The 43,166-nt window shown below is 61.7% G+C and carries 37 protein-coding genes; 14 read left to right on the plus strand and 23 right to left on the minus strand.

The features are described from left to right. Positions 1-351: 351 nt before the first annotated feature. A complete protein-coding gene (locus tag C2L80_RS04145) occupies positions 352-561 on the plus strand; it encodes a hypothetical protein (RefSeq protein ID WP_103262706.1) in 210 nt (69 codons plus the stop codon). A gap of 1 nt (position 562) precedes the next feature. Here C2L80_RS04145 and C2L80_RS04150 read toward each other — a convergent pair whose 3' ends face one another. Genes C2L80_RS04150 through C2L80_RS04175 form a run of 6 tightly spaced genes read right to left on the minus strand, consistent with a single transcriptional unit; the run spans position 563 to position 6,399 of the window. Then, positions 563-1,105, minus strand: coding sequence for a hypothetical protein (locus tag C2L80_RS04150; RefSeq protein ID WP_103262707.1), 543 nt, complete (start codon positions 1,103-1,105; stop codon positions 563-565). Beyond that, positions 1,105-1,578, minus strand: coding sequence for a Mov34/MPN/PAD-1 family protein (locus C2L80_RS14640; protein ID WP_103262708.1), 474 nt, complete (start codon positions 1,576-1,578; stop codon positions 1,105-1,107). Before C2L80_RS14640 ends, C2L80_RS04150 begins: the two co-directional genes overlap by 1 nt. Further along, positions 1,575-3,341, minus strand: a complete 1,767-nt coding sequence (locus C2L80_RS04160) for a HesA/MoeB/ThiF family protein (RefSeq protein WP_103262709.1) — start codon at positions 3,339-3,341, stop codon at positions 1,575-1,577. Before C2L80_RS04160 ends, C2L80_RS14640 begins: the two co-directional genes overlap by 4 nt. Then, positions 3,338-4,438 carry an SMODS domain-containing nucleotidyltransferase gene (locus C2L80_RS04165; RefSeq protein WP_103262710.1) on the minus strand — a complete coding sequence of 367 codons (1,101 nt, stop codon included), beginning with the start codon at positions 4,436-4,438 and terminating at the stop codon, positions 3,338-3,340. Before C2L80_RS04165 ends, C2L80_RS04160 begins: the two co-directional genes overlap by 4 nt. A 57-nt stretch (positions 4,439-4,495) precedes the next feature. Beyond that, positions 4,496-5,164 carry an RloB family protein gene (locus tag C2L80_RS04170; RefSeq protein ID WP_103262711.1) on the minus strand — a complete coding sequence of 223 codons (669 nt, stop codon included), beginning with the start codon at positions 5,162-5,164 and terminating at the stop codon, positions 4,496-4,498. 2 nt (positions 5,165-5,166) lie between these two features. Then, complete coding sequence (locus C2L80_RS04175; protein WP_103262712.1) at positions 5,167-6,399, minus strand: AAA family ATPase; 1,233 nt, start codon at positions 6,397-6,399, stop codon at positions 5,167-5,169. 235 nt (positions 6,400-6,634) lie between these two features. Here C2L80_RS04175 and C2L80_RS04180 point away from each other — a divergent pair, with 235 nt between their 5' ends. Beyond that, on the plus strand, positions 6,635-8,035 hold the full coding sequence (locus tag C2L80_RS04180) for a helix-turn-helix transcriptional regulator (RefSeq protein WP_103262713.1): 1,401 nt from the start codon (positions 6,635-6,637) through the stop codon (positions 8,033-8,035). A 561-nt stretch (positions 8,036-8,596) separates the two neighbouring features. Here C2L80_RS04180 and C2L80_RS04185 read toward each other — a convergent pair. The 7 genes from C2L80_RS04185 to C2L80_RS04215 form a co-directional block, all read right to left on the minus strand. Beyond that, a complete protein-coding gene (locus C2L80_RS04185) occupies positions 8,597-9,895 on the minus strand; it encodes a uracil-xanthine permease family protein (RefSeq protein WP_103262714.1) in 1,299 nt (432 codons plus the stop codon). Positions 9,896-9,934: 39 nt separating this feature from the next. After that, on the minus strand, positions 9,935-11,275 hold the full coding sequence (locus tag C2L80_RS04190) for a uracil-xanthine permease family protein (RefSeq protein WP_103262715.1): 1,341 nt from the start codon (positions 11,273-11,275) through the stop codon (positions 9,935-9,937). A 51-nt stretch (positions 11,276-11,326) separates the two neighbouring features. Beyond that, positions 11,327-12,295 (minus strand): molecular chaperone TorD family protein, encoded by a 969-nt coding sequence (locus C2L80_RS04195; protein ID WP_103262740.1) that lies wholly within the window; start codon positions 12,293-12,295, stop codon positions 11,327-11,329. Positions 12,296-12,455: 160 nt separating this feature from the next. Continuing rightward, positions 12,456-13,316, minus strand: coding sequence for a dimethyl sulfoxide reductase anchor subunit family protein (locus C2L80_RS04200; RefSeq protein ID WP_103262716.1), 861 nt, complete (start codon positions 13,314-13,316; stop codon positions 12,456-12,458). After that, positions 13,317-13,907, minus strand: coding sequence for a 4Fe-4S dicluster domain-containing protein (locus tag C2L80_RS04205; RefSeq protein WP_103262717.1), 591 nt, complete (start codon positions 13,905-13,907; stop codon positions 13,317-13,319). Then, complete coding sequence (locus C2L80_RS04210) at positions 13,900-16,875, minus strand: molybdopterin-containing oxidoreductase family protein (RefSeq protein ID WP_169998982.1); 2,976 nt, start codon at positions 16,873-16,875, stop codon at positions 13,900-13,902. The genes C2L80_RS04205 and C2L80_RS04210 overlap by 8 nt, the downstream gene beginning before the upstream one ends. Further along, positions 16,872-17,519 carry a hypothetical protein gene (locus C2L80_RS04215; RefSeq protein ID WP_103262719.1) on the minus strand — a complete coding sequence of 216 codons (648 nt, stop codon included), beginning with the start codon at positions 17,517-17,519 and terminating at the stop codon, positions 16,872-16,874. Before C2L80_RS04215 ends, C2L80_RS04210 begins: the two co-directional genes overlap by 4 nt. A 250-nt stretch (positions 17,520-17,769) precedes the next feature. Here C2L80_RS04215 and C2L80_RS04220 point away from each other — a divergent pair, with 250 nt between their 5' ends. Then, positions 17,770-19,209 carry a helix-turn-helix transcriptional regulator gene (locus C2L80_RS04220; RefSeq protein ID WP_103262720.1) on the plus strand — a complete coding sequence of 480 codons (1,440 nt, stop codon included), beginning with the start codon at positions 17,770-17,772 and terminating at the stop codon, positions 19,207-19,209. A 295-nt stretch (positions 19,210-19,504) separates the two neighbouring features. Here C2L80_RS04220 and C2L80_RS04225 read toward each other — a convergent pair whose 3' ends face one another. From C2L80_RS04225 to C2L80_RS13830, 5 genes are all read right to left on the minus strand, one after another. Next, positions 19,505-20,656 (minus strand): helix-turn-helix domain-containing protein, encoded by a 1,152-nt coding sequence (locus C2L80_RS04225; protein WP_103262721.1) that lies wholly within the window; start codon positions 20,654-20,656, stop codon positions 19,505-19,507. A 734-nt stretch (positions 20,657-21,390) separates the two neighbouring features. After that, positions 21,391-23,064 carry an FAD-dependent oxidoreductase gene (locus C2L80_RS04230; protein ID WP_103262722.1) on the minus strand — a complete coding sequence of 558 codons (1,674 nt, stop codon included), beginning with the start codon at positions 23,062-23,064 and terminating at the stop codon, positions 21,391-21,393. Positions 23,065-23,114: 50 nt separating this feature from the next. Continuing rightward, a complete protein-coding gene (locus C2L80_RS04235) occupies positions 23,115-23,723 on the minus strand; it encodes a cytochrome c3 family protein (protein WP_103262723.1) in 609 nt (202 codons plus the stop codon). Positions 23,724-23,972: 249 nt separating this feature from the next. Next, entirely contained in the window at positions 23,973-24,656 is a 684-nt protein-coding gene (locus tag C2L80_RS13825; protein ID WP_157941009.1) for a helix-turn-helix transcriptional regulator, read from the minus strand. Positions 24,657-24,706: 50 nt separating this feature from the next. Then, a complete protein-coding gene (locus C2L80_RS13830) occupies positions 24,707-25,483 on the minus strand; it encodes a hypothetical protein (RefSeq protein WP_157941010.1) in 777 nt (258 codons plus the stop codon). Between the two features lie 858 nt (positions 25,484-26,341). Here C2L80_RS13830 and C2L80_RS04245 point away from each other — a divergent pair. From C2L80_RS04245 to C2L80_RS04265, 5 genes are all read left to right on the plus strand, one after another. Beyond that, positions 26,342-27,133, plus strand: coding sequence for an HAD family hydrolase (locus C2L80_RS04245; protein ID WP_103262725.1), 792 nt, complete (start codon positions 26,342-26,344; stop codon positions 27,131-27,133). Between the two features lie 106 nt (positions 27,134-27,239). Then, entirely contained in the window at positions 27,240-28,172 is a 933-nt protein-coding gene (locus tag C2L80_RS04250; protein WP_239938697.1) for a response regulator, read from the plus strand. Positions 28,173-28,310: 138 nt separating this feature from the next. Beyond that, complete coding sequence (locus tag C2L80_RS04255) at positions 28,311-29,291, plus strand: ABC transporter ATP-binding protein (RefSeq protein ID WP_103262726.1); 981 nt, start codon at positions 28,311-28,313, stop codon at positions 29,289-29,291. Further along, positions 29,284-30,045, plus strand: coding sequence for a hypothetical protein (locus C2L80_RS04260; RefSeq protein ID WP_129589889.1), 762 nt, complete (start codon positions 29,284-29,286; stop codon positions 30,043-30,045). Before C2L80_RS04255 ends, C2L80_RS04260 begins: the two co-directional genes overlap by 8 nt. A 2-nt stretch (positions 30,046-30,047) precedes the next feature. After that, the gene (locus C2L80_RS04265; protein ID WP_169998985.1) at positions 30,048-30,929 is read left to right on the plus strand and encodes a sensor histidine kinase; all 882 of its coding nucleotides are present in this window, start codon (positions 30,048-30,050) and stop codon (positions 30,927-30,929) included. 661 nt (positions 30,930-31,590) lie between these two features. On the opposite strand, the gene C2L80_RS04270 is transcribed toward C2L80_RS04265, so the two are convergent. The 3 genes from C2L80_RS04270 to C2L80_RS04280 all read right to left on the minus strand — a co-directional run bounded on the left by C2L80_RS04270 (position 31,591) and on the right by C2L80_RS04280 (position 34,853). After that, on the minus strand, positions 31,591-32,547 hold the full coding sequence (locus C2L80_RS04270; protein WP_103262729.1) for an alpha/beta fold hydrolase: 957 nt from the start codon (positions 32,545-32,547) through the stop codon (positions 31,591-31,593). A 121-nt stretch (positions 32,548-32,668) separates the two neighbouring features. After that, entirely contained in the window at positions 32,669-33,352 is a 684-nt protein-coding gene (locus C2L80_RS04275) for a M23 family metallopeptidase (RefSeq protein ID WP_103262730.1), read from the minus strand. 88 nt (positions 33,353-33,440) lie between these two features. After that, positions 33,441-34,853 (minus strand): L-cystine transporter, encoded by a 1,413-nt coding sequence (locus C2L80_RS04280; protein WP_103262731.1) that lies wholly within the window; start codon positions 34,851-34,853, stop codon positions 33,441-33,443. Between the two features lie 219 nt (positions 34,854-35,072). Here C2L80_RS04280 and C2L80_RS04285 point away from each other — a divergent pair, with 219 nt between their 5' ends. Then, positions 35,073-35,639: an AAA family ATPase gene (locus C2L80_RS04285; protein WP_103262732.1), complete on the plus strand. Its 567-nt coding sequence runs from the start codon at positions 35,073-35,075 to the stop codon at positions 35,637-35,639. Between the two features lie 16 nt (positions 35,640-35,655). Then, positions 35,656-36,363: an ATP-binding protein gene (locus C2L80_RS04290; RefSeq protein WP_129589890.1), complete on the plus strand. Its 708-nt coding sequence runs from the start codon at positions 35,656-35,658 to the stop codon at positions 36,361-36,363. Positions 36,364-36,708: 345 nt separating this feature from the next. On the opposite strand, the gene C2L80_RS04295 is transcribed toward C2L80_RS04290, so the two are convergent. Then, complete coding sequence (locus tag C2L80_RS04295) at positions 36,709-37,755, minus strand: Fic family protein (protein ID WP_103262734.1); 1,047 nt, start codon at positions 37,753-37,755, stop codon at positions 36,709-36,711. A 302-nt stretch (positions 37,756-38,057) separates the two neighbouring features. Between C2L80_RS04295 and C2L80_RS04300 the strand changes: the two genes are divergently transcribed. The 4 genes from C2L80_RS04300 (at position 38,058) to C2L80_RS04315 (ending at position 41,708) form a co-directional block, all read left to right on the plus strand. Continuing rightward, complete coding sequence (locus tag C2L80_RS04300) at positions 38,058-38,783, plus strand: response regulator transcription factor (RefSeq protein WP_103262735.1); 726 nt, start codon at positions 38,058-38,060, stop codon at positions 38,781-38,783. A gap of 132 nt (positions 38,784-38,915) precedes the next feature. Next, positions 38,916-39,884 (plus strand): ATP-binding cassette domain-containing protein, encoded by a 969-nt coding sequence (locus tag C2L80_RS04305; protein ID WP_103262736.1) that lies wholly within the window; start codon positions 38,916-38,918, stop codon positions 39,882-39,884. Beyond that, complete coding sequence (locus tag C2L80_RS04310) at positions 39,877-40,803, plus strand: hypothetical protein (RefSeq protein ID WP_103262737.1); 927 nt, start codon at positions 39,877-39,879, stop codon at positions 40,801-40,803. The genes C2L80_RS04305 and C2L80_RS04310 overlap by 8 nt, the downstream gene beginning before the upstream one ends. Before the next feature lie 5 nt (positions 40,804-40,808). After that, positions 40,809-41,708 (plus strand): sensor histidine kinase, encoded by a 900-nt coding sequence (locus tag C2L80_RS04315; RefSeq protein ID WP_103262738.1) that lies wholly within the window; start codon positions 40,809-40,811, stop codon positions 41,706-41,708. Positions 41,709-41,765: 57 nt separating this feature from the next. Here C2L80_RS04315 and C2L80_RS04320 read toward each other — a convergent pair whose 3' ends face one another. Continuing rightward, entirely contained in the window at positions 41,766-42,980 is a 1,215-nt protein-coding gene (locus C2L80_RS04320) for a diphosphate--fructose-6-phosphate 1-phosphotransferase (RefSeq protein WP_103262739.1), read from the minus strand. Positions 42,981-43,166: the final 186 nt, after the last annotated feature.

Raw genomic sequence — 43,166 nt, forward strand, 5'->3', positions numbered from 1 at the left:
TTCGTTTGCTTCAAATACATGACAACCTCGAAGTCCTATATAGTCCTATACCAATATATTACCACAAAAGGCAAGAAAAAATCCTGCTCATGCAGGAAAAAGAAGAAATTATTCATTCAAACTCGGGAAGGCGTGCAGAAGCGCTTGGGGCACGAGGGCGGGCGTTATAATAGACAGGTCACCCTAATCGAATATGTACGTCAATTGCCGGACAGAGGGGCATCTGCCGTTTTGGGTAATTGACGTACATTTCCCAACAGGGTGACAACTGAGGTGGATGCCTCTCATCTTTTGCGACAAGGGGCTTACTATCATCCTTTGCAAACATTTTTGCCTGAAAGGATGTCCCCAATGGCAGCGAACGCAGATTACGCCCCAACCAAGGATATGGTCAACGCTGTGGTCCAGTCCTCCGAGAAGCTGGAGGGTGCAGCACGGCTCATCGCCATGCTCGAGGACAAAGCCGACAACGAACGCATTACTCCTAGCGAACTCGCAGCCGTACGCTGCATCGTAGAGGCCTGCGCGAGAGAACTCGATGAAATCTTAGATTTCACCTAGATCACTGCTCCTGGTTTTTTACATCTTTGCGCGCGAAAGACGTGCTGATGAGAAGTAAAAGGATTTCATTAACCAGTCTTCCTCTGAAGTTAACCACCGAGACATGCTGAAAACGGTTAAGTTTCGCCAGAGACTTTTTATCGATTTCTCCTGGATTCGCGTAAACCAGCACGCCGCAGTCGGAGCATTTGTTGGACACGATTTCTTGCACCCTGTCTGCACCGAGATATCCGTATTCCAAGACGAGAAGTCTCGCGCCTGCTAGGTCGCTTATCTGCCCGTCAGTTTTCTCAAGAATATTTCTCTTTTTGATTATTCCTGAACGCACTACGTCGCTTTTTAACTCCTGACGTGTATTGCTGTCGGCGACAATGAAGACCTTTTTCCAAGCGATGCCTTTTCCAAACCTATACGCTGGTCTGAATAAGCCCATTACCGACAAAGCGACAAAGCCAACTGCCAAAACAATCATAGCAGCAGTACACGCATTGCCAATCAATCCTAATACATTATTAACCATGTGCCCAATCTCTTCCATGTTCATTACCCGCTGCTTACCCTTTCAAGCTTGACTACTCCATTACCTTTTACAATTGATGCAGAATTGAAGTCGTACGGGCTGCTTCTGCCAAAGACTATGAGAATTGGTTCGGGGCAGTTATAGCTCGGTGACCTTGAGATAGCCTGCATCTGACGGATGTCCTGAAAGCTAGGTGTGCAGTTTGTTCCTGGGTGGCAATGCCATTCTCCTAAATAGTATCTTCCAGATATGAATTCTTCATCCAACTCCGCTTGAAGGCCAATTGGCCTTCTTGTGAATGAAAACAATCCGAATAGAGATCGCGGTCCAGGACCGGAGGCGGATAGTATCGTAGCGGTCGAAAGATCGTCCGAATAATTACCGATAAGAATGCCTCCAGTTTCGCCTCTCTTGCGTGACAAGACATACTCCATAATGGAAGTAAAAACACCCTCTGTCATTTCTACATACATGCCATTTGTCGACTTCCAAATCATAGCTCTTCTCGTTCTATCCCCAGCAAAACACCATCTTTGTCGCGCTTGGTTATATATGCATAACTCACCCCTGTTTTGCCTTGCTTGACCAAACAATCCAAGCAGTCGACGACAAGGGAGGCGGCTCTGCTGACATCTGAATTCTTAGCGGGAAAGACGGGCGACCAGCATCCTATGCCCTCCCATGGCATTTTTTCTGACCGAACCAAAGTCGCATCCTCACGCATCATCTGACCATAGGTATCATAATAATTTTTCAAAGAGAATGAATTCAAAGACGAAGCAGAGATGTAAACCTTTTCCGCTGCATACCCGAACGAGCACACAAACAGCTGATGATCTCCGTCTAGCCCGTCGAGAATAGCCAGAACAGATGGAGACGAACTGCAATCGATAATGACGTCGAATCCTTTAAGGCTTTCTGCATTGCTCTCATCTACTGCGCTTCTTCCTTCAAGCTGCCCCATTGGAGTTGCCGCGTTCAACGAAGATGCAACGGCAACGGCCTTGTTACTGCCGACGTCGCAAGTGCGAAGAAGATGACGTGTGGTGTTGCCGATTCCGAAACGATCCGAATCGAAGATGCATAAATCGGTTACACCGCCTCGCACAAGATTATTGGCAACTATGCTTCCCAAGGAGCCGGCCCCAATAAGCGCGACCCGTGAATCGGTCAACTTGTCACATAAGGCTCCTCGTGAATGTATCTGGTCTTTTGCGCAATTGGCGCTAGTGATCCAATCGATTTCAACTGTGGAGGCGAAAGTCTTCTGCCTGTCAACTGTTTTCAATACACTCTTCTTATGCACCCCGCCTTTACCGAATTCTTTTCCCTCAGAAAAAACTGGCATCTTCGCAATAAACCAAGAGAGGGAATCGGGGGCTTTTCCTACTACATTTGCGCAGGGCACACCAATCGCAAGATAGTGCCTTAAGCCGTCTCGCAGCTTTGATGAATTCCGAGCGATGATGCTATCTATATCCAGCCCTTCTTTGTTCGCCCATTCGCGAAGTTCTCCATATGTGTTGGGGGATTGCCAGCAACGGATATGGGGAACCGAGGATGCGATGAACCATATTCCGAGATCATCTTTCTTTTTCGCGTTGCGCTCAATGGTTGTTCCCCAGCCCGTAGCCCGTACGAGATAGCCATCTGCCCCGTAAAAGTCTGAGAGGCATATGTGGCCAAGACCATCATCGATAGTCTCGACGACTCCGTTGCAGCTAGCGGGATGACTGTCCCAAATCATCTTCGAAACTTCATCCTCGCAGTAAAGGACTGACTCGTTTGACCGAATGTTTTGCATGGGAAACTCAAGGTTGTCCCCGGTCTTCATTAGCGAGCCTTCATTTGCCGCTTTAATCCACTCGAGAAATCTTTCCGCATGAGAAAGAAGGGTGAAATCAGCATTCCCCCGCAAAGCCCACTCCGCATTTTCAGTGAAAAGGCAGACGTTTCCCGACCGACAGTATTTCCCATGCTCCTCAAGTCCGTTATTCGATTGATGAGGATAGGTTTCTTCAATGCCGCCATTCAGTGCCGGGTATATTCTTACCTTGCCGTCGGGATAAGCGGGAGAGACGGCGAAGACCCAGGATGAGATTTCGGGGATTCTATCTGCGCTCGCTATCCGAGCAGTGAAGGGGAGGCACCATTCAGCAATCGACTCATCCCAAATCCAATCCTCGGAAACGATTTGGGACGTCAGCTCCTCCAAAGAACGGCGGGCAGAACGAAGTGCCTCGGGAATCTCGTCGTTCATGCAAAATTCGCTTCAGAGAGAATCGTGGCAGCCCCTGCCCTAGCTGTAAAAGCGGCTTTGCTTTCTGATTTCGGAGCAAGTGGGAATTCTGCCCCAAATAACTCTTGCCACTTCTCAGAGGCGACGCGTGCATCTTCGGCGGCAAATGCCTCTCTTGCAAGACAAGATGCCTCGATGACGCATTCGTGGAAGGTTGAGTAATCATCTTGGGAAACCCTAGCCATTACGTCGTTAGGAAGCCCACGATCCAGAAGGATTGGCTTCGATGGGCCCATCTTTGCAATGTTCTCAAGCGTTAGCACAACACCCTCGGCGACGGACTCTATTCCATCAGGGCAACAGTCTCCAATGAGGTGCTCCAAAGGATAGCCTTTGGGATATTTCTTGTCTGGATGTTGCGTCCGCCACCACCATTTAAGCGCTTTTACCACATTCACATAGCGCCCCGAGCACCTTGCGTTTTTGTCGATGGTCCAACCAATTTGACTTAGAGGGTCTGTCCATTCCCAAACATCCGCCTCACGATCAGGAATACGTAGTGCCTCATCCTTCCAGTCGTCCTTTTCCAGGATGTCCCTGATGTTTACTGCGGTTCTTGAGCCATAGGCCTTCGACAATTCCGATGAATCTGCAAAGGACTCGACGTCTAGCGTCGAAAAAACCATATCTTTAAGCGCCTCCGATTTGGACAGGGCCTCGCTCGGTGCTGAAGTCGGAACAAGATCGATGTCAGCACCATCAACATGTATACCCCAAGATCTACCCTGTCGCTCATACTGACCAGGATAGTTTTTATCGAGGAAGCCTTTGAAAAGATCGAGGGCTTCAGCGGGAGTGTAATCCTCTTCATCGATGTTGGTCACCACCACAACATCGACATCAGAACTTTGCCCGGCAGCAGGCTTGATGATGGTAGACCTTCTGTAGCTGCCCTGAAGAAACGTGTTTATCAACATATCTTGGAGACTGGCGTCTGCTTCGAGCTCATCCCTTAAACGGGTATGGGCTTCCACAAGTGTGGCTTTTTGAGATTTAGACAATCTTATGTTCTTGAGAAAATCGTCAAAATATGAGTTCATGTGCGGTGTGCTGGTCATCGGCGCTTCCTTTCTTTTGCTCTTATCGCATTAAGCGACATTCATGAGCCATGGCAGCTAAACTTCTATATATTCGCGCAGGGTTTGTGTGATCTCGTTCAATTGAGTGCATGGGTTCATTTGCGAAGGCCGCAATGCTCCTTGATTTTCATGCCATTTAACAAGTCGGTTTGCATTTGCCTCTGCATTCGCAAGTCGGCTTGACAGATCCGCAAATAGACTCATATCATTTTTCTTGTAGCGGCGACGTAGCTCCTTCTGAAACAACGCATCCGTCTTCGCGATGGCTTCGGCCGATGTCATCTCGGCGGTGGTGTAGCCGAAATGAAGCAACATCCAAACCTCGACACACGGATTCGACCACAGGGGATGGTATGTCGTGGTCTCATCGGAGTTCCGAGCGCATTCACTGACCACGGAGTCGAAATCCTGGAGATCGAAATCGTCGCGGTCGTATGCGAGCCATACGTGGTCATAACCTCCCGACAGCCTGCACTCCCGCAAGGCATAATCGAGCAGGTCGGTCGTGTGCAGCCCGGTGCCCTTCACGACGATGTGGATGCGATTACGGAACTCCGGCTTCAGCGCGTCGCGCATGCCCTCGAAGTACAGGGGCTCGGTTTTCTCGCCCTCGCAGACGACAAGATGGCGCTCGGGCGCCAGGACGCGGTAGCCCTGGCGCCGCCCCGGCTTTCGCCATTCGCTTTTGGATCGATTTCGCGCCATGCTTAGTCCTCCTCCCAATATAGGAGGCGGTTGAGTATGGGGTCGGCTCCGTATCTGCCCGAGAGGTACTGACGGTCGAAAGCCGCGTTCTTGTTCACAAGGTTGCCGTTCGGCTCGTGAATGTCGGACAGTGACCAAAGGGAGCTCTCCTCGTCCTTGCCGCGTGCCGCGAACCAGATCTCGTCGCGACGGAACACGTCGTTACGCATGATGCTGACATCCTGAGAAGTGAACACGAGCTGTGCGCCATTCTTGTTGATGTCGGGATTCTGGAATAGCGTGACGATGAACCTGAGCAGCTTTGGGTGCAGTTTTGAGTCTAGCTCGTCGATGACGAGAAGGTTCCCCTCCTTCAGTGCGTCATCGAGAGCGACTGCCATGCTCATCATCTTGCGCGTTCCAGCGGATTCTTTGTTAAGACGCAGCTCGTAAGGCTTCCCGTTCACGATATGGCGAACCCAGACGCGCCTGTTCTCGAAGTCGTCCTCATCCCCCTCGACTCGGAAGCCGTCGATGTTTATCCCGGTTGCCTTCAGGATGCCGACGACCACGCCCTCGTCTTCCTGCTCAAGTGTTTTCTCAAGGATGAGTTCCTCGAACCGGAAGTCGAAGTTGATGAAACGTACCGAGGCGAGCCACTCTGCAGCCATATCGACGAACTCAATATCGTAGTTTAGGGCCAAGAACGAAAGGTACGGGATGTCTGTGTTGAACGACGTGTTCACCCTCGCACGCTTGAGGGACGACCCGGGCTCTACTTCGTCCCCAGTACGCTCGAACAGAAGAGCAGTCCTCGTGCCGCCGATGTTCTTCCTCGTCAGACTCTCTGCGGTTATCCCCTCGGAATCGAAGGAGAGGGTGTAGCGAAATTCCTGGCCCTTCGTTCTGAAGTAGACCTCGAAATCGGAGGGCACCTGCGAATGCTCGTCATCGAAGTGGAAGGCATCGGTGCCCTTCACCTTGGGGCGCGGGATGTCCTTGGTCACATCATCTCTCCGCGAGAGGAGATAGATGGGGTAGGCAACGGCATCGAACATCCTCTGCATGGCGAGGAAAAGGTTGGACTTGCCTCCGGCATTCGGGCCGTATATAACCGATACGGGAAGAAATGCCTGTCCGTCCTTGTCGTCAATGATCAGGGATTCCCGGAACTCCTTTATGGAAGAAGCCTGCATGTCAAACGTCGTCTCGTCTCTGTATGAGCGGAAATTATCAAATGTGAACTGGCAGAGCATCTTGAACTCCTTTTCGCAGCGATGCGCATTATTTACATCAAATATCAGAACTTTTTTCTGACATTTGCGGATTATACATCCATATTGTGCACTATTCAAGCTGTCTTTTGGGTTAGGCGTTGATTTGTGGCGAAGTCGATCGATGCGCCCTATTGGCGTGTTTCGCGTGGTCGGGGAATATCGTTTGCTTTAAGATGGGCGAACGGATTTGCGCGAGGCGAAGGAGGGGCGCTGCATGGGCGAGGGCAAGCGTGTTGGCAATGGCCTTGCGGGGTGGAGCGGTTGGTGCCTCGGCCTGTGCCTTGTCGTGTCGTTTTCGAACGTGGTCAGCTTGCAGCTGGTGGGCGCGCCGTCGGATGCGGCGTCGCTTGCGCTGGCGGGAGTTCCGTCTTTGGCGAGGATCGGGGCGTACGGCGCTTTGGCGGTGCTGGCGAAGCGCGTGGGAAGCGTGCTTGGGCGCCGCCGGCTGCTTTTGCTCGCGGGCGTCGCGATGTCGGTTGGCGCGGCGGGGGCGGCGATGATGCCTCCGTGGGCCGCAACGCTGTGCGCCGTCGTCCTCAACGTGGGGTTCGCCGTGCTGTATTTGGGCTGGATGGAGCTGTACGCCCAGTTCGACACGTCCCATGTGCTGGTGTTCTTCACGTTGGCGCATTTCTTCTCCGCGCTTTTGACGTTTCTGGTGTGCCTGATAGAGCCGTTTCCGGTGGTGGTTCTTGCGACTATCCTCATGCCGGCGGCCTCGCTGCTGGCGCTTTGCCGGGCGGACCGTCGCACGAAGGAGGTTGCGTTTCGCCAGGGCGAGCGGCAGCGCGCGGGTTGGACCATTTCGGTGCGTCCGCTTGTGCTGTTGGCCGCGTTCGGGTTCTCCAACGCGGTGATTCGCGGGTTCCTTGGGGCGCAGGACCGGGTGACCGTGCTTTTCGGCGTGTGCGTTGCCGCCGCGTGCGTCCTCGTCGCGGCGCTGGCGCGCAAGGGGATGATCGAGATCAAGGCGCTGTACCAGATGGCGGTTCCCGTGTTGGTGGCGGGCGCGCTGCTCGTGCTCATGGGGTACGGGTGGAGCGGCGTGGCGGCGGCGTTGTGCTCGAACGCGGCGTTCACACTGTTCTCGGTGTTCGTGACGGTGGTGTTCTGCGGCATCTCGTACCGTTACGGGGTGAACGCTGTGTGGATGTTCGGCATCACGCAGGCGAGCCTTTCCCTTGGCTCGTTCGCCGGCAAGGCCGTCTCGGCGCTGGGCGCGCCGCTTTTCGCCGATCCCGAGGTGCTTGTGGCGACGATAGCGGTGCTGGTCGTTGCGTTCGTGGCGTTGTCGATGGTGCTTGTGTCCGACCGCGACTTCACAACGACCTGGGGCGTAGCCAGCCGCAACGAGGGTTCGGGGGCGCTTACGGTGCTCGACGAGGAGGAGCGCACGGCGCGAGCGTGCGCGCGGGTGGCGCAGCGCTACGGCCTGACGCGCCGCGAGGAGGAGGTGCTCGTGCTCATGATGCGCGGCTACACGCTTGCGCGCATCGGGGAGGAGCTGTACGTGGCGGACTCAACGATGAAGACGCATTCGCGGCACATCTACCGGAAGGTGGGCGTGGGAAACCGCAACGAGCTTCAGGAGTTCGTTGCGGCGCGTCGGGGGTGAGGCGGGAAGCGGAAGGAGTGACAGGGGGAGAGTGACAGGAGAGTGACAGGAGGACGGGGATAACGTCAGGAGAGTGACAGGAGGACGGGGATAACGTCACCCTTCGAAGCGCCGGCCGGTCCGCGCCAACGGGTTCTTGCCGGTGGGAGGGTCTTTCCGAGGCGCCGGCGAGTCCCCTCCGGCGGTCCGACTTGGCCCGCGTCGGCGGCGATCAAACAATGAGCAAAAGGATCATGGACAAAACGGGCCCTGATCCACATGAATTCAAGCGAAATCAGGCCGATTTGGGCCCCTTTCAAGAAAACATGCGGGAAGGCCACTCGTTTCCCCAGGTAGCCGACTTGCAGTTTTGATTATCCTCATATGAGGATGTGGATTAGAGGCCGTTTTGTCCAGAAGGGCCGCCGCCCTTCGCCAAACCAGCATTGGCATAGGCCAGGTCGGGCTGCAGGACAAAGCCCCGCCGGCACGGGTCCGGTCCGATCGCTGGGCGGGGCCTGCGGGCGGGGGTTCGACCCGGCATCGTGCGAGCGCGCTCATGCCAACGCTGGTTTCATATGCCTAACGGAGAAAGCGGGCCTTCGATGCGCGGGTAGGTTGCGGGTCGGCGTTTTTGATCGCTCCCTTGGGCAGAACCAGGTTCAGCGTTATGCCCAGCAGCGCGGCTGCGGCCAGGCCGGGCAGCGAGTAGTCGCCTATAGGGATGCCTGCGCCAAGCGCCTGCATGCCCACGCCCACGACGATGGGGGCGCAGACAACCGTGACGGTGCGGTTGTCGGAAAGGTCGATGCCGTTTTCCACGAGCATCTTCAAGCCATTGCAGGCGATGAGGCCGAAGATGATGATGGACACGCCTCCGATGACTGGATCGGGTATCGTGCCAACGAGGGCGCCGAGTTTCGGGCAGAACCCGCCCACCACCAGCGCCGCGCCCGCCGCGTACCAGAAGATCTGCGTCGCGTACACGCGCGTCACACTCATGACCCCTATGTTCTCGGCAAAGGTGGTGGCGGGCGGGGCCCCAAGGAACCCCGCCGCGACGGTGGCCAGGCCGTCTCCCAAGATGGAGCGATGCAGAATGGGGCCGTAATCAACACCTGTCATCTGTCCGATGACAAACAGGTGGCCTATGTGTTCGATGACAACAACGAGCGCGATGGGCGCCACCAGAGCGATGGCGCCTAAGTCGAACGACGGGAACGTAAACTCGGGCAGCCCAAACCACGGCGCCTGCGCCACTGCGGAGAAATCGACCAGTCCGAAGACGCATGCGAGCGCGTACGCCACTGCCGCCCCCGCAAGGACGGGAATGGTGCCAAGTAGTCGTTTGCCGAAACAGGTGCAAGCCACCACGACCAGCAGCGCCACGAAGGCGACGGTGATCTCCTGCCAAGGTCGCGGGTTGCCCGCGCCGTCAAGGAATGCTTCGCTCACGGCTGTGGCGGCAAGCCCGCACCCGATGACGATGATGATGGCGGCCATCACGGGGGTTGGAACGAGCGCGTCGATCCAGCGGGTGCCCACCCTCCAAATGACGAACGCGATCACGGCGAACACCAGGCCGGCCGCCACGATGCCCGACCCCACTCCCGACGGCCCGCACACCGCCGACGCCGCGACGATCGGCCCGATGAACGAGAACGAGGGACCTAAGTAGCTGGGGATCCTCTGCTTGGTGCACAGCAGGTAGATGATGGTGCCCAGGCCCGAGCACATCACGGACACCGATGGCGAGAACCCCATGAGCAGCGGCACGAGCACCGTCGCGCCGAACATCGACAAGAAGTGCTGCAACCCTAAGGCGCACGCTTGCGGCGCCGGCAGCTTCGCGTCGACCGGAATGGCTTTTCGTTCGCTCATGCTCGTCCCCTTCGCATCGGTGTCGCGAATCATGCTCGATCAGCGCGTTGTCTCGCTCGCAGCCCTGTCCGCAACTTTGCCTGCGACCTTGCGCACAGCTTCGCCTGCGGTCTCGCCCGCAGCATCGCCGGCTTCGTCCTCCTTGGGCAGCACCAGGTTGAACACGACGGCCAAAATGGAGGCCAGCAGCAGCCCCGGCAGGTTGAACGACCCCAGCGGAATGGAAACGCCCATGGTCATCATGCCGATGCCGGGAATGAGCGAGCCGGCGGCTATCATGAGGTTGCGGTTCTTGCTGAAATCCACCTTGCTGTCCACAAGCAGCGACAGCCCGTTGCCGGCGATGAGGCCAAACAGCATGAGCGAGACGCCGCCCAGCACGCAGGTGGGAATGGTGTTGATGAGCATGGCCAGCTTGGGGCAGAAGCCGCCGAGCACCAGCGCGAAACCGGCGGTGTACCAGAACACGCGGGTGGAGTACACGCGCGACACGCCCATGATGCCGATGTTCTCGGCGATGGAGGTGAGGGCCGGGCCGCCCAGAAAGCCCGAAACTGCGGTGCCCAGGCCGTTGCCCAGAAGCGATGCGGCCAGCTTGTCGTTGTAGTTCTCGCCGGTGATGTTGCTCACCACCAGCAGATGCCCGATGTGCTCCACGATAACCACGAACGCGATGGGCCCGATGACGAGGATGGCGTTGAGGTCGAACACCGGCAGCGTGATGTTGGGAAGCCCGATCCAAGCCGCTTCGCTCACCGGGGAGAAGTCGATCATGCCGCAGGCGAACGCCACGACGTACCCCACGATGATGGCAAGCAGGATGGGGATGGTCTTCAAGAAGCCCTTGCAGAAGCTGGAGAACGCGACCGCCGCCAGGAACGTGACGAACGCCACGAGGCAGCCCAGGCCGTCGAACTCGCCCGTGCCGTTGTTGAGCACCATGTCCACCGCCGTGGCCGACAGGCCCACGCCGATGACCACGATGATGCAGCCCGACACCGCAGGGGGCAGCACCACGTCGATCCACTTCGTTCCCACCAGCTTCACGATGCCGGCTACTATCGCGAACACCACGCCCACCGCCACGATGCCGCAAAGCGCCGCCTGAATGCCCGAGACGGCCGTGATGACCGCCATCGGCGTGATGAACGAGAACGACACGCCGAAGTAGCTGGGAATCTTGTTCTTCGTGCAGATGAGGTAGATGATGGTGCCCAGACCGGTGCACATGATGGCCAGCGCCGGATCAAGCCCCATGAGCACGGCGGGCAGGATGGCGCCGCCTCCCACGAACGCCATGAGATGCTGCAGACTCAGCGGTATCGCCTTGCCAAGCGACAGCTTGTCGGAGACGCCGATAACGTCTTGTTTTGGTTGCATTGTTCCTCCTTGTTGTCGGTTTTTCCGTCGCTCCCGCATGGTGCGACGCTTTTAACGGTGTTTCAGAGACAGGGCCTGGGTGGGGCACGCCTTGACGCACAGGCCGCAGCCGGTGCAATCCGCGCGGATGCGCGTCGTGCTCATTTCGAACGGATCGAGGCCGCGCGGGCAGGCGGCAACGCAGCGCGAGCACGTGTCGCCGCGTTTGCGAATGCACCGGCCGCGCCGTATGCGCACGCGGCCGTCCGAGGCGCGAGAATCCGAGGCGCGAGAATCCGAGGCGTGAGGCATCCCGGGCGTGGTTGGAGGCGTCTCCCACCAGGCAAGGTCGAAGGGTTCTTCCGGCGCGCCCAGATCGGCCAGCATGTCGTCGAGGGCGGCGGCGTCAAGCGCGAAGAACCCGCCCGCCGCATCCAGCGCTCCGCAGTAGAACGGCTCGTCCACGATGCGCGCGGCCAGCTTGGCGAAGTGCTCGTACCAGCTGAGGATGTGGCTGCGCAAAAACGCGCGCTGCAAACGCAGGCTCTCGCACGTCTTGTCAACGTCTCCTGCGGAAAAGGACGCGGCCGTTCGCTGCGCCATCGCGGCCATGAACTCGCATAGGAAGGCCAGGTGATCTTCGGGCAGGTCGATGCCCGCATCCAGCTTGAGCGCCTGCTTCTTGAACACGTTGAGCACCTTGCCGCGCGCTGCGCCCATAAGCTGCTGGCTCTCGCCTTGATGCGCGCTCTCGTAGGGTAGGGCCATGCGGCCGCCTATGCTCTGGACGCCGTGGAAGGCCGACGTGTAATCCCGCGCCAGCGCCTCGCGCGTGCCGCTGTCGCACGCTTGCAAAAAGCGCGCCATCTCGCGCAGCCCGTGCTCCGCGCGGGGGCTGCCGCAGGCGAGCGCGGGCAGGTTGGCGCGGGTGAGCGCATCGAGGTCGGCCTGCGACAACGGCGCGGCGAACAGTTTCTCTATCAGGCGGTACATTGCGCTGCGCCCGCTTTGGGCTTGGGCGAACTCCTGAGGGTCGATCATCGGGGTCTCCTTGTGCGTTCGGAGGGGACGGACGGGGCGTTTTGCAAGATGGGGCGGGGTGGTTCGCAGGAGGGTGCCGCGTGCGTTGTGGGATGGGACCCGCGCACCTTACGTGCTCTGCGGAATGCGGACAGGTGCTAAGGGGCGGGCTTTGCGTGCGTCAGCAGTTGAGGATGGCGCTGCGCCGGGCTTGCGCGTCGTCGAAAAACGACAGGAATGCCACGCCGGTCTGCCACATGAGCACGCGCAGGGAAAGCCCGCCGGCAAGCGTGAAGGCTGCACCCGCTGCCGCTGCCGCAATGAAGGCCGGCGACGAAGGGTCCAAGAAAGCGGCAGCCGCCGCGCACGCAACCGAGGCCGCCATACCGCACGCGACGATGCCTCCCCACAGCGTGAGCGCATGCCGCCGCGCCTCCGCAAGGCCCAGGTGAGCCAGGTAGACGGCGAGCGTCGCCACGGAAGCGAGCACGCATACCCCCGTGATCCATGAAATCACGGCCAGTTCCCGCGCCTCGCCGGAAAGCGCGGCTATGACCAGGTACAAAAACCCGCCCGCCGCAAGCGCCGTGCCCGTGTAGGCAAGCGGCAGCTTGACGGTGTTCCACGCGGGCTTCGAGGAGATGAGGTAGCCGTGCCCCGTCGCGAACGCCAGCCCCAGGCCCGAGACGATACCCGCCAGCCCCACCGCCAGCCGTGCGGCCTCGCTGCCGCCGAACCAGCACAGCGCCAGGTACGCGACCATGAGCACGCCGGTGACGCCCAGCATGATGAGCTCCACCGAGATGCCCGAGAACGAAAGCAGGTGCGTGACGGCGGCGAAGGCGTGCTGCGGACGCGCCAGGTGCAACACCGAGCAGATGCCGCCGACGGCGATCAGCGCAAGCGATGCCGCAGCCACGACACCGGTCGCGCCGACGCCCTCTCCCAAAGCGTTGGCCGCGCTCGCGAAGGCGAACGCGCAACCGCCGGCCCCCGCCAGAAGCGAGAACAGCACGAGCGGCCATTGGATCTTGGGCGTCATTTACACCAACTCCTTCCAGGAAGCATATGCGGGCGAGAGGATGTAGCGTGTGAGCGGATGCTCGTTTTGCGGCTCAGGCAGCATGTGGATGCACGAAGCGTCGTATTTCGCCAGTTCGCGCGATACGTCGGAGTCGGGGTCGTCCAAATCGCCGTAGAAGCGCGCCCCGCCCGGGCAGTTGTGCACGCAGGCGGGCTTGGACGATCCGTCGGCCGTGAGGTGCTGGCAGAGCGTGCACTTCTTGGCCACGCCCTCGGCTTCATCGAAGCTGCGCACGCCGTAGGGGCAGGCGTAGAGGCAGTACTGGCATCCGATGCACTTGCTTTTGTCTATCTGCACGGTGCCGGTTTTCGGGTCGCGGTAGCTGGCGCCGGTGGGGCACACGCGCACGCAGTTCGCGTTTTCGCACTGCTGGCACTGCACGGGCAGGTTGTAGCGCTCGATGTTCGGGTAGGTGCCGGTGGGTCCCACCTGCATCACGCGGTTGTAGAAGATGCCGAGCGGAAGGTCGTGCTCGAACTTGCAGCTGACGATGCAGCTGTCGCAGCCGGTGCAGCGGTCCAAGTTCACGACCAGGCAGTTCTTAGGCATGGCGGAACACCTCCTGCGTGTTGTCCTGGGTGTGTAACGTGGGCATGAACGGCTCGAACTCGTGCGGCTCTGTCCAAATGCCCTCGGGCTTCTCCGCTTTCCGCACGTTCACGCGGTAGCCGCGCCAGCTGGCCGATGCGAACGTGGGGTTCACCACGTCGTCGCGCGCCATGAGGTTCACGTTGCACTGACGCCAGCCGCCGCTGAAGTTCTTCTGCGTCTTGTCGTAGCTTTCGGGGAAGTAGAACCGCTCCATCATGACCACGCCGGGACGCACCCCTTCGGTGAGGTAGGCCCGCCCCCGCGTGCGGCCGCGGCGGCTTGAAAGCTCCACCCAGTCTCCGTGCGCCACGCCCAGCTCGCGCGCGTCGCGCGGGTTGAGGCGCACGTCGGGCACGGGGATAAGCTCGCGGCTGTAGGGCGCGTTGCGCAGCGTGGAGTGGTGGTAGTGCGCTATACGGCCCGTGGTCAGGTAGAACGGATAGTCCGGGTCGTCTTGCAGCATGTTTTCGCTCTGCTCTTTGTACGTGCACACGGCGTCGTACTCCAGCCATTCGCCGTTCGGGCCCGTCTGCTCGTAGGGGAAGTGGTAGGGAAACCCCGTGTGCCCGTTCATGACGGCCATGGTCACGTACGGTTCGCACTTGCGCGAGAGCGTGGCGAATCCGGCCGGCAGCCCGTCGTCTGCGATGTCGAGGTACTGGTAGAACTGGTACAGCTCGTCGATGGGCACGGTGAGGGTGTGGTCCTCCGAGTGCTTCACCGCTTGCTCCCAGTCGTCCACGCCGAAAAGCTTTGCCCAAACGGGGTAGATGTCCTCTTTGGTGCGGTAGGTGCCGTTGAACTGGAAATCGCGGTAGAGGATCTTGTCGCTGCCGCCCAGCTTCTCGCACACCTTGTCCACCAGCTGCGTCACCACGATGAACGGGTCCGCCGTCTCGCCCAGATGCACGATCTGCTTGCGCATGAACGTTTGGTTGAACTGCGTGACGGTTTCCGTGCCGTGTTCGAATTCGAGCCATTCCTGCAAGGGCAGGAACAAGTCGGCGTCCTCGATGGTGGTCGAGGTCATGTGCGGCTGCTGATGGATGCAGTAATCGAGGGTGGCGTAGGCTTCGTTCCATTCCTCGCCGTGGCCCATCACGCAGTACTTGTTGCCCGATTGCTCCCAGCGTACGGCTATCTTGTACGGCTCGCCGGTTTTGAGGGCGCGGCGCACCGGCGCAAGCTCGTTGAGCTGCCATTGGTGCACGGCCTTGTGCTTGTCGGATCCCAGGCGCGCCATCTGGTAGTCCACGAACTGCCTTTGTTTGGCCAGGCCATCTACGCCCTGCTCGTTTAAGCGTTCGACGGCCGCCTGGCTGCGACGGAGGTTCTCGTTTTCGGTCAGGCCCACGGTCCAGCCTACGCCGAACGTTTCTTGGTAGGGGCGGTCGCACCAAAAGAGCGTTGGGCGGGTGGTGTGGCGCGACGCGGGTTTCTGCTCGGTCAGCACCACGCCGGGCTTGTCCACCTTGCCGCATAGTATGTCGAGCGCCATGGTGCCAAAGATGAAGTTGGATGACAACTCGCTCATGTCGGCGAACTGACCGGTGCCGATGCCCGAGAGCGTGGTGGCGTACAGCTTCACCGCCCGCTCGATGGTGTCCGCGTCGACCCAGGTGACCTGCGCGGTTTTCTCAAGCGTCCATTCCTGGCAGGCTTCCCATTGAATCTGGCCGCCCGTTTTGCACAGGCGCCCGTTCACCTCAGCCTCGCAAAACACCACCGGGTCAACCGGCGAGTCTTTTGGCAGGCTGAACGGGAAGGGCTGCACGGAGTTCGTGCGCGCGTCGAAGCACACGTAGGCCGGGGTGTCGTAGACGTCGTTGGGGTCGGCTGCGGGGTTGACGTAGTCGGGCCACACCTCCTCCGCTTTGAGGGGAAGTCGTGTGTCGGGGTCGATGAGGAAGGGGTAGTTCGTCCAGTACTTGCAGAACTGTTCGTCGTAGAGTTTGTTCGCGATGATGTAGTGGAACCATCCCAGCAGCATGGCGATGTCGCTCATGGGGCGCACGGGCAGCCAAATGTCGGCTTTGGCGGCCTCCTCGGTGAGGTACGGGTCCACCACGATGGTCTTCACGCCGCGCTCGCGCATGTCGGCGTTGGCGCGGGCCGCGTAGCCGGCGCCCGAGGCGCTTGTCTGCGCGCCCCACAGCACCACGCACTCCATGGTGGGATGCCAGGCGTTCCACATCTCGCGGGCGTTGTTGCCCTCGTGGCGGTTGTTCGACCCGCCGTGCATCCACTGGCCGGCGCAGTCGGCGGGCAGGTAGCACTGGCAGCCGCCGGCCGATATGCACACCGGCGCGCCGAGCGCGTCTTGCGTCACGCGTTGGAACACGTTGCCGTAGGTTCCGCCACCGCCGGCGCCCACCATGATGGAGTAGGGGCCGTACTTTCTGATGGCGAGCGCCATCTGGGTGGCGGCCAGGTCAAGCGCCTCGTCCCAGCTGATAGCCTCCCATTCGTTGGTGCCGCGCTCTCCCACGCGCTTCATGGGATGCAGCACGTGGCGCGGGCTGTACACGAGGTGCAGTTGGTTGAGGCACTTGGTGCAGATAGCCCCCTTCGAAAGCGTGCCGTCCAGGTCGCCCTCTATCTTCACGGCCACGCCGTCCTCGGTGCGCACCCATACCGGGCAGCAGTTGTAGCAGTTGTGGCAGCAGGTGTGGTGCATGCGCACGTCGGTGCCCGAAGACGCGTAGGCTTCGTCTGCGTCCCGCAAGGCGGCGGGTCCTGAAAGCTCCCATGCCTGCGTCGCGTCGGCGATGTCTGCCAGGTTGCGGTACGCGGGCTGCTCGGGGGCATCGTGCGCGGAGGCGTTGCCTTGCGCGGAGGCGGCGTTGGCCTGCGCAGGGGCGGTGCGCTTGCGGGCGCCTTGCGCAGAGGCGGCATCCCGCGCACGGGTGGCATTGGTTTTCGTCATGCGGTCCTCCTCTCCTCGGTTTCGTCCGCGCCCTCGCGAGGCGTGCGGGCTGTACGCTCGTTCAAAAACGCCGCTCCCTCCGGCGTGAGCGTCCATCCCTCGTCCCAGACCAGCCCGTAGGCCGCCTCCAACTTCGCCAGCAAGGCGCTGGGAAACGCCGGCAGGCCGGAAAGCTCGTTGTGCGAGGTGAAGGAGGGAAACGCCCTCATCGCCTCTTCGACGTCCGGGTACTCCCGGGGCGTGCGGCACAGTTCCATGATGGTCGTGTAGGCGCCTTGGCGTTCGGGGTCCTCGTCGAACAGGGCGCGCAGTTGCTCGCTTGGCCGCATGCGGTCGGCCGCGCCCGCGCCCGCGTCGGTGGTGCGCAGCGTGCGGTCCTTCCCGCACTCAAGCGCGCCTGCGTTTACCAACATGCGGATGATGCTCGCCTGGCTCTGGTCGCTGTAGCGGAATTCCGGATACGTCGCCATCTCGCGCTCCATGTCGGAAAACGCGCGTTGTGTGCGACAGTGCTCCAAAGTCTTGCGCATGATGTGGATGAAGGATCCGCGCCGGTGCACGGTTTTCCATGCGCGTTCCGTGCGATCTTCAAGGCTTGCCGGGTTTGTCGGATCGGCCGTTTCCGGTGTCCGGGTTGTCGTCATGGGCGCCTCCTTGGTTCTCGTTCGTTTGTTTGCCCGTCGTGTCCGTAGGCGACGAGCACGTTATGGTTTGGGAAGCTTTCGGGGTATCGTCAAAGTGGTGGAACGTGCGAACGGGGTATACATCAAAACGTCGATTTTTGTGTTTACGCAGTTCATCAGGCTGATATGGAGCAGCGCGATTTCGGGCGCGGCGTCGGCTGGCGCGATTGGGCGCTGCTATAATCGAGCGTGACGAAAGGGGGACGAGGCAATGGAGATAAGGCTGGGGAAGGCGTTTCCCGTGCGGTTGTTCGGATTCTCCCTTTTTTGGACGTGGCTGTTTTTGGTGGCGGTGTCGCCCTCTCCGCTATTCGGGTTGCTGCGCGGCGTGGGCGACACGCCGTTCGAGGTGTCGGAGGTCGGCTTTCGCGTGGCGTTTCTGGCCTGCGCTGCGCTGTTTTCGAAGCGTTGGGCCAATCCGGTGGGCGTGCGTGCGCTGTCGGGCGCGTGCATTGTGGCCGGCCCTCTGTCTGTAGTGGCGCTTCTGTTTGCGCGCGGTCCCGTTGCGGTGACGGCGGCGGGCGCGTTGGCGGCTGTTGCGGACGTGGCGATGTTTCTGATGTGGATGTGCTTTTTCGGCTATGCGAAGCTGGGCGAGACGGCGTTGCTTTTGGCGCTCTCCTACGCGTTCGGCTCGCTTTTGTGCCTGTTGGCGGTGGCGTTGGGGGATGCCGTCATGATGCTGTTCGCGGTCGTTTTGCCCGTGGCGTCCGCGCTGGCGTTTATGTTGTCGACGCGCTACTCGCTCGATCAGGGCGGCGAAGTGCTGTTCGGAAGCGTCGGGCAAGATGCGCCCGCCCGACCGCGTTCTCCTTCCGTCGCGCGCCTTACCTTGGCGCTGCTTTTGTATGCGTTTGCGTTCGCGCTTTACTCGTGCCGCACGGCAACGTCCGAATTCGGGTTGGCAAGCGGTCCTTTGCTGCAGTGCGTGGGGAGCCTCGTTGTGGCGGGCGTGGTTGTGGGCTCTTTGCGCGGGGGCAGGCGAGGGGCGGGGCTCTATCTGGTCTACCGAGGCGTTCCCGTGCTGTTCGCGGCGGGGTTCGCGCTGTTCGCCCTGATGTCCGAAACGTTGGGCGTGGCGGCGGGGCTGTGCGTGATGACCGCGTATTTGCTGTTCGAGGTGCTTTCGCTCAACGATTATTGCAACGTGGCGAAAACCAACGACGCTTCGCTTGCGCGCTCCATGGCGTTCGTTCGTTTCGCCATGTCAGCGGGCATGCTTGCCGGGTGGCTTTTGGGGGTGGCGATGGTGACGCTCATGCCCCAAGGCGTGCCGCCGGAGCTGGTTTCAATCGCAGGGTTCATGGTGGTCGTGGTGGCCTCCACGCTTGTGTTCACCGACAAGTTGGCCGAGGAGCTGCAGGGTGTTGCCGGCGACCGAGCGCTGCAGGAACAGGCTGAGCGCGCTCCCGATAGGACCGAGTTCATCTCCCGATTCGCTGCGGGAAACGGCCTGTCTGGCCGCGAGGCCGAAGTGCTGGGCTACCTGCTGGCCGGACGCACCACCCAGTACATTGCGGAGAAGCTGTTCATCGCCGATTCCACCGCGCGAACCCATGTGCATAAGATCTACGCCAAGACCGACACTCACGATCGCATGGACCTGCTGGACAGCTTCGAGCGGTTCTACGAGGCTCATCGGGGGTTGTGACAGGAGGACGGGGATAACGTCACATTGGGATGTGCCCCAATGTGACGTTATCCCCGTCCTCCTGTCCTGTCACTGTCCTGTCACCCTCTCCTGCAGCATCTTTGAGTGCATGCCGTGAAGGTGCGGCGGTGGTGCGTGCTTGCGGTTGTCTCGCGAGCGCGCGTCTGGGTCGGCGATCGCAGTCTTGCACAACGTCTTCTGAGCTTGCATGAGCGCTGGAAAGCTGGTCAGCATGCCGACCAGCTTTCCAGGCCGGTTGCGGCTGCCGGCCCGGACGCGCTTGCGCCGTTCCCGGCTACCTGCGTGGACGCGCGTCCGGACCGGCCTTGCGCTCTTCCGCATCGCGGACCCAAGGGTCGTTCGCGTCGGCGTCCTCGCAGGCGTACTTGAGCCAAGCGTCCTCTTTGCGCGCTTCGGCCACCCAGTCCTCCTTCGACTTCGTCAGCACGCTGCCGACGATGCACACGATGCCGCACAGGATGCCGCCCACCACAAACGCGATCCAGCTGACGGCGAAGCCGCCCTGCCCGCTGCGGATGGCGTCCTTCAACTCCCATTTGTCGAAGCCGCCTCCTGCGGCCATCTGGTCGGACAGCGGCACTATGCCCCACACCAAGAATACGATGAGGGCCAGCAGCATGATGACGCCGCAGAGTGCGCCCATGACAGATTCGGCGCGCACCGCTCGGGGCGTTTTGGTGGCGACGGTGGGAGGCACCTCGGCTCCGAGGTCTTGGCGGTGAGCGATGTAGGTGAATTCGGAGAGGTCGTACTTCGACTTCTGCATGCAGGTCCAGGTGATGATGCCCGCAGCTGTGGCTATCATGAGCAGAAACGCTGCGGTCACCAGGCTCTCCAGCATTTCATCGGCGGATGAGGCGCTGTTTTCGGGGGTGAGGGCAACCAGCAGGATCACCCCGGCGAAGATGAGCGCCACGCCCACGGCGATGAGGGCGGGGTAGCGGCTGCCGAAGCGGTTGAGCACCTCGGCGGAGTAGCGCGGCTCGATGGCGGGGTTGCGGCGCTTGAACTCGCTGTGGCTCAGGCCGGCGACGATGCCTAAAGTCACGGCTGCGACCACGCACAGCATAAGAGCCGCTGCCTGCAGGTTCTCCGGCGTGCCGAGAGCCTCCAGCACCTGTTGCGCGCTCACGCTGAAGATGGCGCATGCGACGCCGATGGCGACGGATGCGCTGTAGCGGTTCATGTGGCGGTCGTAGCGCTCGGTGTCGTTTTCCTTGGCAATATGGACGCTGCCGCGCATGAGGTCGTCCATGCTCACATGGAACAGGTCGCACAGCGCAAGCAGCTTGTCCATCTCCGGGTAGTTCGTTCCGGCTTCCCATTTGCTCACGGTCTGGCGTGACACGCCCAGCTGCTCGGCAAGGCCCTCCTGCGTGACGCCGTAGTGCTGGCGCAGGTAGACGAGGTTTTCGGCGAAACTCATACGGGGTTCCCTTCTGTTATGCTCGGTTGCATGATACCCGAAGCGCGCCTCGGCCGCGGCGACGCCTCGCGGCCCTATGATGCCCGCGCGTCCCCGCCCGCTCCACCAACTTGGGCGCGCGTTTTGGCCTTTTTCGCGCACGCTCAGGTTGCGGAGGCGTGAACTGGGGGTTTGTGGGGGCGGTTTGCGTAATGTTGGGAACGCCGACGGGTTGGTTGCCGGGCGCGCGGGGGGAGGTGGGGTGCGGCAGCGGGCTTCGGGCCGCGAAGCCGTCCGGCTGCGGGGCGAGGTGGCGAGAAATCACCGAAGTCGGAAGGTTCTCGCCGCTTGTTGCGGGCCGGTCCGCGAAGAGGAGGAGGCTGTCTTCCTGCGACCAGGCATTATGCGGGCGACACTCGAGCGGATGCTCCCAGCGCGTGCGCGAGCTTTCCGACTTCGGTGATTTCTTGCCATTCGGAAGCGGTCCGGGCGGATAGGGCGGTGTCGACGGCGGGTCGGCGTCAGAAGAGATGCTGGTGGTAGGGGGCGACAGCGTGAGGGGTTGGCGGGAGAGGGCCGTCGGCAAAGGGCGGCTACCGGCTCAAGGACGCTGCCAACAGGGGGTCGCCAACGGAAGAGGTCGCCAGTAGGAGAGGGCCGTCGGCAAAAGGACGTCGCCGACAAAGAGGCGCCGCCGGCGGGAGGGGCCGCCGGCGGCGCAAGAGGGGGAGAGGGATTCGGCTTTCGTGCGCGTTTTACGCCTCGGAAGCGTCCCACGGTTCGAGGGCGCAGGCGTGGCGGGCGCCGATGCGGCCCCACACCATGTTCTCGGCGTTGTTGCCGCCCGATATGCCGTAGGTGTGCGCGGCGAAGTTGCCGAAGCACCCAGCCGCGTACAACCGGGGAATGGGCTTGTCGTTCACGTCGAGCACCTGCGCGTGCTCGTTCTTCTTCGGGCCTCCAAGGGTCGAGCAGCCGCCGGGGTAGATGGGCCAGGCGTAGTAGGGAGGGTTCTCGAGGGGCAGCAGGGTTTCGGCCGGGCGGCCGAACTCGGGATCGCTCCCCGAGGCGCAGCATGCGTTGTACTGGTCGATAGTGGCCTTGAGCGTCTCCGCGTCCATCATGCCGGGGTCCACTTTCCGCATTTCCTCGACAAGCCCTTCAACGGTGTCGGCCGTTTTGAGCCATCCGCGTTCAAGTTCGGCTTTGTTGTCCTGGCTCCATCCGGGGAAGCGGCCCACCTCGTCGGGCAGCGCGGACGAGTACATGCCGCGGGCGAGCTTCGCCGAGGGGTCGGGGCCGAGCTGTCCTGCGTCGAAGGCGGTTTGGTCGATGATGGCCCAGGTGGGGATCAGCGGGAAGTCGCAGATCTTGTCGTCGAACCTGAGGTACTCGTGCCATCCGACGTGCGGGCTGCTGCTGGCCTTCTCGTTGCGCCAGCGCTTTCCGGTGCGGTCCACCCAGATGTAGTTGTCGGCCTTGGGGCTGAGCTGGATGGCGTAGGGGTACTCCTCGTCGTGGAAGTTGGGATTGGCGCCGCCTATCATGCAGTTCATGTGCCACAGCTGCGCGCCCACGTCCTGCACCATCTTGATGCCGTCGCCAGTGTTGTACGGCCAGCCGTAGAAGCCGAGCGCCGGGTACACTTTGAGGTGCTCGTTTTTCAGGTCCTCGTTGAACTCGAAGCCGCCGATGGTCATCATCGTGGCCTTGCGGGCCTTGATGGCGATGCGCTTGCCGTCGTAGTCGGCCCAGCAGCCGAGGATCTCCAGCGTGTCGGGGTTCTGGATGAGCTCTTCGTTCTCCACGCTGAACAGCACCTCGATGCCAAGCTCTTGGCGATGGGCGTCCATGATGTTCCAAAAGTTCATGCCGTAGCCCTCGATGGCGCCGATCTCCATGGAATCCGCGCCGGGCAGGAAGGGGTACTCGCAGCTTTCGGTGTAGCGGCTGGCCAGCGTGCCCTCGTTCTGCTGCCACGGCAGGCCCCACTTCGTGGCGTACTCGCCGTTGCGCACGGCCTCCTTCGCCCAGGCGTCGGCCATGACGTCGGGCGTGAGCCCGCGGCTGAACGACTTGATGTAGGTGGCGCAGCCCTCCTCGTCCACGGGGATGGTGAACTCGCCCAGGTTGATGGCCGAGTTGCCGCCGCCGCGCACGGGCGCTTTCTCCAGGATGAGGACTTCCGACTGCCCTTCGTCGGCGGCGGTCAGGGCGGTCCACATGCCCGCCCCTCCGTAGCCGATCACCAGCACATCGGTCTCGTAGTCCCAGCTTTCGGGCATCCAGTCAGGTTGTTGTCCGGATGCGCTCTCGGCGTCGGCGGCGCAGCCGCCAAGCGCGGCCGTGGCTACAAGCCCGGCTCCGGCCGCAGCGGCCCCTTTCAGAAACGAGCGTCGCGAAACGTTGTTGGTCGTGGTGGTTCCCATAATGCTCCTCCTTGTTGTTGCGATCCCGCCGACGGGGGGGGTCGCGTTCTTTAGCTGTGGCAGGTGCCGCACTCGAACACGCCGGCGTGATGGCACGAAGCGCAGGTGCTCTCTGCCTCTTCGAGCGCGGATGCGGCCTCGTGGGACGTGTGGCAGTCGATGCAGGCAAGGCCGTCGTGGTCGGGGCTGGTCGGCAGTGCGTGCGGGTTGACGGCGGTGCCTTTGTCGTCGGCAATCGTCACGTCGGTCGTTTGGGCCGCGATGGCCTCGCGGCTGCCGTGGCAGGCCAGGCAGGCGGCATCATCGACATCGCTCGCTTGGAGCCTGGTGGCGGGCGTGCCTGACGCGCCGTTTTTGTGGGCGGCGGTCAAGCTTTGCTCGTTGGCGTGGCAGTCGGCGCAGACGTAGCCAAGCTGCGCGTGCGCCTGCGCAAGGCACCCCGGGGCCTCGGCGGACGACGCTTCCTTTTCGTGACATGCCGCGCAATCGGCATCGGGCGACCAGTTTGCGGCCGTTTCTGCGCCGTCGCTTGCAGAGGCGGCTGCCGCGTCCTGGTCGGTGGATTGCGAGGATGCTTGCGGAGCGCATCCGGCGAGCGCAAGGACGCCCGCAAGGCTCAACGATGCGCCCAAGGCGATGAGCCCGACTCGGTTTCCCATGAACTTCCCTCCTCTCGTTCGTTCGCGTTCCTGCGATGCTCATGAAACGACGCGGCAGGCGGAAGGAAAACTGCTCGAACGGTGGATTTTCGCCGGAACATGAGTCCTCTACCCAGGAGGTAGAGGCAACGGGAGAAGGTAGAGGCGGGAACGAATGAGGGGCGAGGGCAGGAACGGGGCGGGAGTGGGAGCAGGGCAGGAGCGGGAACGGGACGAGGACGGGAACAGGAGCGGGGCAGGAGCAGGGCGCTACGCTCCCGCGAACTCCTCTATGATGTCGAGGAGCTCCTGCTGGGAGTGGACGTTCATCTTCTGGTAGATGTGGATGATGTGGGAGTGCGCCGTGCCTTCGCCGATACTCAGTTTGCGGGCGATGACGCTTTGCGTGCGCCCTTGGGCGAGCAAGAGGAGCACTTCGCTCTCGCGAGCGGTGAGTCCGGCGTTTCGGGACGCTTCGGCGCAGCGTTGCGCGAGCGTGGGCGTTTCAGGCGGGTTGCGCTTGGCGGGGAGCGGCAGGACTTGGGCGATCAGCCGCTCTGGGAGGATGAGCATCGTCACCACGGCGAGCGCGAACATAGCCGCGCAGACGACGAAGGTCGGATCAAGAACCCCGGACGACAGCGCGTCGATCAGAGCGCCGTGCAGGCCGACGCCAAGCCCCATCCCTCCGAAATTCGCCGCCATGCCCAGTCCCAGCGTTTGCCAGGAACGAGGGCGATGATCGTGGGCCAATCCCACGATCACGCACCAGAACAGCACGTCGAACAACTTGTATCCCGAGGCGGCGGCGAACGAGGCGAACGGCGTGTGCTCGCCAGGCAGCACAAGCATCAGCAGCAAAGACCCGAACAGCACCGGGAACGAGAGCCGGTACAAGCTCATGCGGCTGATGCGCCCCCGCAAGACGACGGCGCAGAGCAGCGCAAGCGTCACGCCCGCGTTCGCCAGGTTACGCGCCGATTGGAACCCTTCTCCAGCTGCCGTCAGGAAGGGAGGCAACGAGGTGTTGACCAGGTTGAACACAAGGGTGAATGCGAAAATCGACAGGCAGAGCCTCCCGAGGTGCGGCGGATCCGTCCAGGGGGGGGGGTGGTCTTGTCTTTGCCCTCCTGTGCGATGCTCCAGGTTCCGGCGTCGAAGCCTCGGTAAAGAAGCGCGAACGACCCCAAGGGCAGCACGACGAACGCGAGCAGTGCGGTTTCGGCGGAATCGCCGAAGCGCGAAAGGGCGGTGAGGATGGCGGCGAACAGCATAGCGCATACGGTGTGGAGGTCGGTGCGCGCAGGCGACAGCGAGGCCATCTTGTCTCCCCAAAGCGTTTGCGCAAGTCCGGCCCCTATGCCGACGAAAGAAAGGCCGATTCCCGCGGGAAGGCCCCATCCTGCTTCGATTCCCGCGTAGGTCAGAAGAACTCCCAGGATCGAAAACGCTCCCGCCGCAAGAAGCGAGAACGTGCGAACCTGCGGCGAGGGGGCCTTTCGCGAGGCGATGCACAGAACAAGGCAGGCGGTTGCTCCGGGAAGGAAGAACCAAAGCCTCTCATCCACGTTGATGGCGAGCAGACTCGGCACGGGCAGCGCGAACACAAGGGAGATCCAAGCCCGGCACAGACCGAACCCGAGAAAATCCCAGTCGAACGTGTGAGTGGAAAAAAGCGTTCGCGCTTTAGGCAAGGTGCGCATAAATCCCCATCCCCTTGATGCGGCAGAAGCGTCATCGCGCCCCATCGGAAATGGCGATGAGGGCGTTGCTTCTGCCATTATGGCCGAGATGGGGGAGCGTGGCAAATGGCGGGGGGGTGCGAGTTACATTAATCGGGAAGAGCGCCGTTGCTCCGGCGAGGAGGAGGGCCTCGGCATCCCCGGGGGCCGCGGCGCGCGGGGCGGGGCGCGGCAGTGGGCTTCGGGCCGCGAAGCCGCCCGGATGCGGGGCGAGGTGGCGAGAAATCACCGAAGTCGGAAGGTTCGCGCCGCCCGTTGCGGGCCGGCCCGCGAAGGGGAGGAGGCCGTCTTCCTGCGACCAGGCATTATGCGGGCGGCATCCGGGCGGATGCGCCCAGCGCGTGCGCGAGCTTTCCGACTTCGGTGATTTCTCGCCAGTTGCGGGGTCCTCCGCTGTCAAATCGGGATTGACCCGAACTCGCGTTTGCCAAATCTTGGACCAACCCCTCTGACCGAGCGCTCCGGAAGCGCCCGCCCCACCCAACGGGCGGGTTCTCCGAAGCCCTGTCGGCGCAGGCTGGCTGCAAACGGCGCCCTGTGGCACGCACGGGGTCGGCTTCGCGCCTTCTGTTCCCCTTGCGCTCGGAGAAACCCCGGGTCGTAAAAATCGGCGGCCCGCCGATGCTCCAGATCGGCCATCCGGAGTGTCATAAGGCGCCGTTTGCGGCCAGCCTGCGGACGGTGACGCGGTCGGAGCCGGTGTGGGACGCTGCGGACGGCGGCCGGCCGGAGCCGATCCTTTTGCATCCCTTCCAGCGCCTCCTTCTTAGTAACCGTTGGGTCAAAACCTCGCAAAGCTTTCGTTCGCGGGCGCGCCGGGCGCACCCTGCGGCCTACTATGGCAGGAGGAAGCCACCACGTTGAGGGGTGCGAAGAGCCCAGAGGCAGGAGAAGGCGATGAGTGTCAAGCTTGTGGCAAGCGACATGGACGGCACGTTCTTAGACGAGCGCGAGCGCGTGCCCGAAGGCGCGTTCGACCTTGTGCGAAGGCTGCACGAGGCGGGCATCCGGTTCGTCGCGTCGTCGGGGCGGCGCTACGACACGCTGCGCGAGCTGTTCGAACCCGTGGCCGATTGCATGGATTTCGTGGCGTCGAATGGCGCGCAGGTGTACGTGGAGGGCGAGCTGGCCGATCTCGAGGTGTTCTCGCATGCGGCCGTGCGCCGGCTCGCTCGCATCGTGGACGAGTTCGGCGCCATGCACCTGGCATTGTTCGACGAGACGCGCAGCTTCCTGCTCGATGATGAGGCGCGTTTCGAGCGCGAGAAGGACAAGAACCTGCCGAACCCTGTGCGCGTGTCCGGCGCGCCGTCGCCGCGCGTGCCCATCCTGAAGGCGTCCGTGTACTGCGACGACGATCCGATGGACCTCGCCTACATCCTCTCGCGCGAGCTGGGCGACGACTTCGTGTTCGCACCCTCGGGCCGCCGGTGGATCGACGTCATGCAGCGCGGCGTGACGAAAGCCACCGGCGTGCGGCAGGTGCTGGCCGCCCATGGGATCGCTGCCGACGAGATGGTGGCTTTCGGCGACTCCATGAACGACTACGAGATCCTGCGCATGGCCGGCGTGAGCGTGGCCATGCGCAACGCGCGTCCCGCCATCAAGCAGATCGCCTCACGCGTGATCGGCACCAACGCTGAGAACGCCGTTCAACGCGAGTTGCGCCGGCTGCTGGAGGGGCGATGAGGGTTCTGCGTCTCGCTTTGCGACAGCCGCCGGGCCGCGCTGCGGTTTCGCGCTTGGATGGGCCGCCTTCGAATCGAACGAGGCCCTTGTTGCGTATAATGGCGGCATGAAAGATTTCTCTTTGCAAAGCAGCGTGGCGGCCGCCGCCAGGCATGAGTCCGCCGCAGCGCGCATGCCTGCCGCCGCGCACGCGCCTGCCGTCGCATGCGCATACGATGCCGTGCACGCTCCCAACGCATCCGCTGCGCCTGCCGGCACGCATGCTTCCGGCGCATCCGGCTCAGCGCCTGCCGCGCAACCTTCCGTGCTCGTGGTGGAGGACGATGCCGCCATCAGCGACGTGACGTGCTCGTTTCTGGCGCAGGAAGGCTATGCGTGCACGCCGGCGTTCTCGGGCACCGAGGCGCGCCTTCTGCTGGACGCCCACCGCTTCGACCTGGTGATTTGCGACCTCATGTTGCCGGGGCTGCCTGGCGAGGACGTGGTGGCGCTCGTGCGCGCGCAGGGCGGCACGCCCGTCATCGTGACGTCTGCGAAAGGCGCCGTCTCCGACAAGGTGGCGCTTTTGCGCACGGGCGCCGACGACTACCTGGTGAAGCCCTTCGATCTTGACGAGTTGCTGGCGCGTATCGAGGTGCAGTTGCGCCGCGTCTGCGACGTGCGTCCAGCCGCCGGTGACGCAGCCGATGCTGCAACCGACGCCGCGCGGGCAAGCGGCCCCGCCGCCGCGCCGCATGCCGAGCGCACGCTGCGGTTTCGCGCCTGGGCCGCCAACGAGGATACGCGCACGTTCGCCGTAAACGGCGTGCTCATTCGCCTCACGCGCACGGAGTTCGACCTCGTGTGCGCCCTCATGCGCCGCCCGCGCAAGGTGTTCACCAAACGCGAGTTGTTCGCTGCGGCGTGGCACGAGGAACCGGTGGTTGAGGAGAAAACCGTGAACACACACATCGGCAACATCCGCGCGAAGCTGAAGGGCACGAACACCGAGGGCTACATCGAAACCGTGTGGGGCATCGGCTTCAAGCTGGCGGAGTAGCAAAGCGCTCTTGCCCCGTTGTTGCGCGACGTCACCTCGCCCCCTTCCTCATCTTGTCGTTTTCTTGTAACTTTGCAGAAGGTTTCCGGAAGTCCCGTCGTTAAGGTGGAAGCGTCAACCGAAGCAGGAAGGAGCACTATGGACGCCATTGCAACAGCGGGCCTCACGCGCACGTTCGGTGCCAAGCGCGCCGTGGACGACTTGACGCTCACCGTGCGACAAGGCGACATCTACGGGTTCGTAGGGCGCAACGGGTCGGGAAAATCCACGGTCATGAAGATGATCTGCGGGCTGGTGCCGCAGACGGCGGGCACCGTGCGCATCTTCGGCGAGCAGTTCGCGCCCGGCATCACCAGCCGCCGCATCGGCGCCGTCATCGAGGAGCCGGGCTTCTACCCCAGCCTCACCGGGCTGGACAACGTGCGCTGCCGCGCCCTGTCGCTGGGGCTGCCCGACGCGAAGGCCGCCTCGGCGCAGGCGTTGGAGCAGGTGGGGCTTGCAGACGTTGCCCGCAAGAAGGCGAAGAAGTACTCGCTGGGCATGAAGCAGCGCCTGGGGCTGGCGATGGCGCTGGTGGGCTCGCCCGACATCCTCATGCTGGACGAGCCGTTCAACGGGCTTGATCCGCAGGTGGTGCGCGAGGTGCGCAGCCTCATCGTGCGGCTGGCGGAGGTGCACGGCGTCACGGTGTTCATCAGCTCGCACGTGCTGGACCAGCTGGAACGCATGGCCACGCGCTACGGTGTCATCCGCGAGGGACGCCTTGTGCGCGAGGTGACCGCAGCCGAAGTGGAGGCGGAATGCGCCGACTACCTGAGCGTGCGCTGCGCCGACGCGGAGCTGGCGCTTTCGGTGCTGCAAACTGCGTTTCCGCAGGCGTCGTTCACCGTCATGCCCGACAACGCGCTGCATGTTTCGGGCGGTGCCGCGCCGCAGGAGGTGGGGCGGGTGCTTGCGCAGCGGGGCATCGTCGTGGAGGAGCTGTTCGTGCACGAGCGCGACATAGAGGAGTACTTCGTGGCGCTCATGGGAAGCGATGTCGAAAGCGTCGCCGCGCCCGCCGCTTCCGCCGCGCCCGCCCGCCGCAGCGCCGCGAGAGGGGGTGGTCGCCGTGCTTAGCATGGTCCGCCTCATGCTGTTTCGCGCGCGCAAAGAACCCGCGTTCGTGGTCCTGTCGGTTGCCATCATCGCGCTTTCGGTGTTCTTCCCCCTGTTCGCAGGGCTTTCCAAGGTGTTTCCGCTCAACATTGTGGTCATTTACGCGCCGCCGGGATTGAGCGTGTTCCACTTTATCGGCATGACCTCGGGCACCCTGTTGCCGTGGTGGTGCGGCATCGCGCTTGCCGCCCTCTTCTCCGCCGACTTCAAGACGGGCGCCGTCAAAAACTATCTGCAGGCGCGCGGCGGCAGGATGTCGTGGGCGCTGGCTGCGGCGACGACCACGCTTATCGTTTCGGCAGCGTTCGCGATTTTCACATACGCTGTGTCCGATGTGGGCTTTCGCCTGGCAGGCTACGACATGGCGCCCACCAACCCGTTGGACGCCGTGCGCTGGGTGGCGCAGATGGCGGTGACGCTTTCCGGCTACGTTGCCGCGGCAACGCTTGCGATAACGATAACCCGCAGCGAGACGGTGGGCATTCTGGCGGCGATTCTGCTGGTGGGCGGCGCCGTGGAGCACGTGCTTTTGGGCTTGTGCTCGCTGGCGCTGAGCCCCAGCGCGGCAACGGAGCTGTACGAGCATATGCCAATCGCCGATATGAGCGCCTTGCAGGACGGCCCTTTGCCGTGGGGAGGCTGCATGGAGGGCGTCATCGTGTTCGTATGCGCCAGCGCGTTGGTTGCGCTGGTCATGAGGAGAAGGAAGCTGTAGCCATGTTCGAGTTGCTGCTTGCGGGGTTCGTGCTTGTCGTTGCGTGCGCGGCGGGAGCGGTGGCGCTGTACGAGCGCGAGCTGCGCCGCCTGGCGCGCTTCTTGGAAGAGCGCGACCCCGCGAGCAACGAGCGCGCGGGCGTGGAGTTCGCCACGTCGGGCACGCGCGCGCTGGCGCGTGCGGTGAACGCCACGCTGGATGCGCAGCGCGAGGCGAGCGCCGCCGCCGTCGAGCACGCCCGCGCGTTTCGGCGGGACTTAGCGGCGCTTTCGCACGACATCCGCACGCCGCTGGCGGGCGCGCAGGGGTACTTGCAGCTCTACGCACGCACCAAGGACGAGGCTGAACGCGCGCGCTGCGTTGCGGAGGCACGCGAGCGGCTTGCCGCCATGCGCACGCTCACCGACCGCCTGTTCGACCATGCGAAAGCCGCCGACCCCGACGCCGAGCTGACGCTTGAACGCGTGGAGGTGCTGCCGGTTTTGGCGGACGTGCTGGCGGCGGCCTACCCCGACTTTCTGGAACGCGGGACGGCGCCCGTGGTCGATTTCGCCGACGAGGAGTTTTCTGCCACCGCCGACGCCGACGCGTTGGCGCGCGTGTTCGCCAACCTGGTGACGAACGCGCTGCGCCACGGTGCGGGGGACGTGCGCATCATCCAGCGCGGGCGCACGCTCTCCTTCTCCAACGCGGTGCCCGCAGGCGCCGCGCCCGATGCCGAGCGCCTGTTCGATCGCTTCTACAAAGCCGACGCCGCCCGAGGCGGGGAAGGGGCGGGCTTGGGACTCTCCATTGTGGCGAGTCTCTGCGAGAAGATGGGGGCGAAGGCGGCGGCGCATTGGGAGGGCGACGAACTTGCGATAACGCTGACGCTTGCGGAATAGGGGAACGGCGGCGCTCGCTGGGCAACGCCTGGGTCCCAGATCGCGTTCCCGTTTCCCGTTTCGCGTTTTCTGCTTGGTTCCCTCGAAAACGGGATTGCATAACGCTCGAAAACGGGATGCCATATTCCTCGAAAACGGGATCATTTAACGCTCGAAAACGGGAAAGGTGCTGATTATGACCCTTGTTCCCCTTGGATACCGTCCTCGCCTTCTCGATGGAATGATTGCGCGCCGTCTTAAAGGGTTCGGCGCGGTAGAGGTTGCGGGCACGAAGTTCTGCGATGAGGTATGGGCCAGCCTTGCCCAGGGGAGAAGCGTAACCCACATTGACGAATTCCCCAGGCCGAAAAGAGCCTGCTGCGCCTGCGCGACAAGGTAGCCGCAAATCCTGCGGCAAGAAATCCCGAGCCGTCGTTTCTTGCGGTGCTCGTGGGCATCACGCCGTTTGCCAGACGACTGACGAGCGGCGTGTGCGTGGTGTCCATCACGTCCCTCGGGGCATGACGGTCAGCGGGTCTGTTTCGGCGAAACAAGCTTCTTTTTCTCCGGCAATAAGAGAGAGATTTTGCTTGCCGGGGATATCCCAAGCCCTTGCGCATGCAAGCTATCAAGCCCTTTGCAAACCGAAAGTTTGCTCGGCGTTACTCGGAGAGGCAATCTCTCACCGGTCGGACAAGAAGGAAACGATGCTTTCGCTGATCGCATTGTATTCATAGTCCTGAATATAATGCGGACAATCCAATTCAATATATTCTCCACCCTCAACCTGCGATATATATTCTATGGGGATTTTCCGCCAGGTTTCTTCGTCGAATCCTGTTCCGCCGGAACCATCGGAAATAAATAGCAGCATTGGAAGCTGTGGAACCCCCAAATCATTCACTGTTTGGGCGTTTTCCTTTACCCATTCCATTTCGTTTATCATGGTGTCAGTTGCCGTTCGGCTGTAAAAAACGGCTTCGTAGATTTCTTTATCCTTATCCGTCAATGTGCCATGCTTCATAGCGTCGCTATTTGAGATTCCCGGAATGAAACGAGTGACGCCCAAATTTGCAGCCCAGCTTGCAATGCGCATGAACGGTATAGGTATGTCCATGCTGTCATAGTACTCTGGCACGGCCATATCAAGCCCAATGATTGCGGATACCTCATCAGGATATTTCTGTGCCCAATATAAGGCTTCAAGTCCCGACATAGAATGCGGGCAAAGAACATAGGGGGCGGTTAATCCTGCTTCTTTCAACGCTGCTCTTGTGTCTTCCAATATGGAATCAATATCTCGGCTTTTATCGACAGCATCGCTGAAGCCATACCCAAATTTCTCCACAACGGCAATTTGGTATTGGTCGCTCAAAAGGGAGTAGAGGGATTTGAAGTCCAGTATGGGAGAGCAAGTGCCCCCGCCCGACATGAAAACAACCGTCATGTCGCCTGCTCCCTCGGTGTAAACGCTCATATTGTGTCCGTCAACTTCAACAATTTGCCCCAAGGGCGAGCGCAGTTCCGTTTCCTTTTTCAGCTGGATTTGATGATTGACGCCTACGATTAGCAGCAATGCAATCAACGTAACAATGACAATACAGGTATTTCTCAAAATCTTTTCTTCTTTATGGCGCATCTCTCGCAAATCCCATTTTGTTAATTTGTATACTTGCCTATTGCGTCGCTGAAAAGCGTCATACAATTTTTCATCGTCCTCTTGGGCAGTCGATAGCCGCAATGCTTGCGTTGCTTTTAATCTATCCTAGAAATCTTATTCTATCTTGACTTGCGGGTATTCCATTTTTGATGGTATGCCATTTTCCATTCCGATACACCTCGTATTCTTCAAAGGCGCAGGGCAATCCATTGGCAACGGTTATGTCGCAGCTGTCCATAAGCTGAAAATGCAAATGCGGGGCAAAAGAGTTCCCGGAATGGCCTATGCGCCCGATAAAATCGCCTTTTCTCACTTTTTGACCAACGGAAACCTGAATTGATCCACTTTGGAGATGGCACAGCGCCGCGTAAACGCTCTCGCCGCATTCTATGATTATGTGGTTCCCGGCAATAGATCGAGCGTCGTCTTTCGCTGGATCAAAATAGCGAGCATTCTTATACGCATTTAAAAAATCGGAGAACAAATTTGTTCGAGCTCGTTCTTCATATCCGTCTTCGGCTGCAACAACGGTGCCGTTGCAGGGAGCGTATATTTTTTGCCCCCAGCAATAGTATTCGTTCAGAGGAATGCCGCAAAAAAGATACTGGAGCGGACTTGCACGGTAGGCTGGCAAGCCGGCTCTATTCCAGTCTACTTGTATAAAATCATAAGCGTATGTTGTGCCTAATTGATTTGTACCATGACTTGGAATTTTTGTTCCCGGGGTGTTGGGGGAAAGCCATTCCCCTTTCAAGGGAAATTGGACAACAATTGGAGTGATCATTGTTTGAGCTCCTCGCTCTTTCCCATTTGTCTTTCGGTGCAAGACGGGGCGCTCGTGGTCCCTGTGCGGGCCCCAGATCGTGCGAGGCTCACAAATCCTGCTGCCCGTCGGCGCTTACGCGGGCGTTGGGGTCGTTGAGCACGGAGCGGTCCAGGCTTCCCACGGCGTTCGATGCGGTCACGCCGGCCACCATGGCGTCACTCACGTTGAGCGCGGTGCGGCCCATGTCGATGAGCGGCTCCACCGAGGCCAAAAGCCCCACTATCTCGATGGGCAGCCCCATGGTGCCCAGCACGATGAGCGAGGCGAACGTCGCGCCGCCGCCCACGCCCGCCACGCCGAACGAGCTGATCACCACCACGGCCACAAGCCCCGCCACGAACGCGGGCGAGAACACGTCGATCCCTACTGTGGGCGCGATGATGGTGGCCAGCATGGCCGGGTAGATGCCGGCGCATCCGTTCTGCCCGATGGACAGCCCAAAGCTGGCCGAGAAGTTGGCCGTGGCGGCGTCCACGCCCAGGGCGCGGCGCTGCGTTTCTATGTTGAGCGGCAGCGCACCGGCGCTCGTGCGCGCCACGAACGCGAAGCTCAGCACGGGAAACGCCTTCTTCAGGTACGTGAGGGGGCTCACGCGGTTCGCCGCCAGGATAAGGCAGTGCACCAGGAACATGAAGATGATGACAGCGTAGGACACTAACACGAATTTCCCCAGGTCAAGGATGGCGTTGTAGTCGCTTGTGGCCATGACGTTGGCGATGAGCGCCAGCACGCCGTACGGGGCCAGCCCCAGCACCATCGACACGATGCGCATGACGATGCCGTACAGGCTGTCGATGAGCTGCTTGAAAAACGCCGCCTGGTCGGAATCTTTGTCGCGCAGCTTGAGGTAGGCGATGCCCACGATGGCCGAGAACACCACCACGGCGATGGTGGACGTGGCGCGCGTGCCGGCCAGGTCGGCGAAGATGTTCGTGGGGATGAACGAGAGCAGCTCCTGGGGAATGGTGAGGTCGGACACCTGGTCTTGGCGGGTTTGGAGGGAGTCCATCTTGGAGGCGTCAACGCTCGCGTCGGTGAAGCTGGCCCCGGCAAGGCCGGTGAAGGCCGCCGAGGCCCAGCCAGCGAGCGCGGCCACGGCCACGGTGCCCAGCAGCACCGCCAGCACCACCGCGCCGATACGCCCGAGGTTCTTCGTGGACTCCGTGCGGGTGAACGCGCCCACGATGGCCACGAACACAAGCGGCATCACGAGCATCTTCAAAAGCGAGATGTAACCTTGGCCCACAAGCGACATCCAATCGAGCGCCGTGGTAGCAGTTTCGCTTCCCAGGCCGAGGGCAAGCTGGATGCCCGCGCCCAGCGCAATGCCCAGACCAAGCGCTATGAACACGCGCGGGGTGAAGTTCATCCCGCGATTTTTCAGCAGTTTGAGGACGGCGAGCAACGCCGCGAACACGGCGAGCGTGACAATGACGGGTGCGATGGTTTCTGCAGACACGGTTGCTCCGGCTTTCTGGTTAGGGGTTGCGCTGCGAACAGTATACCGTTTGTCGATGATGGCGAAAGGAACCCGGAAGTAATCAATCAACCTCAATCAGCCCAACTTGACAAAACGATGGGCAGAATTTCGACAAAATAAAGAGTTAATTCTTGACAAAACGCATATTAAGATGTCTCCAAAATAACGAATAAGCTGGTAGACAAGGTATTTCCTCTTATGTATGGACAACTCAAAAACAAGAGCTATCTTCCGCGACTCCTTGACAAGCGTATCGCCGAGGACTTGGAGGTGTTCGGTGCCGTATGCATTCAAGGGCCAAAGTACTGCGGAAAAACGTGGACGGGGCGCAGTTTTGCAAATAGCGAGATCAGCTTGCTTGATCCGTCGGGCGGTTTCCAAAATAGAGAGTTGGCGGAGCTTGCGCCGTCGGTTGCCCTGCAAGGCGCGTCACCCCGGCTCATTGATGAGTGGCAGGAAGTTCCCTCGCTTTGGGATGCAGTGCGAAACGAAATTGACCAAACCGGCAAATTGTCCACGTTTGTTTTGACCGGATCGGCGGTTCCTCGTGAAAGCAAGCCTAGGCACAGCGGCGTCGGTCGTATTGAGAAGCTGAAAATGCGTCCCGTGACCCTTCAAGAATCGGGCGATTCAACTGCAGAAGTCTCGCTCAGGGGCTTGTTCGAGGGGGTCTGCGCCCCTGTGCAAGGCTCCCGAGACAACACTTGGGGCACTTGCTCATCTGGTGGTGCGAGGTGGATGGCCGGGGTCGCTTCAGTCTGCTGAACCCTTGGCTCAGCGCATGCCTCGCAACTACGTGAGCACGCTCGCTTCGGACGATCTGTCGCGCGTTGACGGGATAAAGCGCGATCCAGAAAAGGTTTCCCGTCTTTTGCACTCTTTGGCGCGCACCATGGAGCAGGCGACAGCCGACAAAACGCTCATACGCGACATGACTGCCGACGCGTCGAGCACGCCCCTTTCAGCCGAAACAGTTGGCGACTATCTTCAAGCGTTGGAGAAAGTGTTTGTCATTGAAAGGATTCCCACATGGGTGCCCAACATTAAGTCGTCCCTGCGCGTCAACAAGAAGCCGAAATACCACTTTGTCGCCCCTTCTCTTCCCGCCGCCATCCTCGGAGCATCGAGCGCAAAGCTGGTGGGCGATCTTAATACGTTCGGGTTTCTGTTTGAATCTCTTTGCATGAGGGATTTGCTTGTGTATGCGGAAGCTATGGATGCAAACGTGTTCTTTTATCGCGACAAGGAGGGCCTTGAAGTCGATGCCATCATTGAGGCATCCGATGGGGCGTGGGCAGGCATTGAGGTGAAGTTGGGACATAACCAGGCGGATGCAGCTGCAGCGAATTTACTCAAACTTAAGAAGAAGATTGCATCTGCGGGAGGTCGCCAGCCCTCATTCCTTGCCGTTGTCGAAGGGATTGGCTCCCTTGCCTTTCAGCGCGATGACGGGGTGTTGGTGGTGCCGGTGCGGACCCTTGGAGCGTGAGGGTCGCAGGTTTTGCTGGTCGTTGACGCTTGTGCGGGCTTCGAGGTTGCTGGGCGCGAAATGCCCCAGGCTCTCTATGCCGAATGTCGAAGGATCTTGGAGGCTTTCGGGACGTTATGCGGGGCGTTGGGGATGCATTTGGGATGCCTTGGTGATGCCGGGGCATCCCCAGCGGTGAGGGATTCGAAATCTCAAATCCCTTACCGCTGGGGGACGCAAGTGCCTCTCACCGGTTGAATGTGGTTGAATGTCAGCGCAAGTGCCTCTCAACCGATGCCTCCGATGCCCCTCACCGGTTCTTGTCGTCCGCTTTGCACCCATAATCCTGCCGACAACGGCATGGGGTCACGAGTCCGTCCTCCGGTACGCAGTTGCCCGTGCTGCGCCGACTTTCTCAATCATGCCTTCGGCTTGCAACTTTTGCAGCATGCGCTCAACGGTGCGCTGGCTCATGGAAGGGTTGGCGTCCATGATCTCTTGTTTGGAAACCGGACCGATGATGTTTTCGAAGTAGGTCCGCAGGGTCTCTTCGTTGCTGCTTGAGGATAGCTGAAGGACACGCTTGTCAAGCTCCTTGTAGCAGGCGATGACGATTCCTAACATGTAGGTTACGAAAGGGGCGTAGTCGCTGTTGCCGTCCTGCCAGCCAATTGAGCTTGCCGCAAGAGCTTCATGATAAGTTGATTTTGTTTGTTCGATTTCCTTTTCGAGAGAGATGTATTTGCCCACAGTGTAGCCGTTGCGATAGAGAAGCAGCAATGTGAGCAGCCTGCTCATGCGTCCGTTACCATCGTTGAAGGGATGGATGCTGACGAAGTCGAAGGCGAAAAGGAGGGAAACGAGAATTGGATCGTAGACGCCGTTCGCAATCTGCTCGTTGTATTCGGCGCATAGGCGCTCCATTGCGAACGGGGTGCCAGCGGCGCTTGTCGGGCGAAAACGGGCGACAAGCGTACCGTCAGCGTTTCGCTCCGCAATAACGTTGTCGGCGTCCTTCCACATGCCAGCATGGGAAGCGTCGCTGAACCGGTAAAGGTCACGATGCAGTTGAAGAATGGTGTTGGGTTTGACGGGGATGGCATCGTGTCTTTCGTGAATCATATCGAGCACAAAGCGATAGCCGGCAATCTCCCGCTCATCCCGGTTGCGCGGCTCTGTTTTGTCGTTCATAAGTTCGTGCAGGCGTTTGTTTGAGGTTGAGATATTCTCAATCCTGTTGGAAGCGCCCGTACTTTGAATCCTTGCAACCTTTTCAAGGCTATTGAGAGCATCCGGTTTGATGACGGTGTAGAGCCTTTGTTTTCCGCGGTGTTCGCGCACGGCGCCGAGTGACGAGACGATTTCGGGAATCATGAGGGTGGGAAGGATCTTCCCGTAATCGAATTGCTCCATGGGTATCTTCGCCACCTTAAAAGTATCTTAGCCAAATTGCGCATATTGGCGATGATACCATATACGTGGCGAGGATGCTTGACGCCGTGGAACTTGCGATAGGTTGGCAGCGCGCTCCAGGGAGGCGCCGGGTTTCGCTATACTGCGGTCGGGGCTGCGGCTGGCGGCTGAGGTGCCGGTTGGGGCCGTGGCTGGCGGTTGGAGCGGAGTTGGCGGTCGAGGCGGCGGCGACGGCCGGGGTCGCGGCTGTCGGCTGGGATCGTGGCTGGCGACCGAGGTGACGATGGAGATGAGGAAACCCCATGGACCAGGCGAGCGTGCTCATTGTGGAGGACGACGCGGACATCAGCGAGATTGTGGCGGAGCACCTGGGCCGCGCGGGGTACGCGTGCACGCAGGCGTTCTCGGGCACGGAGGCGCGGCTGGTGCTCGAAAGCGCGCGGCAGCGTGGCGAGCGCTTCGACGTGGTGGTGTGCGACCTCATGCTGCCGGGGCTGCCGGGCGAGGAGCTGGTGCGGCTCATCCGCGCAGCCGATGAGGACACGCCCATTGTGGTCACGTCGGCGCGCTCGGCGGCTTCCGACAAGATAGATCTGCTCAAGTTGGGTGCCGACGACTACCTGGCGAAACCGTTCGACCTGGACGAGCTGACGGTGCGCATAGAGGTGCAGCTGCGCCATCGCGGGCGCGCGTCCGCGCCGCAGCCCGGCGGCGATACGCTGCGCGCGGGCGCGTGGACGATCGACCGCGCGGCGCGCACGTTGTCTGTGGACGGAGTCGAGGTGCCGCTCACGCGCACGGAGTTCAACATCGTGGAGCTTTTGGCCGCGCATCCGAAGAAGGTGTACACGAAGCAGGAGTTGTTCGAGCTGGCCTGGGGCGAGCCGTTCGCTGCAGATGACAGCACCGTGAGCGTGCACGTGTCCAACATCCGCGCCAAACTCAAGCCCACGGGCACGGACGGCTACATCCAAACGGTGTGGGGCCTTGGCTTCAAGCTGTCCGCCGACGCGATGGGGAAGCGGTGAGGGCCGCGTCCGGCGCTACCGGTGCGCTGTCGGCCCCCGTTCTTCAAACTTTCTTAAACCTTGCTTCGGGTTTTCTAAAACCCTGCTCCGTATGCTGGTTTTCGTCAGAAGGCATGCGAGAAAGGGGCGTTCATGAACGTCGTTGAGACGCGGGGGCTGGCGAAGTCCTATCGCGGCAAACGTGCGGTCGATCGGTTCGACATGCACGTGGCGCAAGGCGACATCTACGGGTTCGTCGGCAAGAACGGGGCGGGCAAGTCCACCGTTATGAAGATGATCTGCGGGCTGGTGACGCCGACGGAAGGCGAGGTGGAGCTGTTCGGCGGCGCGCGGGCGGGCGGTGCGGGCGGGGCTGTCTGCACGGGGCGCATCGGGGCGCTCATCGAAGCGCCGGGTTTGATCCCCAATCTTACCGCCTACGAGAACCTCATGGCGAAAGCGCTGGCAATGGGTGTGGTTGACGCTTCTGTGCGCTGTCGCGAGGCGCTTGAACTTGTGAGGCTTTCCGATACGGGCAGGAAGAAGGTCAAGGGTTTCTCGCTTGGCATGAAGCAGCGGTTGGGGTTGGCGCTTGCGCTTATCGGCTCGCCTGATTTGCTGCTGTTGGACGAGCCGCTGAACGGGCTGGATCCCGAGGGCACGCGCGCCATGCGCAACCTGCTCGTGCGACTCAACGAAACGCTGGGCATCACCATCGTCATCAGTTCGCACGTGCTCGACCAGCTTGACCGCGTGGCCACGCGCTTCGGCGTCATCGCACATGGCACGATGGTGCGCGAGATGACCGCCGACGAGGTGCAGGCCGAATGCGGCGACAGCCTGCGCGTGCGCACGGCCGATCCGGCGCGCACGCTCGCGCTTCTGGAGGAGGCGCTGCCGGGTGCTGCCTTCCGCGCAGAACCCGACGGCGCGCTTTCGGTGTCGGGTGCGGTCAACCAGGCGGCCGTTGCGCAGGCGCTGCGCGCGTCCGACCAGACGGTGCTCGAACTCAGCCAGGTGAGACGCGACATAGAAGACTACTTCGTCGAGCTTATGGAAGGCGGTGCGCGCGTTCAGGCTGAGGCGCCAGCGCGCGGGAGAGGCGGTGCGTGCCATGTTTAACCTGTTGAAATCCGACATCTACCGTCTCGTGCACGGCAAGATGCTGTGGGTGGGCCTCGCTCTTACAGTGCTTTTCGTGGTGGGCGCGGCAGGAATGGTCTGGTTCGCGACAACGCCGCAGTTCGCCCAGATGGTGGCCGAGCAAACTGAGCACGGCCAGCAGAACGCGACGGCGGGCGCGGGCGTCAGGCTCACTGACGAATCGGGTGCGAACCTCACGCCCGAAGAGGCGAACACCCTCAACGAGAAGGAGCTTCCATCGCGCACGAAGGCTTACGCGCAGATGCTCGTCACGGGCGGCGGGCTTGCGATGATCGTTTCGTTGATGACGGCGCTTTTTGTGGCAAGCGATTTCGAAACGGGGTTCGCGAAGAGCGTGTTCGTCGGCAGGGGTCGCCGCCGCGCGGCGTACTACCTTGAAAAACTCGTGCTCTGCGGAGTGCTGTCCGCGGTGTTTTTGCTGGCAGGGATGGTGCTCACAGACGGTGCCTTCGCGCTTGCCGGGTTTGAGTACCGCGCTTCGGAGACGCTTGGCGAGTATTGGGGCTGGGTGGCGCTTGCGTGGCTGGCCGTGACGATGTACGCGATGGCGACCGGTGCGACGGTGCTGCTCACGCGTAGCAAGGCGGTCGGCATTGTGTTCGCCCTCGCCGTTGCGACGGGGACGCTGGCGAGCGTCATCATGACGGCGACGTCGGCGTTCGCCCCCGCTTTTCCGGTGTTGGACGATGCGGTGAAGTGGCTTCCCGCATCCAGCGTGGCGCTGCTGGGTTCCGGAGGCGTGGGCCTGCTGTCCTCCACGGAAGGGACGGCGCTTGCAGGACTTGCGGTTCCGGCCCAGGTCGCGCTCGTGTTGGGCGCAGCGATTGCCGTGTGCGTCGCGCTGGCGGCGGCGGTCGGGCCGCGGAAGGACGTGTAAGGGATATGACGGTCGTGCTCGCGGGGCTTGCGTGCGGGGTGGCGGGCGTGGCTTTAGCTGCGCTTGTGTACGAGCGGCAGCTGCGCCGTTTGGCCCGCAGTCTGCGCGAGCGCGACGCGCACAGCAACACGCGCCTTACGGTGGAGGCGCCGGGCCGCGGGTTCGCCGAGCTTGCGGCTGCGGTGAACGGGCAGCTGGACGCCGCGCGGGAGGAGCGGGTGGAGGCCCTTCGCCGTCAACGGGAGTTCCAGCGCGATCTGGCCAGCCTTTCGCACGACGTCCGCACGCCGCTCATGGGCGCGAAGGGCTACGTGCGCCTCGCGCAGGACGGGCGCGAGCGGCCAGGTGACGAGGAAGCGGTCGCTCGCCACCTGGCCGCCGCCGAAGCGCGCCTGGACGACATGCAGGCGCTGTTGGATCAGCTGTTCGCCTACGCGCAGGCGAGCGATCCCGACCTCGCGCTCGACCTGCGCCCCGTGCGCGTGCTGCCGCTGCTCGCCGACGTGCTGGTGGGGCACTATCCCGCCTTCGACGAGCGGGGATGGGAGCCGCAGGTGGATTTCGAGGACGAGGCGCTTGCGACGGACGCCGACCCCGAGGCCCTTGCGCGCATCTTCGAGAACCTTGTGGGCAATGCGCTGCGTCACGGGGCCTCGACGCTTGCGGTGCGGCAGCGCGGGCGCGTCGTGACGTTTGCGAACGAGGTGGCCGATCCCTCCGCGCTCGATGTGACGCGGCTCTTCGAGCGCTTTTACCGCGCGGACGCTTCCCGCAGCGCTTCCGGTGCCGGTCTGGGCCTTGCCGTGTCCGCGAGCCTTGCCGAGGCCATGGGCATGCGCCTCTCCGCGCGGCTGGAGGGGCGCATGCTCTGCATTGACCTGGAGATTTCCGAATGCTTCACCTGAGGTGTTCGCCGAAACGTTCGCCCAAAGCGGTCGCGTGCGAAACGCCCCTTCCGAAGCTCATCGCCGGTTGAACGCGGGCAGCGTGACGGGCAGCCCGCCTTCCATAACAAGCTTCGGCTCTCCCTCGATGAGCGGTCGGAAGTACGCGAGCGCTTCTTCCGTGACGCCCTGGTAGTTCGGCAGGATCCACTCGGCGGGGAAGCGGCGCACTTGGTTGGCGAACTCGCTGGCCGGTGCGGCGAAGAAACGCGCGTTGTAGCGGCCCTCGGCTGCGGCGGCCTCGTCGCGCCGGATGCCCACCACCTGGCCGGTGAACGCCGGGTCGGCGCTGCGCATGTGCGCGCTCATTCCCAGCTCATAGGCCTCGGTCACGTCCACGAGGCTTTGCGCGAAATTGCTCGAGCGGGCCGCGCGCGACAAGTCCTGCACCACGCCGCGCGGCACGATGCCCGCGTCCACGATCATCTGTTTGAGCGTTTGTGCCGCGCCGCCCAGCACCGCGTGCGCGAACCCGTCGTTGGCCGACTCGCCAGCGGAGAGGTAGGTGCCGTCCGCGTAGTGCGCGCCTTCGGACACCACGATATAGCATTCGCCCTGCTCGTCGAACTTCGCGCGCACCTCGTTCAGGAATGCGTCTTTGTCAAAGTCCACCTCGGGCAGCACGAGCAGGTCTACGTCGCCCGTTGCGCAGCAGCTGGCGGCGAGCCACCCCGCGTCGCGGCCCATCACCTCCAGCACGAACACCTCGGGGCGCGTGTACGCGTCGTAGTCGAGGCGCGTCGCGTGCGTGATCTGGCACGCCACCTTGGCCGCGCTCGGGAAGCCGGGGCAGTGGTCCACCGGCACGAGGTCGTTGTCCACGGTTTTGGGAATGCCGATGAAGCGCTTGCCGGGCGCGTTCTCGGCAGCCCACTCGGCCAGCGCGTCCACCGTGTCCATGGAGTCGTTGCCGCCGATGTAGAACAGCGTGTCGATGTCGTGGTCGTCCATCACTTCGACAAGGCGCAGGAAATCGGCGTCGTTTCTGCGCTTGAGCTTGTAGCGGCACGTGCCGAGCGCCGACGAGGGCGTCTGGCGCAGGATCTCGAGGTCGCGGCCGGACAGGTCCGTGAGGTCGAACAGCTTGCCGGCAAGCGTTCCCTCGATGCCGTGCAGGCCGCCGAGCACGCGGTCGTACACGGGGTTCAGCTGGTTGGCGCGGACGACGCCGGCCAGGCTGGCGTTGATGACGGCGGTGGGGCCGCCGGATTGCGCGACGAGGCAGTTGCCCATGGGTGGATGCTCCTGTTCTCTTGGGTTAGCTGCCGAGTATGGCGCGCTGGGGCCTCTTCGTCAACTTCGCGAATGCGAGAGCGCGCGAATGATCACAGAGTTCCCGCAACAGCTCCTTGGGTGCGTCGCTGGTTCCGGCTGCGGTGGGCGCGGGTGCCGGCTTGGGTTGCGGAGGGGGAATGGGGG

The organism is Rubneribacter badeniensis (assembly GCF_002899695.1).
GTDB lineage: Bacteria > Actinomycetota > Coriobacteriia > Coriobacteriales > Eggerthellaceae > Rubneribacter > Rubneribacter badeniensis.

What these genes read in the sequence shown, in the direction of transcription:
- C2L80_RS04305 (WP_103262736.1), top strand. Translation starts at nt 38,916, where the DNA reads ATGAACGTCGTTGAGACGCGGGGGCTGGCGAAGTCCTATCGCGGCAAA.
- C2L80_RS04275 (WP_103262730.1), bottom strand. Translation starts at nt 33,352, where the DNA reads ATGATCACTCCAATTGTTGTCCAATTTCCCTTGAAAGGGGAATGGCTT.
- C2L80_RS04180 (WP_103262713.1), top strand. Translation starts at nt 6,635, where the DNA reads ATGGGCGAGGGCAAGCGTGTTGGCAATGGCCTTGCGGGGTGGAGCGGT.
- C2L80_RS13830 (WP_157941010.1), bottom strand. Translation starts at nt 25,483, where the DNA reads ATGGCAGAAGCAACGCCCTCATCGCCATTTCCGATGGGGCGCGATGAC.
- C2L80_RS04250 (WP_239938697.1), top strand. Translation starts at nt 27,240, where the DNA reads ATGAAAGATTTCTCTTTGCAAAGCAGCGTGGCGGCCGCCGCCAGGCAT.
- C2L80_RS04245 (WP_103262725.1), top strand. Translation starts at nt 26,342, where the DNA reads ATGAGTGTCAAGCTTGTGGCAAGCGACATGGACGGCACGTTCTTAGAC.
- C2L80_RS04220 (WP_103262720.1), top strand. Translation starts at nt 17,770, where the DNA reads ATGGAGATAAGGCTGGGGAAGGCGTTTCCCGTGCGGTTGTTCGGATTC.
- C2L80_RS04185 (WP_103262714.1), bottom strand. Translation starts at nt 9,895, where the DNA reads ATGAGCGAACGAAAAGCCATTCCGGTCGACGCGAAGCTGCCGGCGCCG.
- C2L80_RS04295 (WP_103262734.1), bottom strand. Translation starts at nt 37,755, where the DNA reads ATGGAGCAATTCGATTACGGGAAGATCCTTCCCACCCTCATGATTCCC.
- C2L80_RS04270 (WP_103262729.1), bottom strand. Translation starts at nt 32,547, where the DNA reads ATGCGCCATAAAGAAGAAAAGATTTTGAGAAATACCTGTATTGTCATT.
- C2L80_RS04290 (WP_129589890.1), top strand. Translation starts at nt 35,656, where the DNA reads ATGCCTCGCAACTACGTGAGCACGCTCGCTTCGGACGATCTGTCGCGC.
- C2L80_RS04150 (WP_103262707.1), bottom strand. Translation starts at nt 1,105, where the DNA reads ATGAACATGGAAGAGATTGGGCACATGGTTAATAATGTATTAGGATTG.
- C2L80_RS04230 (WP_103262722.1), bottom strand. Translation starts at nt 23,064, where the DNA reads ATGGGAACCACCACGACCAACAACGTTTCGCGACGCTCGTTTCTGAAA.
- C2L80_RS04145 (WP_103262706.1), top strand. Translation starts at nt 352, where the DNA reads ATGGCAGCGAACGCAGATTACGCCCCAACCAAGGATATGGTCAACGCT.
- C2L80_RS04165 (WP_103262710.1), bottom strand. Translation starts at nt 4,438, where the DNA reads ATGACCAGCACACCGCACATGAACTCATATTTTGACGATTTTCTCAAG.
- C2L80_RS04265 (WP_169998985.1), top strand. Translation starts at nt 30,048, where the DNA reads ATGTTCGAGTTGCTGCTTGCGGGGTTCGTGCTTGTCGTTGCGTGCGCG.
- C2L80_RS04285 (WP_103262732.1), top strand. Translation starts at nt 35,073, where the DNA reads ATGTATGGACAACTCAAAAACAAGAGCTATCTTCCGCGACTCCTTGAC.
- C2L80_RS04300 (WP_103262735.1), top strand. Translation starts at nt 38,058, where the DNA reads ATGGACCAGGCGAGCGTGCTCATTGTGGAGGACGACGCGGACATCAGC.
- C2L80_RS04175 (WP_103262712.1), bottom strand. Translation starts at nt 6,399, where the DNA reads ATGCTCTGCCAGTTCACATTTGATAATTTCCGCTCATACAGAGACGAG.
- C2L80_RS04320 (WP_103262739.1), bottom strand. Translation starts at nt 42,980, where the DNA reads ATGGGCAACTGCCTCGTCGCGCAATCCGGCGGCCCCACCGCCGTCATC.
- C2L80_RS14640 (WP_103262708.1), bottom strand. Translation starts at nt 1,578, where the DNA reads ATGATTTGGAAGTCGACAAATGGCATGTATGTAGAAATGACAGAGGGT.
- C2L80_RS04200 (WP_103262716.1), bottom strand. Translation starts at nt 13,316, where the DNA reads ATGACGCCCAAGATCCAATGGCCGCTCGTGCTGTTCTCGCTTCTGGCG.
- C2L80_RS04195 (WP_103262740.1), bottom strand. Translation starts at nt 12,295, where the DNA reads ATGATCGACCCTCAGGAGTTCGCCCAAGCCCAAAGCGGGCGCAGCGCA.
- C2L80_RS04170 (WP_103262711.1), bottom strand. Translation starts at nt 5,164, where the DNA reads ATGGCGCGAAATCGATCCAAAAGCGAATGGCGAAAGCCGGGGCGGCGC.
- C2L80_RS04210 (WP_169998982.1), bottom strand. Translation starts at nt 16,875, where the DNA reads ATGACGAAAACCAATGCCACCCGTGCGCGGGATGCCGCCTCTGCGCAA.
- C2L80_RS04205 (WP_103262717.1), bottom strand. Translation starts at nt 13,907, where the DNA reads ATGCCTAAGAACTGCCTGGTCGTGAACTTGGACCGCTGCACCGGCTGC.
- C2L80_RS04310 (WP_103262737.1), top strand. Translation starts at nt 39,877, where the DNA reads ATGTTTAACCTGTTGAAATCCGACATCTACCGTCTCGTGCACGGCAAG.
- C2L80_RS04215 (WP_103262719.1), bottom strand. Translation starts at nt 17,519, where the DNA reads ATGACGACAACCCGGACACCGGAAACGGCCGATCCGACAAACCCGGCA.
- C2L80_RS04235 (WP_103262723.1), bottom strand. Translation starts at nt 23,723, where the DNA reads ATGGGAAACCGAGTCGGGCTCATCGCCTTGGGCGCATCGTTGAGCCTT.
- C2L80_RS04190 (WP_103262715.1), bottom strand. Translation starts at nt 11,275, where the DNA reads ATGCAACCAAAACAAGACGTTATCGGCGTCTCCGACAAGCTGTCGCTT.
- C2L80_RS04315 (WP_103262738.1), top strand. Translation starts at nt 40,809, where the DNA reads ATGACGGTCGTGCTCGCGGGGCTTGCGTGCGGGGTGGCGGGCGTGGCT.
- C2L80_RS04225 (WP_103262721.1), bottom strand. Translation starts at nt 20,656, where the DNA reads ATGAGTTTCGCCGAAAACCTCGTCTACCTGCGCCAGCACTACGGCGTC.
- C2L80_RS04255 (WP_103262726.1), top strand. Translation starts at nt 28,311, where the DNA reads ATGGACGCCATTGCAACAGCGGGCCTCACGCGCACGTTCGGTGCCAAG.
- C2L80_RS04160 (WP_103262709.1), bottom strand. Translation starts at nt 3,341, where the DNA reads ATGAACGACGAGATTCCCGAGGCACTTCGTTCTGCCCGCCGTTCTTTG.